This window comes from Deltaproteobacteria bacterium (assembly GCA_020845775.1).
Classification (GTDB): Bacteria; Bdellovibrionota_C; UBA2361; order SZUA-149; family JADLFC01; genus JADLFC01.
In genome coordinates this window covers 1-49,115 of the sequence record JADLFC010000133.1, presented here as the reverse complement: position 1 = coordinate 49,115, position 49,115 = coordinate 1, and the positions used below count along the sequence as shown (strand labels likewise).

40 protein-coding genes and 1 other RNA gene are annotated in these 49,115 nt (G+C 46.0%); 17 read left to right on the top strand and 24 right to left on the bottom strand.

The genetic code is table 11. The features are described from left to right. The first annotated feature begins 573 nt into the window (after nucleotides 1-573). Nucleotides 574-900: a hypothetical protein gene (locus IT291_09195; GenBank protein ID MCC6221400.1), complete on the top strand. Its 327-nt coding sequence runs from the start codon at nucleotides 574-576 to the stop codon at nucleotides 898-900. A gap of 66 nt (nucleotides 901-966) precedes the next feature. Here IT291_09195 and IT291_09190 read toward each other — a convergent pair whose 3' ends face one another. From IT291_09190 to IT291_09165, 6 genes are all read right to left on the bottom strand, one after another. After that, on the bottom strand, nucleotides 967-1,374 hold the full coding sequence (locus IT291_09190; GenBank protein ID MCC6221399.1) for a hypothetical protein: 408 nt from the start codon (nucleotides 1,372-1,374) through the stop codon (nucleotides 967-969). A gap of 204 nt (nucleotides 1,375-1,578) precedes the next feature. Then, entirely contained in the window at nucleotides 1,579-3,027 is a 1,449-nt protein-coding gene (locus IT291_09185; GenBank protein MCC6221398.1) for a hypothetical protein, read from the bottom strand. A gap of 9 nt (nucleotides 3,028-3,036) precedes the next feature. Next, nucleotides 3,037-3,813 carry a DEAD/DEAH box helicase gene (locus IT291_09180; protein ID MCC6221397.1) on the bottom strand — a complete coding sequence of 259 codons (777 nt, stop codon included), beginning with the start codon at nucleotides 3,811-3,813 and terminating at the stop codon, nucleotides 3,037-3,039. A gap of 151 nt (nucleotides 3,814-3,964) precedes the next feature. Beyond that, nucleotides 3,965-4,717, bottom strand: a complete 753-nt coding sequence (locus tag IT291_09175) for an ATP-binding cassette domain-containing protein (GenBank protein MCC6221396.1) — start codon at nucleotides 4,715-4,717, stop codon at nucleotides 3,965-3,967. Between the two features lie 27 nt (nucleotides 4,718-4,744). Next, entirely contained in the window at nucleotides 4,745-5,722 is a 978-nt protein-coding gene (locus IT291_09170; GenBank protein ID MCC6221395.1) for a tRNA-dihydrouridine synthase, read from the bottom strand. Continuing rightward, nucleotides 5,709-7,226: a response regulator gene (locus IT291_09165; GenBank protein MCC6221394.1), complete on the bottom strand. Its 1,518-nt coding sequence runs from the start codon at nucleotides 7,224-7,226 to the stop codon at nucleotides 5,709-5,711. The genes IT291_09170 and IT291_09165 overlap by 14 nt, the downstream gene beginning before the upstream one ends. Nucleotides 7,227-7,687: 461 nt before the next feature. On the opposite strand from IT291_09165, the gene IT291_09160 reads away from it, so the two are divergent. Next, a complete protein-coding gene (locus IT291_09160) occupies nucleotides 7,688-8,113 on the top strand; it encodes a cold shock domain-containing protein (GenBank protein MCC6221393.1) in 426 nt (141 codons plus the stop codon). A 63-nt stretch (nucleotides 8,114-8,176) separates the two neighbouring features. Here IT291_09160 and trpB read toward each other — a convergent pair whose 3' ends face one another. From trpB to ftsZ, 9 genes are all read right to left on the bottom strand, one after another. Then, nucleotides 8,177-9,355 (bottom strand): tryptophan synthase subunit beta, encoded by a 1,179-nt coding sequence (gene trpB / locus IT291_09155; protein MCC6221392.1) that lies wholly within the window; start codon nucleotides 9,353-9,355, stop codon nucleotides 8,177-8,179. Continuing rightward, the gene (locus tag IT291_09150; protein MCC6221391.1) at nucleotides 9,352-9,999 is read right to left on the bottom strand and encodes a phosphoribosylanthranilate isomerase; all 648 of its coding nucleotides are present in this window, start codon (nucleotides 9,997-9,999) and stop codon (nucleotides 9,352-9,354) included. The genes trpB and IT291_09150 overlap by 4 nt, the downstream gene beginning before the upstream one ends. Beyond that, the gene (gene trpC, locus IT291_09145) at nucleotides 9,992-10,804 is read right to left on the bottom strand and encodes an indole-3-glycerol phosphate synthase TrpC (protein MCC6221390.1); all 813 of its coding nucleotides are present in this window, start codon (nucleotides 10,802-10,804) and stop codon (nucleotides 9,992-9,994) included. The genes IT291_09150 and trpC overlap by 8 nt, the downstream gene beginning before the upstream one ends. Nucleotides 10,805-10,817: 13 nt before the next feature. Continuing rightward, nucleotides 10,818-11,804, bottom strand: coding sequence for an anthranilate phosphoribosyltransferase (gene trpD / locus IT291_09140; GenBank protein MCC6221389.1), 987 nt, complete (start codon nucleotides 11,802-11,804; stop codon nucleotides 10,818-10,820). Continuing rightward, on the bottom strand, nucleotides 11,801-12,397 hold the full coding sequence (locus IT291_09135; protein ID MCC6221388.1) for an aminodeoxychorismate/anthranilate synthase component II: 597 nt from the start codon (nucleotides 12,395-12,397) through the stop codon (nucleotides 11,801-11,803). Before IT291_09135 ends, trpD begins: the two co-directional genes overlap by 4 nt. Before the next feature lie 14 nt (nucleotides 12,398-12,411). Continuing rightward, the gene (locus IT291_09130) at nucleotides 12,412-13,824 is read right to left on the bottom strand and encodes an anthranilate synthase component I family protein (GenBank protein MCC6221387.1); all 1,413 of its coding nucleotides are present in this window, start codon (nucleotides 13,822-13,824) and stop codon (nucleotides 12,412-12,414) included. Nucleotides 13,825-13,952: 128 nt separating this feature from the next. Continuing rightward, a complete protein-coding gene (locus IT291_09125; protein ID MCC6221386.1) occupies nucleotides 13,953-14,732 on the bottom strand; it encodes a tryptophan synthase subunit alpha in 780 nt (259 codons plus the stop codon). A gap of 81 nt (nucleotides 14,733-14,813) precedes the next feature. Further along, entirely contained in the window at nucleotides 14,814-15,608 is a 795-nt protein-coding gene (locus IT291_09120) for an Mrp/NBP35 family ATP-binding protein (protein ID MCC6221385.1), read from the bottom strand. 14 nt (nucleotides 15,609-15,622) lie between these two features. Continuing rightward, nucleotides 15,623-16,828, bottom strand: a complete 1,206-nt coding sequence (gene ftsZ / locus IT291_09115) for a cell division protein FtsZ (protein MCC6221384.1) — start codon at nucleotides 16,826-16,828, stop codon at nucleotides 15,623-15,625. An 856-nt stretch (nucleotides 16,829-17,684) separates the two neighbouring features. Between ftsZ and ftsA the strand changes: the two genes are divergently transcribed. Both ftsA and IT291_09105 read left to right on the top strand, forming a co-directional pair. Further along, nucleotides 17,685-18,914 carry a cell division protein FtsA gene (gene ftsA / locus IT291_09110; GenBank protein MCC6221383.1) on the top strand — a complete coding sequence of 410 codons (1,230 nt, stop codon included), beginning with the start codon at nucleotides 17,685-17,687 and terminating at the stop codon, nucleotides 18,912-18,914. A 36-nt stretch (nucleotides 18,915-18,950) separates the two neighbouring features. Then, nucleotides 18,951-20,207, top strand: a complete 1,257-nt coding sequence (locus IT291_09105) for a DUF2029 domain-containing protein (GenBank protein ID MCC6221382.1) — start codon at nucleotides 18,951-18,953, stop codon at nucleotides 20,205-20,207. 13 nt (nucleotides 20,208-20,220) lie between these two features. On the opposite strand, the gene IT291_09100 is transcribed toward IT291_09105, so the two are convergent. Together IT291_09100 and IT291_09095 are read right to left on the bottom strand one after the other, a co-directional pair. Then, nucleotides 20,221-21,126 (bottom strand): FtsQ-type POTRA domain-containing protein, encoded by a 906-nt coding sequence (locus tag IT291_09100; protein ID MCC6221381.1) that lies wholly within the window; start codon nucleotides 21,124-21,126, stop codon nucleotides 20,221-20,223. 37 nt (nucleotides 21,127-21,163) lie between these two features. After that, complete coding sequence (locus IT291_09095; protein ID MCC6221380.1) at nucleotides 21,164-22,393, bottom strand: D-alanine--D-alanine ligase; 1,230 nt, start codon at nucleotides 22,391-22,393, stop codon at nucleotides 21,164-21,166. A 296-nt stretch (nucleotides 22,394-22,689) separates the two neighbouring features. Between IT291_09095 and IT291_09090 the strand changes: the two genes are divergently transcribed. Next, nucleotides 22,690-23,196 (top strand): hypothetical protein, encoded by a 507-nt coding sequence (locus IT291_09090; GenBank protein MCC6221379.1) that lies wholly within the window; start codon nucleotides 22,690-22,692, stop codon nucleotides 23,194-23,196. Nucleotides 23,197-23,282: 86 nt separating this feature from the next. On the opposite strand, the gene IT291_09085 is transcribed toward IT291_09090, so the two are convergent. Further along, on the bottom strand, nucleotides 23,283-25,364 hold the full coding sequence (locus tag IT291_09085; GenBank protein ID MCC6221378.1) for a hypothetical protein: 2,082 nt from the start codon (nucleotides 25,362-25,364) through the stop codon (nucleotides 23,283-23,285). Nucleotides 25,365-25,489: 125 nt separating this feature from the next. Between IT291_09085 and IT291_09080 the strand changes: the two genes are divergently transcribed. The 5 genes from IT291_09080 to IT291_09060 all read left to right on the top strand — a co-directional run bounded on the left by IT291_09080 (nucleotide 25,490) and on the right by IT291_09060 (nucleotide 32,458). Further along, complete coding sequence (locus IT291_09080) at nucleotides 25,490-26,467, top strand: flippase-like domain-containing protein (GenBank protein MCC6221377.1); 978 nt, start codon at nucleotides 25,490-25,492, stop codon at nucleotides 26,465-26,467. A gap of 18 nt (nucleotides 26,468-26,485) precedes the next feature. Continuing rightward, nucleotides 26,486-27,364: a 3-hydroxybutyryl-CoA dehydrogenase gene (locus IT291_09075; protein MCC6221376.1), complete on the top strand. Its 879-nt coding sequence runs from the start codon at nucleotides 26,486-26,488 to the stop codon at nucleotides 27,362-27,364. Nucleotides 27,365-27,387: 23 nt separating this feature from the next. After that, nucleotides 27,388-29,040, top strand: a complete 1,653-nt coding sequence (gene ade / locus IT291_09070; protein ID MCC6221375.1) for an adenine deaminase — start codon at nucleotides 27,388-27,390, stop codon at nucleotides 29,038-29,040. Nucleotides 29,041-29,141: 101 nt separating this feature from the next. Then, nucleotides 29,142-30,701, top strand: coding sequence for a PAS domain S-box protein (locus IT291_09065; GenBank protein MCC6221374.1), 1,560 nt, complete (start codon nucleotides 29,142-29,144; stop codon nucleotides 30,699-30,701). Next, entirely contained in the window at nucleotides 30,698-32,458 is a 1,761-nt protein-coding gene (locus tag IT291_09060) for a response regulator (protein ID MCC6221373.1), read from the top strand. The genes IT291_09065 and IT291_09060 overlap by 4 nt, the downstream gene beginning before the upstream one ends. A gap of 24 nt (nucleotides 32,459-32,482) precedes the next feature. Here IT291_09060 and manA read toward each other — a convergent pair whose 3' ends face one another. Further along, nucleotides 32,483-33,715 (bottom strand): mannose-6-phosphate isomerase, class I, encoded by a 1,233-nt coding sequence (manA, locus tag IT291_09055; GenBank protein MCC6221372.1) that lies wholly within the window; start codon nucleotides 33,713-33,715, stop codon nucleotides 32,483-32,485. 3 nt (nucleotides 33,716-33,718) lie between these two features. After that, nucleotides 33,719-34,201, bottom strand: a complete 483-nt coding sequence (locus IT291_09050) for a CBS domain-containing protein (GenBank protein ID MCC6221371.1) — start codon at nucleotides 34,199-34,201, stop codon at nucleotides 33,719-33,721. A 128-nt stretch (nucleotides 34,202-34,329) separates the two neighbouring features. On the opposite strand from IT291_09050, the gene IT291_09045 reads away from it, so the two are divergent. From IT291_09045 to IT291_09020, 6 genes are all read left to right on the top strand, one after another. Continuing rightward, entirely contained in the window at nucleotides 34,330-34,758 is a 429-nt protein-coding gene (locus IT291_09045) for a universal stress protein (protein ID MCC6221370.1), read from the top strand. A gap of 29 nt (nucleotides 34,759-34,787) precedes the next feature. Next, on the top strand, nucleotides 34,788-35,681 hold the full coding sequence (locus IT291_09040) for a VacJ family lipoprotein (GenBank protein ID MCC6221369.1): 894 nt from the start codon (nucleotides 34,788-34,790) through the stop codon (nucleotides 35,679-35,681). Continuing rightward, on the top strand, nucleotides 35,662-39,714 hold the full coding sequence (locus IT291_09035) for a hypothetical protein (GenBank protein MCC6221368.1): 4,053 nt from the start codon (nucleotides 35,662-35,664) through the stop codon (nucleotides 39,712-39,714). Before IT291_09040 ends, IT291_09035 begins: the two co-directional genes overlap by 20 nt. Continuing rightward, nucleotides 39,707-41,242 (top strand): Tad domain-containing protein, encoded by a 1,536-nt coding sequence (locus IT291_09030; GenBank protein MCC6221367.1) that lies wholly within the window; start codon nucleotides 39,707-39,709, stop codon nucleotides 41,240-41,242. Before IT291_09035 ends, IT291_09030 begins: the two co-directional genes overlap by 8 nt. Then, the gene (locus IT291_09025) at nucleotides 41,239-42,084 is read left to right on the top strand and encodes a hypothetical protein (GenBank protein MCC6221366.1); all 846 of its coding nucleotides are present in this window, start codon (nucleotides 41,239-41,241) and stop codon (nucleotides 42,082-42,084) included. Before IT291_09030 ends, IT291_09025 begins: the two co-directional genes overlap by 4 nt. A 129-nt stretch (nucleotides 42,085-42,213) precedes the next feature. Continuing rightward, nucleotides 42,214-43,587: an ATP-binding protein gene (locus tag IT291_09020; GenBank protein MCC6221365.1), complete on the top strand. Its 1,374-nt coding sequence runs from the start codon at nucleotides 42,214-42,216 to the stop codon at nucleotides 43,585-43,587. A 33-nt stretch (nucleotides 43,588-43,620) separates the two neighbouring features. On the opposite strand, the gene IT291_09015 is transcribed toward IT291_09020, so the two are convergent. The 3 genes from IT291_09015 to IT291_09005 all read right to left on the bottom strand — a co-directional run bounded on the left by IT291_09015 (nucleotide 43,621) and on the right by IT291_09005 (nucleotide 46,966). Next, complete coding sequence (locus IT291_09015) at nucleotides 43,621-45,138, bottom strand: sugar transferase (protein ID MCC6221364.1); 1,518 nt, start codon at nucleotides 45,136-45,138, stop codon at nucleotides 43,621-43,623. A gap of 39 nt (nucleotides 45,139-45,177) precedes the next feature. Then, an RNA gene (gene rnpB / locus IT291_09010) (RNase P RNA component class A) lies at nucleotides 45,178-45,611 on the bottom strand. An 83-nt stretch (nucleotides 45,612-45,694) separates the two neighbouring features. Then, nucleotides 45,695-46,966, bottom strand: a complete 1,272-nt coding sequence (locus tag IT291_09005; protein MCC6221363.1) for an acetyl-CoA C-acyltransferase — start codon at nucleotides 46,964-46,966, stop codon at nucleotides 45,695-45,697. 83 nt (nucleotides 46,967-47,049) lie between these two features. Here IT291_09005 and IT291_09000 point away from each other — a divergent pair, with 83 nt between their 5' ends. Then, complete coding sequence (locus IT291_09000) at nucleotides 47,050-47,574, top strand: adenylyltransferase/cytidyltransferase family protein (GenBank protein ID MCC6221362.1); 525 nt, start codon at nucleotides 47,050-47,052, stop codon at nucleotides 47,572-47,574. A 60-nt stretch (nucleotides 47,575-47,634) separates the two neighbouring features. On the opposite strand, the gene IT291_08995 is transcribed toward IT291_09000, so the two are convergent. Continuing rightward, nucleotides 47,635-49,115: hypothetical protein (locus IT291_08995; GenBank protein MCC6221361.1), on the bottom strand; the 1,481-nt coding region annotated here is incomplete at its 5' end.

The window sequence follows — 49,115 nt, the reverse complement described above, 5'->3', positions numbered from 1 at the left end:
ATACCGTTTCCAAAAAGTAAGTTAAATATTTTACTTTTTGGAAACGGTATTTGTTGTTTATTGGCAAGTGCTTACGCACTTGCTGTTTATACCATTTACAAAAATCCTTTTTGTAAATGGTATAACTCGGCCTAGATTAGGCAGTTCATGTCAGCTAAAATAAGTTCAGTTGGGTAAAATACTGTATTTTTTTGCTGCTTTTAGGTTACAACTGCCTAATTAAGTTGCATACCGAAGATTAAAGTGGCTTTTGTAAGGTTTTTGCAGCTTTTTTGCTTGACGTTTAAGAGGTGAGTTAATATACTGCGGGCCTTGTTTTTGGGCGTTGGGGTTATTTATTGGGCGCTCTTCCAAAAGAGACGTAACCAATTTGTAGACATAAAATCCGCCGGCTTTCGCTGGGGAATTTCGTCTCGTAGGTTTATAAGCATACTTTTTAGTGCGTTAACTTGTCGCTTTTAGAGGCGAGAAAGCTTTTTTCGTGCCTTTAAGAGCTGACGCGCATGGCTTGTTGCCAAGATATTTTGTCATATTGAGTGTTAATGTTTAACATTGGAGAGGTAAAATAAACTAATGAAGCTTTGGTCTAACAGCACGACACAACACAGCACAAACAGCTTTAATCCAGAACGCCGCCTTCTCGCAGCGGTACTTCAGCGAGCGATCACGGATTATCTCACTGGAGAAGGAGAACTCCAGGAGTCGGCTTATGAGTGGCTGTATAAGTCAGACGAGCTTCACCACACGTCTTTTTTTGGTTTTAGGTATGTCTGTGAGGCGCTTGATTTTCACGGCGATGAGCTAAGGAAGGCTATAAAAAGGCAGTTTGAAGAGGCACAGCGATCTGACAGCACACTAAAAGCCCTTATACAGCACCACAACAACACCGAAGCTGCATAAGAGCATTTCGGAAAGTAACACACACGCTGTTTATTTATTATAAGGCGTCCCTAGATTCTCGGATTTCTAGATTCTTGGGCGCCTAATTTTTTTCCAAGCCGTTACCGCCTCATCTATCTCGTTTGCATGGATGGAATAATTTTGCATTTCACTTACGTAGCGCTTAAGCCCACTTCGCAGGTATTGAGGATCTATTCCTAAACATTCGCAAACGACATCAAAACTAAAAACGTAACTCTGGTCGTTATTATCGATCCACTCCTCTGCATCTACCCCTGCGTCATGCGTCCACCTAGATCTAACACCACGGCATTGCGAGACATACGCCTCGATACCATCCGATAACAAGGCCGCCATAAGCCTCCTTTCGCCACCGCAAATTCCTCTCTCGCTAACCCCATTTATTTGTGTTGGAAGAATAATATCTGGCTCAAAAAGATTAGAAACGAAGTCAGCTGCTACATAATCACTCATATTGTATTTCTCCGGCTCGCAATAATGGCTTAACACCATGTTATTGCCCTCATAATAACAAGCGTAAACCGAGTTAATTTATTGCCGAGAAATACCGAACACGCGATTGTAATGTTAGCACAGTCTTTAAAAAAAACGTACAAAAATCTACAGAATGGGTATTCGAAATCTCAACCTGTTAGGAATTCACAAGAAAATCAAAACTCACAGCGTATCGAGATTGATAGCGTCGCTAAGCGGTGGTCTCAATATACGCCGCTTGGCTTCGGTCGCACGGAAACTTAGCTCTCTATGCGTATCGGAAAGCCGACTTAACTGATTCAAATAATCGGCAGTTTGAGTTAATAGCCGAGCAGCGTCACCCTCAGCCACACGAGAGAGCAGTAATATGGAGCGGAATTCCTGCCAATTATTTGCCTGAAGCCACATCATTACCGTGTATGCGCCAGACTCGAGCACATCGCGCTCACTTTTAGTACCTGGCATATCCACAGCTCCCACCCTAGCCAAGATTGACCGAAGCGACTCAACATCCTCCTTTTTTAATACATTAACCTTCTTGTTAGATAAATACTTTCTATGTGGATCCCCAGCTAGAGATCCCATAATTGCCGCTAGGTACTCTGCTGACACGCCATCGAGAACGCCTGCCTGAATAATCTCTCCGAGTTCTAGAACTAGGTCAGTGCACAAATTTGCAGCCCAGTAACCCTTCTCCGACAACGATATGCCGCTTACGTACCCCAAAGTCTCAAGGCCTTTTAAGGCTTGATCTATCATAGCTAGCTGACGCGTCTCTAACTCCTCAGCGCCTCGTTTTAAACGATTCATCTTTTTTCTTATGCGCTTCCAATCCTTGTCCCCTCCTCCATCCTCCTGAGACGCCAAAACGGGGTACCCGACCGAGCTTAACTTCTCCTCTAAAACCGCCCCATCCTGTCTAAGCTTTCCTGCCTCTCTCTTGTCAAAGAAAGACGCCAAGCTCTTGCCCACGGTGTAGCGCAAATCGTCCACGTTTCTGTACCGCAAGAGATTTAGCACGGTGCTTGAGCTCGGAAAATAAGCTGAAGACAACGGGTTAGCGGGTTTATGGGCAATCTCCAAGAGCTGTCGAGCGTCGCAAAACGGCCCGGGCGCAACTATGCAAAAACCCACAGTGTCCTTGCCTCGCCTTCCTGCACGACCAGACATCTGCTGAAACTCAGTCGATGAAAAGTTCTGAAAGCCGTCTGCTCCTCTCCTAGAATGCGCCGTTACGACCACAGTCCTAGCAGGGAAATCCACTCCAGCCGCCACTGTTCCCGTTGCTACCAAAATCCTAAGCTGTCCCAACGCCATAGTTTCTTCCAACAAGAGGCGCCAAATTAACAATTGACCAGCATGATGTGCTCCAATACCAGTGCGAATAAGTCCATCGTACTGTTCATGAGCGCGAATTAGCTCTGCATCCATGTCATAGCGCACAATAATCTCCTCGATCGAACGAGAGAGTTCAGCCTGCCTATGCACAGGGAGTTCAAGCTTCTTGTTCCCCGTAGCTCGAAGCACATCTGCATCACACTGAGCTCTGGACGTGCGAAAAACAATTGCCGGCAGAAGATCGTCTCTCTCCAGCTGTAATAAAATTTCTGAAATGTGAACTTCTCTATGCATCTTCGTACCTCAACCCGCCCTCGAGCTCCCCTTCCTAAACCTCGCCCAGCTCTTCCCTCCCGGTCCCTTAAACCCTTGCTTGCCGTAGAACTCCTCCACTGCAGAAGAGGCTTTTTGGTCTTTATCTTCGAGTGGTATGACTCCGTATGTAGGATGCAAAAACCCAAGTCTCAACTCAACTGGCCGCTTCTCGACACTTACAACCATAACCTGACGATGTCGAATTGTCTCAATCCACTGCGCTATATCTTGCGGATTAGATATTGAAGCCGACAACATCAAAAGCGTAGCAGACCGAGGCGACAAGATAACACTCTCCTCCCACACCGGACCGCGCTGCGAATCTGCCAAATAGTGAAACTCATCTAAAACCACCAAATCGTAACTCCCACGCGAACTATACAATTCGTTTCGATAAATCTCAGTGGTTGCCACGACAATATCGGCATCGCCCTCGATTTTGCGATCCCCCGTCAACAAGCCGACACTGTATTGAGGCTCAAAACGAGAACGAAACTCCATGTACTTTGCGTTAGACAAAGCTTTAAGTGGAGCTGTGTATACGGTTCTACCGCCGCGCTCTAGAATATTTTCGATAGCGCGCATGGCAATAAAAGTCTTACCTGAACCGGTCGGCGCAATTACGAGCGTATCGAGCTTCTGCTCCAAAAAACGGATGGCATCATTTTGAAACGCATCCGGCACAAACGGTGCTGGTTTAGGAACACCCATGCCGGTAAAGAATTTTGCCTTTTGCTCCCGTATGTATTTTCTATCCTTTGTCACAACTCTCCAACAATACTCATTCTACAGCCTTAATTGGCTGTAGACACACTTAATCTATACCGTTTCCAAAAAGTAAGTTAAATATTTTACTTTTTGGAAACGATATTTGTTGTTTATTGGCAAGTGCTTACGCACTTGCTGTTTATACCATTTACAAAAATCCTTTTTGTAAATGGTATAACTTCCCATTTGCATTTGCTACTTGCTGCGAAAAACAAAATCGCGTCTTTAAGAACTCTATCACTCGTGGCGGCGCATCTCTCAGTATATCCACGCTGCGAACATTACAAATAAGCTTTCCATCAAAGATAGCTATAATCCTATCAACGTTAGGAATTAAACGCCTTATGTCGTGACTTGCCATCACAATGCGCGGTCTATAACGCTTGTGCAAATCCTTGACTAGCTGCATGAGAACACTGGCCGTCACCGGATCCAAGCCGCCAGTGGGATCGTCCAAAAGAACCAGCTTAGGTTCCGCTACTAGCGCTCGCGCAATACCGACGCGGCGCCGCATTCCCCCACTTAACTCGCCCGGAAGCTTGCCAGTAGCTCGAGACAACCCCAAACTAAATAACATGTCATAGGCTTTGCGATAACACATTTCGCGTTCAGCCCTTTTTGCCCTCTGCAACAGGGGAAACGCGACATTTTCGATTACCGTCATCGAATCAAATAAAGCCCCCTCCTGAAACAAAAATCCAATATTCCCATTCTCAAATGGATACTCTACTGAGCCGACTTCAGGAGCAATGACGCCACCAAGAATCTTTAGCAACAATGACTTGCCACTTCCACCTGCACCGACCAAACCCACCACTTCAGCCTCATCTATTGAAAATGAAATGTCTCGCAGAGCAAACTTTGGAGAAAACTGCCTTCCTACACCCTCGACCTTCAACATATCATTAACCTAATCCACTTTCTCTCATCAACTCGACAACCTTTTAAGTGAATCTTCGAACTCGCGCACAGTTTTTGCGGCGCATAAATTTTTCCTGACCGCGCTTAAATTGGGAACCCTCTTCGTAACTTTGACAGACAGTTGCTTTAGATATCCCAAGGCAGCTCTATCAGAAAATTCTTGCACCAACATCTCCCTATATTCCTGCAAAAGATTTCTTATCTCTATCTCGCCGGGAGCTACAAAGTCGCCGCCATTCATGGCCACTTTTATCTCAGAAAAAACCCATGGATTTGCCAAAACCGCGCGACCAATCATAAGAGCGGAAATATTTTCGTAATCAAAACAACGTCGAGCCGTAGCTCCATCGGCTACATCCCCGCTACACACCACCGGCACACTAACCGAGCGCCCAACCTCATCTACGATACCCCAATCAGCCTCCCCGCGATACAGCGAGCTCCTAGTCCTTCCATGCACGCATAGCATATCTACGCCATTATCTGCGGCAATCTTCCCAATTTCAAGCGCATTCTTGTTATTCTCGTCCCAACCAGACCTGATTTTTAGCGTCAATGGAATAGAGATTGCCTTTCGCACGCGCCTTAATAGCTCTGCCAGATGCGCAGGCTGGCGCATGAGTTCCGCACCTCCTCCTTTCTTGACGACTTTAGGCACCGGACATCCGCTATTGATATCGAGAATATCCGCACCGCTCTGCTCTACCATAACCGCCGCATCCACCACCCGAGCTATATCATGCCCAAAAACCTGAATCGCTACGGGTCTTTCCTCGGGATGGATCTTCATCATTGCAACACTTCGCATGTTTTTTCGCGAGAGAGCCTCAACGCTAATGAACTCGCTTACTACTAATCCAACTGCGTTTGGATTAACGCGCTTAATGAGCCGACGAAAGCAGCAATTGGTTATCCCCGACATAGGAGCAAGGATAAGATTTGGATTAATTTCAACTGCGGCAATCTGGAGTTTAGCTAGCGGCATCCAAACACCTGCGCACTTCCCTAGCGAGCTCTTCCACGGCAAATGGCTTTTGAATAAAACCCAAGCCCCCGGATTTAAGGACACTTTGAGCACGTTCCTCGCTAGAAAAACCACTCACCAGCAAAACCTTGGCATCGCGATCGATCTCCCTCAAACGCCTAAACACCTCATCCCCCGACATATGCGGCATCATCATATCGAGAATAACAAGTTTATAAGAGCGACGGTTATTTTGGTAACGCGCCACAGCATCCAAGCCATCCTTGGCAATATCAACTTCATAGCCGAAATGCTCAAGGCTACGCTGAATAACCGCGCGCACAACTTCCTCATCATCCACGACTAATATCCTCTCATTTCCACCCGGGATCACCTCATCCTTTTCCTCATCCACCTCGCTTTCAAAAAACCCCTCACATAACGGTATGTACACATCAAACCGTGTACCTTTTCCCAACCTGCTAGTGACTTCCACTGCGCCCAAATGGCTCTCTACAATAGACAAAACTGTCGCAAGTCCCAGTCCAGTGCCTTCAGCCTCCTTGGTCGTAAAATATGGCTCGAAAATTCTCTTCTGCACCTCCTTAGACATTCCGATCCCATCGTCCTCGATCGATAGGCGAGCATACTCGCCTGCGACAAGAGTCCTCGGTGGATTGCCGACATGTCGCGGTGCCTTCGCCGCGTCAACCGTTACGCGCTCAACCCTAACATCTATGTGCCCACCACTGGGCAAGGCATCGCGCGCGTTCACCGCTAAATTCATGCAGAGCTGGCTAAGCTTGCTCTCATCTCCTAAAACGAAAACGTCAGATTTCTCACTGGCAACCCGCAACTGAATATTTTTTGGCAAAGCTCCTCTGAAGAGGTTGAGCCCGCCTGCAATTACAAGGCTAAAATTTATTGGATGCATGCCAACACTTTCATTTCGAGCATAATCCAAAATTTCACGCGTGAGATGCGCTGCCTTTCGCGCACCATCTTCAATTGCGGCAATCGATTCGAGCTGCGAACCAGAATTGCTCGTAGACAACCTAAGAAAGGTTACGTGACCCAACACACCGGCGAGAATGTTATTTATGTCGTGAGCGATGCTGCTAGCTAAGGATCCAAGCGACTCTAGCTTGTGAGACTGCTCTAATTGTTGCCGATACTCCTTCTGGCTTGGCTCTAATATTAAGAAAAACCGAGCCTTGCTCTTCGACAAGAGATCCTGGAATGGAATGATCTTTAGCTTATAGGGGTGCTTTTCACCTGATTTATGCTCCAGATCAACTTCCATCACAGACTCTTGCTTAATGCCGCGAAACGAGATCGCCCCATCTTCAGCCTGTAAAAAACAAAAAGAATAAAAAGATTTCTTATATACTTCAACAAGCGTCAATCCACATAGAGATAATAAGGCGGAGTTTGCAAACATAACTTTGCCGTTCTCATCTACCTCCGCCAAGGGAAGCGGTATGAGATCAAACGCTATTTGACACATCTCTTGTCTGGAATTCAAAAACGAGAACCTCTATAGATATAGGCGCTAGCACTAGTAGTTTTTTTGATTTTTGCCCTGGCCTTCTGTCATTCAACTAATTTAGAACATTAGTATACACACTTTACAAATTTAGTTGAATAAAAAAAATGAGTTGCCAAACACACCAAAGATTAGATAATGCCTGTATTATGAAGCAGTTGCCTTGAGCAATAAGTGATTGTAGCATCTTTGCCACCTAGAAAATTTTAGCTACGGTGTTGTGAGAGCTGCATCATAAGGCAATGCAGTAGGTGTTTATTACTTTGCAATTCGTTGCTTAATAGACACCTGATTCGTGATAGAAAAATAGAATTTGACGCCAAGATTAAAAAGTTTAATGTTGTTTAAGTGCAAAAAGCACATCTTAAGTGCAGCAATTGTTTTAGAGAGCTACAGTTAAGTTATGTTCTTTGGTGTTGGTAAAAGGAGTATATAGAAAAATGGCTGAAACGCTGCGTGGTGTTGTAAAATGGTTTAACGATGCAAAAGGCTTTGGTTTTATTGAGCACGAAACCGGAAGGGATGTGTTTGTTCACTATTCAGTAATAGCGCAAGAAGGTTTTAAGACTCTTAAAGATGGAGAGGAAGTGGCCTACGAGCTTCAAGAAGGAGACAAGGGGTTGCACGCTGCAAGAGTCGATCGCATCCATCTGGCGACTCAAAAGGCAGAAGGCGAGGGCGCTCGGTTAGTGCCGGAGGCAAAAGACCTTAACATGACTGCTCCTAACCTTGAGTCTGGATCGCTTAAATCGGTAAACAAACCGATTTCCGAATCCATAGAGGTAGAGCACACTGGCGATACGTCTAAACAGTTCGAAACCTTATTTGAGAGTGAAAGCGAGTTATCGGGTGCTGAAAAGCATTAGTTTGCTCTCGGCGTTAGATCGCTCGCCTTGCGTGAGGGATCTAACGCAAGTTTTTCTGCTGGCTCATTTTATGGCTTTGACATAGGCGGCCATGTCTTTATCGCCCCTACCCGATAAATTAATCACTACTACATCTTTGCTGGACGCTCCCAGATCGCCAAGTCTCGCAAATGCATGAGCTGCCTCGAGGGCTGGTATAATACCTTCAATCTTGGTAAGTAAAAGTGCAGCCTGAATAGCTTCTTCATCAGTTGCGTTGTGAAATTGAACCCTTCCGCTTTTACATAAATGAGCAAGCTGTGGTCCAATTCCTGGATAATCCAGGCCAGCAGATATGCTATGAGCCTCTTTAACCTGACCATCCCTAGTTTGCATCAATAAAGTCTTACACCCATGCAACACCCCCATAGAACCAAGTACTGTGGTAGCCGCGCTATGCTCTGTATCTATCCCTTCTCCAGCGGCTTCGACTCCTACCAGTCTAACATCTTTTTCTTCTAAAAAGTGATAAAACGCTCCCATTGCGTTACTTCCACCACCCACGCAGGCAACGACGAAATCGGGACGATCTCGCCCGGTTTTTTCCAACAACTGCTGCTTTATCTCCTTGCTAATAACGGACTGAAAACGCGCCACCATATCTGGATATGGGTGAGGGCCCACAACTGAGCCAATGATGTAATGAGTATTTTTCGGATTGCAAATCCAATCGCGCAGCGCTTGATTCGTAGCGTCCTTTAGCGTTTTACTTCCAGACTCCACTGGCACGACAGTAGCGCCTAACATTTTCATGCGCTCGACATTAGGCGCTTGACGCGCAATGTCGACGCTCCCCATGTAAACCACGCATTCTAAATCCAAAAGCGCACAAACCGTCGCCGTTGCAACGCCATGCTGACCGGCACCGGTCTCGGCAATAATTCGCCGCTTGCCGAGCCTTTTTGCCAACAACGCCTGGCCAATCGTGTTGTTAATCTTATGAGCACCAGTGTGATTTAAGTCTTCGCGCTTAATGTAGATAGAAGTATTAAACCTTTCAGAAAGTCGACTAGCAAAATAAAGAGGCGTCGGCCTGCCGACGTAGTCGGCCAAGAGTTTTGAAAACTCCTCTTGGAACCCCGCATGATTTATTATGGCTAAATAATTCTCTCTAAGCTCAACGACATTGGGCATCAGCATCTCTGGCACAAAGGCGCCGCCAAACCCGTTGAAATATCCCTTCTCGGAACAATGGTAATTCATTTGCGTAGCTCTTCGATAATTTCCCGAACTTTTTTTACAGATTTAATTCCTACTTCCTGCTCCACCCGACTATTAATATCTATACCGAGAAGTCTAGGCAACTTCCACCGCAACTGGCGAATCTTGGCGACATCCGATGCATCTCCGATGCCGCCCGCCAAAAAAAAAGGCGTCTCCCCTCTATAACTTCTGAGCACATCCCAATCGAACTTTTTGCCACTCCCCCCAACGCTAGCGGTTCTAGTGTCGAACAAGAAATAATCCGCGACATCTGCGTAATCGCTAACGCTTGGAGGAATTTCATCCCCATCAATGCCAAACGCCTTAATAAGCCCCAGTTCAGGCTTCGCTAGTTTTAAATTCTCACAATACTCTGGCGTCTCGGCCCCATGTAACTGCACCATATTCATCCCAAAGTGCGTCACTGTATCTATCACCTTCTCTAACTCATCGCCTACAAAGACGCCAACCGTCCCAACCGAAAAAGCAATCTGCCGAACAACCTCTGGATCCAAAACAGCGCCACAATAGCGGCTCGATTCAGGATAAAAAATAAAGCCCATATAATCGGGGCGCAAGGAAGCAATCTCTTGGATATTTTGCCTATCTCGCATGCCACACACCTTAATCTGCAAGCTATCCACTTGCATCGCCCTCCAGCAAGCGCTTTAGTTCTTCAACAAACACCGCACACGCCACCTCGGGTCGCGGCTCTTTCATAAAACGCTCCCCAATCAAAAAACCCCTAAAACCAGCATCGCGCAATCTCTTAGCGGTCTCTGCAGATTCTATTCCGCTTTCAGATATTGCTAACACTGACTTTGGAACCGAGTGAAAAATCTTAAAAGACGTTTCGACATTAACAGAAAAATCTCTTAAATCGCGATTGTTTATCCCCACAATATCAATTGTGTCGCACAAACTCCGACTGAGCTCTTCCTCTGAATGAACTTCTAAAAGGACCTCAAGCCCAAGCTGCCGAGCAAAAGACGAAAGGCTTTTAATTTCATCCGGAGCAAGCACCGCCGCAATAAGCAATACGGCATCAGCACCAATAGACTTTGCTTCTATTACTTGATACTCGTCTACAATAAAATCCTTGCGCAAAATGGGGATCTCATTGAGCTGCCGCGCTCGAGCCAAATCCTCGTTTTTACCGCCAAAGTAAACATTGTCTGTGAGCACCGATAATGCACTTGCCCCTGCTCGCACATAACCGACGGATAAGTCCTCCACAGAAACCGCGGAGTTAATAACCCCGCGGGAGGGCGACTTGCGCTTTATCTCTGCTATAAGTCCAACCCCGTCACCGCGCTGCAAGTTGCCTTTAAGACTAAGCGCATGCCTGCGGCAATAAATGCTAGATTCAAGCATTTTAACTGGACAGAGGTTTTTTTTGTCCTCTAACTCCCTTCTCTTGTTGGCAATTATTTCATCCAATCTACTCATTAGCCACAACTCGCTATCTTAGCACTTCCTTAAAGCACTTTAACGCTCCTTTCGACTCCAAAGCTTCGCGGGCCATCGCCACGGCAGTCTCTAAAGCCGTATTAGACCTACAACTGTAAATAGCCATCGCCGCATTGGCAATAACCACATCATTTTGTGCTCGCGTGCCCCTTCCCTCTAAAACATTAACAAAAATTTTCGCCGCCTCCGGAATAGTTCTGCCTCCGCGAATATCCTCAGCCCTTACATCACTTAAACCCAAATCCCCAGATTCCATAACCCGCTCAACTCCTCGCCCAGCAATTTTAAACGGCCCCGTTAATGAAATCTCATCGTATCCGTCCAGCGAATGCAAAATGACGTAATCGACCTGCTCTCCCTGGAAGAGATAAGAATACAGCCTAAGAAGCTCCAAGCTATAAACGCCCAGTAATTGCGCCTTTGGGCGAGCTGGATTTACAATCGGGCCAAGCAAATTAAAAAACGTGGCAACCCCCAAATCCCTTCTAATAGGAGCAACGTGCCGCATTGCCGGATGAAAGAGGGGTGCGTGAAGGAAACATATATTCGCTCGCTCCAAGCTACGCCTCAAGGATTCCTCGCTATTACAAAACTCAACGCCCAAATGTTCGAGCACATTAGACGAACCGCAAATAGACGAAACCGCATAATTACCGTGCTTGGCAACGCTGATGCCACTCCCCGCAACGACAAACGCTGCCAATGTGGATATATTAAAAGTGTCCTTGTGATCTCCGCCGGTTCCGCACAAATCAATTACATCGTATGGCGACAAATCGATATGCACGCAAAGCTCTAGCAAGGCATCGCGAAAACCTTGAAGCTCATCAATAGTTATAGCCCTCATCTTAAAGACGCTAAGGAACGAAGATACTTGGCAGGCGTTAAACTTCCCCGACGCAATATCCTTAAGAATCTCTCTCGCTTCCTCGCTTAGGAGCGTTCTTCTGTTATAGAGCCTATTTAATATGTCTCTCATTTCGCAGTATGTGATTTCGAGTCAAGTGCAATCCAATTTCGCATAATAAGATCCCCGTGCTCGGTCAAAATCGATTCGGGATGAAACTGAACCCCCCTTACGTCAAAATTCTCGTGACTAACCGCCATCACCCGACCTGCCTCATCTTCCGCGGTAATTTTTAAACACCCAGGCAACGAATCTTTATCGGCTACCCATGAGTGATAGCGCCCAGTGAGAAAAGTTTCGGGCAAGCCCTTAAACAGGACTTCCCCTGGGTCAATTACCCTAGTCGGCAAAGCCTTGCCGTGAACAACCACATCCATGTTAATCAGACTGCCTCCAAAAACCTCAACTATCCCCTGATGACCCAAACAGACCCCAAGTATCCCCTTGCTCGAACCATATCTCCTTATAACTTCCAACATCAATCCAGCTTCCCGCGGGACACCTGGGCCTGGTGAAATTACTACCCTATCGAATTGTTCCACATAAGAGATATCGAACTTATCGTTTCTCACGACTTCGACCTGTTTACAACCAATCTGCTTAAGGAGGTATAGCAAGTTGTAAGTAAAGGAGTCATAATTATCGATTAACAAAATCTTAAACATGTTAGGTATAAAACTCAAAATTTTTCGGCGTCATCCATAGCCTGGCGCAGCGCCATAAGTTTGTTGTGAACCTCGTTCGATTCGCTCTGCGCATTTGACTCTGCAACTATCCCAGCACCAGCCTGATAGTAGAGCACGTTATTTTTGCTAAAAAACGAGCGAATGATAATCGCTTGGATATAGTCGCCATTAAAACCAATATATCCAAGACAGCCTCCATATACACCCCTTGGTGTACCTTCGTAGCGATCTATTAACTCCATCGCCTTGTACTTAGGCGCGCCGGTTAAGGTACCAGCGGGAAAAGTATCCCCCAAAATGGCGAGATTATCCTCACTTCCAGCAATAGTTCCTGTCACTTTAGACACCAAATGTATGACATGCGAATAGAACTGGATATCTCTATATTTCTCGACAAATACATTTTCACAGTGTTTGCTCAAATCATTCCGCGCCAGGTCGACTAGCATTACATGTTCTGCATTCTCTTTGGGATCCAAGGTGAGCTTTTCTGCCAGATCCGAATCTATGCTCTCAGTTCCCATCCTCCGATAAGTGCCCGCAATCGGACTAATCGAAACTTGCGAACCGCTTTTAACGATCTGGGATTCCGGCGACGAACCAAAAATCTTAAAGCTCCCATAATCGAGATAAAACAAATACGGAGATGGATTAATAGATCTCAACGCCCGATAGACATTAAACTCATCTCCCAAAAATCCCTGCCAAAAGCGCCGCGACAGCACCAGCTGAAAAACATCACCGCGATGATTGTGCCCCTTGCCGCACTCTATTGCTTGCAAAAAACCTTCATCGGTAAAATTCGACTGCTCGCCGCCACTCTTTTTAAAGGAGTAATTCGCGTATTCCTTATGGAAGACCAAATGCTCCAATAACTGCCCCCTCTCACTAGCCAAACACTCCGCCTTAGCATCTCTCTCATCGTCTCGGCGATACGTGTAATTAAAAATGTGCATTTCGTTCTTAGATGGATCGACTACTATTACGTGTTGAAAAACGCTAAAACAAATATCTGGTATAGCGTCCTGCAAAGAAGAGTAAGGGGAAAGCTCAATGTCTTCAAAGTAACGCACGGCATCGTAGGCTATATACCCAAACAAGCCGTTTGTAATGAACTCGCAATTTTTACTTGGCGCCGTCTCAACAAACACCCGCCTAAACTCATCCAATTGCGCCAGGACATTCGCCGAAGAATTTATGGCTGTCACCTGTCGACTCTTATCTGGAAACGATTGAACTATATTGCCGCCAGTAACAAGAAAATTTGCAATCGGGTCGCAGCAAATGTAAGAAAATCGATTTTGACTGCCACAAAAATCCGTGCTCTCTAGCAGGATCGTGTTAGGAAATACATCCCTTAGCCTTAAGTATATGCTCATCGGCGCAGTGGTGTCGCAGGAGACCATCCTACACGTGCCAGTTACATAGTACTTACTACCGGGCTTATTTGTCATCGCGTCATCTCTGCTACTTACTATCTCCCTCTATCAAGCGATTCTTGCGCTCCGGAACCACAAACTAAGGACTATCAAAACTAGAACAGACTACTAATAAACTTAGAAGTAACGACATCCACGCTCTCAGCCGATTTTAAGCGTTCGATAAAAGCACTTCCAACGATAACTCCGTTTGCAAAGGCCGAGGCTGCCGCAACGCTTTCTTTATCGGATATGCCAAACCCGATTAGTCTGGGAGTCTTTAGATTTAAGGCCCTAACGCGATTAAAATAATTTAACGTCTCTGCATTGGACTGCAAATTTAGTTTCGCACCAGTCGTGGTTGGAAACGAAACCATATATATAAATGAATCTGAGTTAGCATCTATGAGCCGAATGCGTTCGTCCGTAGTCTGAGGAGTAATTAAGAATACATTGCTAACACCGCTAGCTCGAAACTGTTCAGCATAATCAGACAAATACTCTTCTAACGGCAAATCGGGAATAATGCTTCCATCGATCCCGATTTCCTTGCAACGCGACAAAAAGGCTTGCACGCCAAACTGCAAAATGGGATTTAAATAGCCCATCAAAAGAATTGGCACGGATATGTCTTTTCTCACTTCGTTTAGCTGCTCGAAGAGCAGCTCTAAATTCATGCCATTTTGCAAGGCGACTTGCGAACTAGCCTCAATAATTGGCCCATCCGCAATTGGATCTGAAAACGGCACGCCAACTTCTATCATATCTACACCTGCCGCCACTAAAGCCCGACAGATAGAAGCTGTGTCATCTAAGTGCGGATAGCCGGCAGTGAAATAAATGGACAAAATACCGCTTGTTTTATTTTTGAATAATTTAGATATGCGATCTGACATGCCTTCCCTCTAGCAAACCTATTATCCGAACTCTGTAATACAAACGCCAGACCCATGGAGTAGCCTTGCGGCGCGTAAAGATCAATTGATTACTTTAAGGCGAGGCCTTTCGGTAGACTGAACCCTCTCCCAAAAACTCTTGGCTAGCGTGCGAAAAATTTCACCAGTCGCTGAATTGCCATTGATGGCAATAGGATTGCCGGAATCTCCACCCTCTCTAACCGCGATATCAAGCGGTATAGAACCAAGAAACTTAATGCCATAGCGCTTTGCCAGCGACTCGCCACCGCCAGTTCCGAATATGTCAAACCTCTCTCCCGATGGCGTTACAAAGCCATTCATGTTTTCAACGATACCAACGACATCTACGTTGACCTTGCGAAACATATTAATGGCCCTTCTCACATCCGATACCGCCAGTTCCTGTGGCGTAGTTACGAGAATAGCACCATCGAGGTTTACTATCTGAGAGAGCGATAACTGGGCATCTCCTGTCCCAGGAGGAAGATCCACAATACACACGTCAATATCCGGCCACTCTACATCTTGAAAAAGCTGCATAATGGCCTTACTAAACATAGGCCCACGCCAAATGACGGGCTCATCGTCTGCCTTAAGAAAAAAGGAAATCGAGATATAGTCTACATTAAACTTGCGCGCTGGAACCAGCTTTCGTTCTTCGTTCGCCGCTATAGATCCGCCACCCATGATAGTCGGAACACTTGGCCCATAAAAGTCCAAGTCCACAAGGGCAACTCTTGGCACTTTTGCAACACTACCAGCGGGAAGATTGGCAAGTGCAACTGCCAAATTCACAGCTACAGTTGATTTTCCGACCCCACCCTTCCCGCTGGCAACAGCAAAAATTTTTTTCATCTCACAAGCTAACTTTAATCAACCTGACGTCGCAAAAAAGTTGGAATTTCGTACTTCTCTTCCTCTTCTGCATTGGAAGACGAAATTACCGAGATCTTTTTTAGTTTCAAAAGCTCCGATTCCTGTTCCTTCTGCCTTCTCGAAAAAGTCGGAACCTCCAACACCTTCTCTGACGCGAGAGAATCTACCTTGGGGGCGACCGCAGTGGCAGAAGCAATGCTCTTTATTTTTGGCATGGGCTCTCCAAAGCCAGTAGCGATGACGGTAACCCGAACGGCCTCGCCCATCTCTGGATCTATTACCATACCCCAAATGATGTTGGCATCTTCGTGTGCTTCCGCGTGTATGAGCTCAGCAGCTTCGTTGATTTCTTGTAGCGTTACGTCAGTGCCAGCAGTGACGTTAATTAGCACTCCACGGGCTCCACTAATAGAAATATCTTCGAGTAAAGGACTGGACACGGCTTTTTCAGCAGCTTCCACCGCACGATTTTCTCCAATACCTTCCCCAGTTCCCATCATAGCCATTCCCATCTCGCTCATAACGGCCTTAACGTCAGCAAAGTCGACGTTAACCAAGCCTTCAAATAATATGAGATGACTGATTCCCCTAACTGCTTCGTAGAGCACATTATCTGCTTTGCGAAAAGTATCTAACAAAGTTGTATTCCTTCCAGATACCGATAACAGTCGCTGGTTTGGAATAGTTATCAGCGTATCGACTTCTTTCTTAAGCGCCTCTACGCCAGTTTCCGCATTGTTCATACGGCGCTTGCCCTCGAAAATAAACGGCTTCGTAATCACGCCCACGGTAAGCGCACCCAGATCCCTTGCAACACTGGCCACTACGGATGCACCCCCGCCTCCAGTTCCACCGCCCATGCCCGCAGTCACAAAAACCATGTCAGCTCCTTCCAAAGCCTTGCGAATGTCGGCAATGCTCTCCTCAGCTGCACGCCTACCAACCATAGGATCAGCGCCAGCACCTAAGCCCTTAGTCAGTTCTGCACCAAGTTGAACTTTTACTGGAGCCTGCGACGACTCGAGAGCCTGCACATCTGTATTCGCAACTATGAATTCAACGCCATTTAGGCCAGAACGAATCATGTTGGTCACGGCGTTACCACCACCGCCACCAACGCCGATTACTTTAATCCGCGCACCTAGCGGCTCCGATTTGAAATCTCTATTTTTGTCGTCTTCCTCTGAATTCTCAGCCATTCTCGACGACGAACCCTTTTCGCCTCCATAAGAAGCTCCTGAGGTCTTTGTAGTGGCTTGATTAGAAGATATACTCCTGTGTGCCACTACGCTGTCACGCGACTTCGCAGCATCAGCAGAGTTTGATCCATTAGCCGATACCTGTTCACTCCCCTTAGAAGCAGAAATGCCTTTTACATCTTGCACTGTATTCACCCTCTCCTTTGAATCACTAGCGTTATATTTTAATGTATCATCATTATCTCTATTTGGTTTATCCCTAGCAACCATCGCGGTTATCTCGGAATCCAGCTCTGAGCACTGCGCTATCTCAGTTCTAGTGCCTTCGTTATTAGCACTACTGTTAGTCTTTTGCGACATCTCCGAAGGCATTTCTCTGTTTTCGGCAGCCGGCTTCACATCCTCCTTTTCATCACGGCTCCCAAACTGCATCATAGTTTGTATGCCCCTTCGCTTGTTCTTTTGACGTTTGCCCATAGATAATAACCTTTCAGCCTAAAATTTATTTTGCTCTCTTCCTTACATCACTATCAGGATTAGCTCCGCGTTTCAAACTACCAATTCGCACTTAAATACTAGACATCTCTAAGTATCGAGATCGTCTAGTTCTTCTTAGTAAACTATATCTTTTATGAAATTTCGACCTGTCCTTTTACTCTTCCACTCTTAGCAGAATTGTTGTTATGCTTCAAGTGGGTTAAACCTCTCGCGAGAGAAAAGTAAGTTTTTTGATGGCGCGTATTGAAATTGTCATATAATCAAGTAACTTCAGCTAAAATGAAGTTCTGTTACTTACTGCACGTATGTTTGTCGCAGTAGATTGGCAGAACTAAGCATAGTTTTAAGGAGGTATTCAGTGGCCAGTAAATCAGATGTTATTGTGGGACTCGACATTGGAACGACTAAGATTGCGGTTATCGTTGCAGAGCGAGCACCGGGAGGCGTGTTAGACATTGTAGGGGTCGGCACACATCCCTCTACTGGTATGCGCAAGGGCGTTGTCATTAACATTGATAGCACGGTTAACTCGATTCGCCGAGCTACGGAGGAAGCTGAGTTAATGGCGGGCTGCGAAATATCTACTGTGTATGCCGGCATTGCTGGCGGACACATCAAAGGTTTTAACAGTCACGGCATTGTGGCTATTAAGAACAAGGAGGTAGTTGCTAAGGACGTAGAGCGCGTTATAGATGCAGCTCGTGCCGTTGCGATACCTATGGACCGAGAGGTTCTACACATATTGCCTCAAGAGTATATTGTAGACGAGCAGGACGGCATACGCGAACCAATTGGGATGTCGGGGGTTCGTTTGGAAGCAAAGGTTCACATAGTTACTGGTGCGGTGGCCGCGGCGCAGAATATCGTCAAGTGTGCCAATCGCGTTGGTTTAAGCGTAGCCGACATAGTTCTCGAGCCGATTGCATCGGCGGAAGCGGTTCTATCGGCGGAGGAAAAGGAATTAGGCGTAGCCATGATAGATATTGGTGGCGGCACTACCGATATCACTATTTTCCATGCAGGAGCGGTTAAGCACACAGCCGTTCTTCCGCTCGGGGGCAATCACCTAACGAGCGACATTGCCGCAGGTTTGAGGACGCCTATCTCCTCTGCAGAAGAGATTAAAAGGCGTTATGGCTGTGCGCTGACGAGCATGGTTCAGAGTACTGAAACTATCGAGGTTCCATCTACTGGTGGACGCGAACCTAGAGTATTGTCCAGGCACGTTTTGGCTGAAATTATAGAGCCGCGCGTGGAGGAGATCTGCACGTTAGTGCAGCGCGAGCTTGTCAGGTCGGGTTTTGACGAATTTTTAACGAGCGGCATAGTGTTATGCGGCGGCGGCGTCTTGCTCGAAGGCTTGCCAGAGTTAGGTGAGCAGATATTCAAAATGCCCGTTCGTCGCGGATTTCCAACTGGGACTGGAGGCTTAGTCGACGTAGTTAGCTCGCCCATTTACGCGACTGGAGTTGGTTTAGTTCTTTACGGAGCGCGCGAAGGCACTTATGAGGGTTTGAAATCAGGAGGAAGAACTTTATTTGACCGAGTTCGCAATCGGATGGTCGAGTGGTTTGGAGATTATTTCTAAAATGGCTGTACTTAGCTTTGGCGTTTTAGGAATATAGTGAGTGCCTTGTCCGAGATCGCGATGTCGGAGAAGCGTTTTTGGACTAAAGGGCGCTTAGCGCGCATTTGCGTCTGTCTACTTATTGGCTTTTTTCTCGCTCTTTTTATTGCGCATTATGCTGACCGCACAAAAACCACTTCTATTACGCGCGGTGACTTCCCAGCTTTTTATGCAGCCGCAGTATTGGCCAAATATGATGCTAAGAACCTGTACGATGCTAGCGCACAGCAAAAAATAGAAAACCATTACTGGCCGAGCTTGAGCGGGTCGTATTATTTCTTTTCCTATCCACCCTACGTTGCCGTAATTCTATCCCCTTTAGCGAAACTAAATGCCCATCAGGCTAAGGCAGTGTATTTTGCCATTATGTTCGTTGCTCTAATCGCAAGCACATATCTAGTCAGCAGTCCTCAGCTAAATTTTACGAGAGCGCCGTTTGTAACTTTTACTGTATTCTTATTTTTTGGCCCCGTGTTGAGTGGTCTTGCGGCTGGGCAAAATATTACTTTAAGCATGCTCTGCTATGTTGGCTTTCTTTATTTTTGGTCGCTCGATTCTAAACGCGGCTCTATCTTAGCCGGCCTATGTCTAGGATTATGGATGTTTAAGCCCCATTTCGCTTTATTGCCTTTGTTTTTTTCACTACTGAGCCGCAGGCGAGCAAGCATTGCTCTGGGCGCTATGATACCAGCGATATTTTATTATGCGCTAGCAGCAAGTCTATCTGGTTTCTATTGGCCTGTAAGTTGGCTAAATGCAGTAAGCGACTTTGCGGCTAAGGACTACATTGCAAATCGACATCAAATGGTTTCGCTATTTTCAATAATCGACATCTTCGTAACCAGCATTGGTTTCGAGAGTGATTTTCACAGTTTCCTTAAGATCTTAAGTGCGGTTATGGCACTACTACTAGTCGCTCTCGTCGGCAAGCTAGTACTTAGGGCAAATGGACTTGAGGCGGGACGAGAAAGGAGTGAGCGAGAGATGGATATTGCGTGTTTATTGGGGCCGGCCGTAGTGATTTTGTCACCACATGTACTCTATTACGATTTAGGCTTGTGCCTAATACCGCTTAGCAGGTCGGTTGATTTACGCGATGATAGAAACATTAATCTATTAATACTTCTGTGGGCGTTAATGCTTACTCTAAGCATGACTAGAGAATTTTTCTCAATTCAACCAATGTTTTTATTTGGCCTAGGAAGTTTTATCTTTCTGTGCAAACGCGCTTACCGAAAGCGATTTAACTCTTAGGGCCATGTTTGGATTATGGATTTATCGCAGTTGGCTGCACTATGGCTTGGCCTTTAAAGCGCAAATCGATAGTATCTGCATGCTCGCCGCGTTTTTCTAAATCCCCTAAAACCACCTTTATGTTCTCGAGAATTGCTTTGGCGTCGCTAAAAGTGTTAGCAGTTACGATGAGTTTTGGTTTAGTTCTTGCGTCAATGGGCGTAACTAACACGCCGCTATCCTCTAGCAGAGTAAATCGCTCGATCTCAAAAGGAAAGTCACCTGCTATGCGAAATAATCGCAGCAAATTTAAAGCCTCATTGAGACGCTTTTCTGTGCGCGAAGCCCTCTTCTCCATGTCGGCGCCTACGTCGATACCATCTAAACGCGGTAGGTTTGAGGTAATTACTATTAATTCAGAATCCCTAAGACTCCTAAGCGGCTGAAGTGTCTTAGATGACCGCGAGATTAGCCAAGTAGTATTGGCAAACTCAGCCACTAGCCACGGCTCCTCCTCTTTAATGTTAAGTAACAGCTCGAGGGGATAAATGCGCCACTCAAAAGTGGCTTCCTGTATCCACGAGTGTTCCATCAAGGCTTTTCTAACGTCGCTGCGCCAGTACTGCCAAATCCATAATTGCCGATTTAAACCAACAGCACTTATAATATCCGCCTCGCTTAGATAATAATTTCCCTGAATACGCGGTGGACTAACGGCGAGCAAACGACCAAGAACCTTCAAACCACCATCGAGAAAACTGCGTTTAAAACGCTCTATCCCAACCCTCTCACTGCTTGCCTCACTTTCCCCCCGTACACCTTCGATTACAGACCCATCCGATACCGGCTGTTTTGCACCTAAAAACCGAAAAACGACTACACTGCCGCCAAACACTAGCAAACAGGACAAACATATTAGCCACCAAGCTTTGCTCGCCATTTCTTTTGTCCTTAAAACAGAACTCTAGCGCCTTAAGCTAGACCTCTACTTTAGCAGTCCCCACAGCCATCAGCGCCGCTTGGCGCCCTAGTGCTATCTCAATTAGCTTTTCAATTAATCCACCGTAGGATAAGCCCCCATTCATCATCAAACGAGGATACATGCTAATTTGCGTAAAACCAGGTATGGTGTTTATCTCGTTTAGAAAAATTTCTTGCGAATCCTCGCAATAGAAAAAATCAATCCGCGCCATGCCACAGCCATCTATCGCCCTAAAAGCGTCTTTAGCTAGATTGCCAATTCTCTCGACGACAGCCGAATCGACATTCGCCGGAAGATCAATCCGCGTCGTATTTTCTAAATACTTCGCCTCATAATCATAAAACTCCCTCTCGGGAATAATTTCTGCAACCACCGCAGACGCAATTAACTCATCCTCATCGCCCAGAATGCCAACCTCAAGCTCACGACCAACAACTGCTTCCTCAATTAACAACCTACGAGAAAACTTAGCAGCATTAACTAACGCCGAGCTCAAATCCTTAAAACCCTGCACCTTCCGAATGCCAACACTAGAACCAGTATCAGCAGGCTTTACAAAGACTGGGTAGCTCCCGAGTTTCTCAACTATCTGCCGATCGATCTCGGCCAGATTTGACATAGCACGCTTGGCATCCGTAAATTCCAACCACCGCACTTGTGGAATGCCCTGCTGTGCAAGAATCTTTTTTGTAACAATTTTATCCATGGCGACGGCCGACGCTAAAACGCCACAGCCGACCACAGCAACGCCCGCCACTCTAAACATCCCCTGGACGCAGCCGTCTTCCCCTAAAAGTCCATGAAGGACTGGGAACACGACATCTAACTCACATAGAGAAACATTTCCGAGCTGAGAAAAGCTAGGCAGTCGCTCGGGAGAAATTGCCAGCACTTCCTGCAAGGCACTACGAACCAATCTCTGCAACTCACAAAAGTCCGTAGGTATCTCAAAAGCCAGCAAACCCTCTTCCTTCATCTCCCTACTAGCCTGCCACAAAACATCCTCCATCCCAGCAGGCAATAGCGACCTATCTGCCAAGCAAATGAGATACTCAAGCGACCTATCTCCCATTACCCAATGCCCATCCCGAGTAATCCCCAGCCTAAACACCTCAAATTTCTCTCTGTCGATTGCCGCCAACACATTTCGAGCCGACGCCAAAGACACCTCATGCTCTGTCGAAATGCCCCCAAACAAAACCCCTAGTTTTAACTTCTTTTTCATATTAAATCTGTTTTTTCTTATTTTATTATAAGGATAATCCGCTTTCCACCAAATATATTACACTGGCACTAAACCCGCGCAAGTGAAGGCTTGGATTGCCTAATCTCAAAAGAGCACGAATTTGTGAATATTTGTAATAACCGTTAGAAGAATTACCGTTTTACAGCCTGAGACAGCATGTCAGGTTTAGATTTTTAGCAGGAAGGAGTGACTTTATGGCCGTATGGTTTGAGTCGAAATGTCCCAAAAACGTGGAAGAGAGCCGAGCGAATCTGAAGGAGATCAAACCAGACTGCATGAACGAAAAACTATGGGATCTCGCAGTAAACATATGGACAGATCCAGTCAATGATATGACAGGTTTTGGGGCGGTGGTAACCGAGAGTGCTACCAAGCTGCCAAAAGTGGCGACAACACTGAGCGGGGTGATTGACGACGCACTTAGCAAATTCAATGGTCTCGCGAAGGTATTCAAGGGGGTTGATTGGCAACACAGACCGGTAATCGACGGCACACTCTCTTCCAGGGCACTCTTAAAGGAAGTGCCGTACGAGAAGGCAGAGGAGTTTGCCAAATTGCTTATGAATGAAACTGGGTTTGGCCCACTAAAGGTAATTCCCGGCAATGCGCCAGAACATTATTTAGCAAAGATCGCGCATTCCGTGAACGGGATGAATACCTACGTCAGTGCTTCCCCTAAGCAATGGACGAAAATTGTTTTTGAAACACCAGTAAATATCAGCTCGGAGGCTATGGAGAACGTACAATATGTTCTCGAATGCATCCCAAAGGCATTGCCCTAATAAGAGCCAAGAAACTCTATGGTGCTACGGCTGGGCATCCAGTTTTTAACCACATCCTATGGCAGCGGCACAAACTTAAGGCAAGGCTACAAGGTCGGATTAGCAACAGTCACTTTTACAGGGCTTTTGCCCTCATTGGGATCGATCCAAACTCCATCTGCTTTAATCCTACAAAACGTATAAGTTGCCTTAATGCCAGTCTTAGACCAAGGACTGGCCACAAACGAAATAACTGAATTGTAGACGTCGGTAGCAATCTTAACTGGTTTTGTAGCTACCTCATATGCAGTTCGCAACACCCCATTATGGATTTTATCCTGCACATACTCTATCCCATCGCCGACATAAGCTGGAATCCTAATAATAGTCGACGGAACTTGCGTGATTTTTTTTAGCTCAGAAAATATAGGATCCAAATTGGCATTATTAGCTTTAACTGTCACAAGAAACTCCTCTTGACCGCTATTATTAACGCCGTAGCTTACGTCTAACTTCTGAACACACACGCCATCGAGATCTAGCTTATTCTCGGCAATCCCCAACAAGTTCTTAGATAGCCGCATATCTCTTAGCGGCTTACCAATTTTGTGTTCCTCTTTGAGTTCAAGTAGCCGCAATACAACTGGATGAACACCACTTTTGTCAATAAGGCTACTCTCATCCTCCGGCGTTAGGCGAGACACAGGACTATGTTTGCCATAACTCTTTATTAAAAAATCTTTTGTCTGCGCGGCATCGGACGCATAAGTTATAAACGCAGCAATTATCTTTTCTACTGTCTTGCCGCTTAAATTCTCTCCTTCTGCAATAATTCTCTTTTCTTTTAAATTCGCATCTACATTGAGCTTCCCCTCGCCAACGGGAAATCCAACAATTTTATAAATTCCCTTGTCGATATCTATTTCTATTTCCCTTGGAAAACATTTTTGAATCGCACCAACTTTTTCTTTGCAAGTTGCCCTAAACTTCTCAACATCAAAAGCTGATAAACTCACATGACCGACTTGTCTCGTTTTCTTGGTAGATATTGTCGAGCAATCTTCTCTCGCTAAATCAAACACTTCTGCTTGTCCCCTCTTGCCTATCCTAAACGAAAGATTTTGCGCACCATCACCTTTTGAGCTCGCGCTATCGACGACAAACTCCATTCTCCCAATTTCAGTCCCCTCTGCCAACGAAGCCAAAGATTTATCGTCGAGTAACACAGCGGCTTTTTCTCCAACTAGAAACGGCGCCCGAAGTTTGGAAACTAAAACACAATACCTATTCGACAAAAAGTCCGACTGAGATGAATACATTTTTATGTCCGGGCCACATACAGTCTCGAGTTTCCCTAAACAAGCCAAAGTTCCAGTGCGGCTACACAACACGACATCGTCTCGGCGAAATTCGAGCCTCGGCTCTTGCGAAGAAAGAGCTTCGCTCTTCCTTCGAGCATCTTTACTTTGACGACCCTCTAAGGCAAGAGATATTGCCGACTCGTTTTTCGTTACAAAAATTGAACACGGTGGCCTTCCCTTTAGCACACAAACCTCACAGATAGCTCCGTTTGCAGCTAAGACTGCCTTTGAATTAGAAAGAGTTAGTCTAAGTTCCCCATCACCGCAGTTCTGACTTATCGCCGCACTGCCACCGTCGTTAACATAAACTAGAGATTTTTCATCGCCAGTCGCCACGACTACGGGCTTTAAATTTCCAATGACCCTAATCGCATCCGGAATGTCATAGCCATCGCCAAATTCAACACTGACCTCGCCAGATAAATTATAAAGCTCGTAGCTCACATTCGTGGCTTTTGTACTTCTAACCAAAATCCCCTGTTTGCCCTCCTTCTCAATGCCAAAAATATCCCCACCACTTACCGATATTTCAGCGCCATCCTTGTGCGAAAGCTTAAGTATAGGGTCATCGAGACAAAACCCGTGGCGAAACTCAACAGAAGATTCTCGCGCCGGCAAGACAGAGCTTGGCACAGCAATGCTATCCATATCGACGGTAGAAGAAGAGAGGGAGTTACTGGAAGTAGTTAAAGGATCACTCGGCACACCAGGCACAATCAAGCACTCATGCTGCTTACTATCACCTAGTAAAGAAACTGGAGATATAATTTTTCCTTGGTTTGGCGTCACTACCCTGTTATGGCTTAACAATCCGTAACAAGTGCACATTTTTTTCTAATGCGCCCTCGAAAAACCCGCAGTGATAAGACTAATTATTTGAGTAAAGTAGCGAAAAATTGCTATACTACGGATGTTTTTTTAAAACATCTACGGGTATTTCATGGCAAACAAATATGAATACTGATTTGACGAAGAAATCTTGTTTTTCACTTTTACTTCGCTTAGTCGTTAGCGGGCTACTATTAGCCGTCGCGTACACAAGTGTTGACATCAATAGCCTTATTGACACATTTAAAATGCTATCGCCTAAGACCGCAATTTTATTGGGTATTATGTATACCACTGGACAGGTATTTAGTGCTCTAAAATGGAGAAAGATTGTAGACGGTGCTGGTATTAAGAGAGGTCCTGCTGAGATTATTCGCGCTTATTTTTTTGGCATGTTCGTAAACACGTTTGCACTTGGAACCGTCGGGGGTGACGTAGCTCGGAGTTTGGCACTAAAACCCGAAAGCGGAAGGCGAACGATAGCTTTAGCCACAGCCGTAGCCGATCGAGTTCATGGGCTCTTGGTACTAATAGCGATCGGGGCCATTTCTTCTCTTTTCCTGCACCCACGAGGACCGGCAGAAATGATTGCCCTAGTCGCTGGCCCCATACTCATTGTTCTTTGCCTGGGCTTATGGCTGGGCCCGAGAGCAGTCGCTCACTTGCTTAGGAACTCTAAACGCTTCGGCCCTCATGCACAACAAATTGCCGCTGCATTCCCTAACCGCTTTCGAACGGTAATGACGATCTCCTCGATGTCGCTAGTCGTTCACATTTTACAAATCTCGATGCATTACTTCATTACTTCAGAACTTAACGCTAACATTACACTTGCATATCTATTTGCAGTTGTGCCAATGGTCAATGTTGCTAGCTCTCTACCCTTAAGCATCAATGGCCTTGGCATAAGAGAGGGCATGTATATTCTGCTCTTTACTCCACTAGGCATTTCGCGGGAAACAGCGGTCGCCTTTGGCGCCATATGGATTTTAATAGTAACTGCCGTTAGTGCTTTAGGTGGAATAATCGTTAGCATAAACAACAAGATCGAATTTGCTAAAGAGTTGAGAGCTGTGGCCGACGAAAAAAGCATGGTCGCGTAGTGGAGTAAATATACTAAAATGTCAGACACAATCTTTCTAACAGATAAAAACACTAAATGCGTGGGCGTTATCGGAGCGGGACAGATGGGAGCTGGAATTGCCCAGGTCTTTGCCTCAGCAAATTTTAGTGTTTTGCTATTCGATGTTGCCCAAAAGTTTGTCGACAATGCTTTTTCTGGAATCAAATCGCGACTAGAGCGTGCCGTCTCTAAAGGTCAGCTTACCGCAGAGCAGCGCCAGCAAATTGAAAACAACATTAAGACATCTACCAACCTCGAGGGAATAGCCCATGCGGACATAATTGTAGAAGCAATCGTAGAAAACGAAGAAGAGAAAACAAAACTCTTTTCCAACCTCGACACTATATGCAAACGCCAAACGGTCTTAGCAAGCAATACGTCCTCTATCTCCATAACAAAACTCGCAGCTGCTACCAAAAGGCCATCTCAAGTGGTTGGAATGCATTTTATGAACCCGGTGCCAGTAATGCAATTAGTCGAACTTATTCGCGGCTTACAGACAAGCGATAACACATATAATTTAGTTAGAGATTTGACGCTTAAACTTAACAAAACCCCAGTAACCGCTAAGCGAGATTTTCCAGGTTTTATCGTAAATCGAATTTTAATCCCAATGTTAAACGAGGCCGTGTACGTCCTAATGGAAGGCATTGCCTCCGCGGAGGACATAGATGAAGCAATGAAACTTGGCACTAATCAGCCAATGGGGCCATTGGCTCTAGCAGATTTTGTTGGTCTAGATACCTGCTTAGCCATAGCGCAAATATTTCACCGCGAGTTTGGGGACGATAAATATCGACCCTGCCCTCTTTTGGTAAAATACGTAGAGGCTGGCTGGCTAGGCCGAAAAACCAATAGAGGTTTTTATCAGTATTAAGACACGCTAGAACCGACTACGCAATGGGCAAGCAAACGCCACAATTCAATAATGGCTTTGAAATTTCCGGCAATATAGTTGATGTCATAAATAGGCGAATTTTCCCAGGCACAATTTTCATTAAAAACCAAATAATTTCGCAAATAAATCCTCATCCAGGAACTTTTAAAACGTTTATAATGCCGGGCTTTGTCGATGCTCACGTTCACATCGAAAGCTCGATGCTTTCGCCATGCGAGTTCGGCCGCGTTTCATTGTTACACGGCACTGTTGCTAGTGTTTCGGATCCTCATGAAATCGCCAATGTACTTGGGCTTAAGGGAATTCGCTTTATGCGTGAAAGCGCCAGCAAAACTCCTTTTTCGATTTGCCTAGGAGCACCACCTTGCGTTCCAGCAACTTCTCATGAAACTTCTGGAGCGACTATCTCGCTTAGCGACATAGAAGAACTCTTTCGTAGCCAAACGACTGCCTACCTAGCGGAAGTAATGAATTGGCCTGGCGTATTGGCTAGAGACTCAGATGTCATGGGGAAAATTGCAATCGCTAAGCGCTACAATAAACCCATCGACGGTCACGCGCCGGGACTCAGTGGAGAAATGGCGCGCGCCTACGTAGAAGCTGGCATCACTACCGATCACGAGTGCAGCAATTTAGAAGAAGCGTTGGAAAAAATTTCATATGGCATGAACATTTTAATTCGCGAGGGCAGCGCGGCTAAGAATTTTAGCTCCCTGATAGAACTTCTTCGGTATCATCCCAAATCAATAATGTTCTGCTCAGACGATCTCCATCCTAACGACTTGTTAAGGTCGCACATTAACGGCTTAGTAAAGCGCGCAGTAGGTATGGGTTTTGATATATTCGATGTTCTCTCCGCAGCTTGCGTGAATCCGGTTAAGCATTACGGTTTGCCAGTTGGGCTCCTTCAACCTCGCGACAGAGCAGATTTTATCGAAGTGAACAACTTAGTCGATTTTCATATATTGCAAACCTTTATTGCTGGAAAGTGCGTTGCAAAAAACGCTTCCTCCCTGCTTGAACACGTGAGCGAAGAAACCATCACGTGCATGAATTGCAAAACAGTATCACCAGAAGACATAGAAGTCCCACTAGAGAGAGAACATATTCGAGTAATCCAAGTAATTCCAGGCGAACTACTAACTGAGGAATTCATTATCGGGGCAAAAGCGACTAACGGTCGCGTGACTAGCGACGTAGAGAGGGATATACTAAAATTAGTAGTAATAAACCGTTATCGCCAAGCACCTGTGGCTCGCGCCTTTGTGCGCGGTTTTAATCTGTCCTCTGGAGCTCTGAGTTCAACGGTAGCGCATGACAGCCATAACATTATAGCGGTGGGAGTTAGCGACGAGGAGATAGTGAGAGCAGTCAATGCCATTATCGAGACCGCTGGCGGAATAGCAGTCGCGAGCGAAGATAGTGTTCATGTGCTTCCCCTGCCAAATGCAGGGCTCATGTCAAACGCTGCCGCTAGCTGCGTTGCAGCTCAATACGAATTTCTCGATCGCAAAAGTAAAGATCTAGGGTCCCGGCTACCTGCACCTTTTATGACTTTGTCCTTCCTAGCACTACTGGTAATTCCACAACTAAAGTTGAGCGACCAGGGATTGTTTGACGGCAGGGCGTTTAAATATACGGAATTATTTGTATAATTTTCTTTCCTAGCCATTTCACCGATAACGTCTTCGCTTAAGCTAATAAGAAAAACTCTCGATAGAACATATTAAGCTATTGCAATAAGACATTGATAAATATGTTAGCAGACTGTGCTGAAAAAATAATTGAGCTGTCGCCAGACAGCATCGTAATTACTGCACCAGATGGCACTATTTCCGGCGCAAATCGACTTACGTGCGAGTTGCTGGGCTACGACGAAAGCGAAATAATTGGGCGCCACTTCGGCGAAATAACCGCACTGCACATCTTTAGCGATAAAAAGTTTTCAGAGCTAATCGGAAGAGGCTCAATAACCCGCACGTACGTAAACTACGTCACAAAGTCGGGCGAACGAATTCCGATGCAGCTAACGGGAAAAATTCTAACAACTCCTGATGGACAACCTTGTGCGAATCTCATCTTTGCCCAAGACATGCGACAAGTCCAAGACATCATCGCTTCGCTGCATCTAACGCGAACGTTTAACGAAAATGCTCTTAGCCTCATTCATACTGGCTTCATTGCACTTGATAGCAACAAGCGCATACTGTTTTGCAACCCAGGGTTTTGTCAACTAGTGAGACAAACGGATTTAATTGGCGACATTATAACAGACGTCCTATCCTCCGACACATTGGACGAGGCATTGGAAAGGGCGTTTAGCCAAGGCGAGGAAATTCACAACCTCGTAATAAAACAACCCGATATCCGCCACTCCCCATCTGACCTAGTAATAAAGACTTCGCTAGTTCATTTTGACGCAGGAAAAAACTTGCGCATAATGCGTTCGAGCGGTGTTGCTAAATGGCAGGCAAAAACTCACGTTCTTCTCGTAGTAGACGATATTACCGAGCAAATTCGCTCTCAAGACCTAGAAAACGAACGAACCAGTTTACGCCGCTCTTTAGCAGCATTCGAAAAAATTCTCGGCATAGTGGGTCACGAGCTAAGAACCCCATTAGCTGGACTAAGAGCTACTACCGAACTAATGCAAAAAATGAACACCTCGCCGGAGCCGGATTTTAATCAATTCCTAGATTCGATGCACGACGAAGTAATTCGCATGAGCGAATCTGTAAATGACTTGCTAGAAGTAGCTAGAATAAACAGCGGCACTGCTAAATGGACATGGACGCTTGCATCCGTAGAGCGCGCATGCAACCAAGCTATTAGCACAGTAAGAAAAATCGTAAAAGACACAGCCGTCGCCCTAAATATCGAAATCAAAACATATAACGTTCAAATTACCGGCGATGAAAATGCCATATACCGCCTCATAGTAAACCTCTTAACAAATGCTCACAAGAACACCAAAAAGGGACATATCACTATAACCCTATCATCGGGGTCAGAAGATGGACACGACTGGTTGTTCATTCAGGTTCAAGACTCCGGCACTGGGATACCCCCAGCAATAGTCGACAAATTGGGCGAAGCATTTGCGCTAAATTCGGGCGTAATTGGAGACGGCTATATTCGTGGCAGCGGACTCGGACTCGCCATTTGCAAGGGAATTGCCGCAAAACACGGCGGCGACATTTCCATTCGATCTGTTCTAGGCGAAGGAACGACAATCACGGTAAAACTTCGCACTGATCTACCCGGGCCTATAGCAGATGGGGAAGACAGCAATATTCTAAGAACCGAGGCACTATGAGCAAGGTAATGATCGTCGACGATATGGCGATTTTTCGCGACCCGATCGCCGCGGCCCTGAAACAAGAAGGTTTTGAAGTATGTCGCGCGGCAAACGGCGTTGAGGCTCTGGATCAGGTAAAAAGAGAAACTCCTGATTTAATTCTCCTAGACATTGCAATGCCAGAAATGGATGGCATGACATTTCTCGAAACGATTCGCAAAAACGAACAATGGTACGAGCTCCCAGTCATTCTGCTCACCGCTGTGAACGATAAGAGCTACATCCTGCGCGCAAGAGATTTAAACGCCCAGGAATATCTCGTAAAATCATATTTTTCCTTAGACGAACTAATAAAATACGTCCGCAAATATACAGACGTCCCCAATATCAAAGCTAAAGCGCCTGACAAGAGCGAGGAACCGAAGCAAAAAAAAGCCAGCAAACCATTTAAGCCCATAAACCCAATATCTGAGCAGGAATGCGCGTCCAGAATAGCGAATCAAAGAACAATTACACCTTTGAGCGAAGTAATTCGCAAGGTGGTGCAAAGCACTGCTTCGCCAAATGTCAATCGACTGGATTTAGCGGCACTCATTGCACAAGATCCGGTTTTAACAAGCCGAACTTTGCAGCTTGCCAACACTGCTGCCTATGCCACAACTGGAAATAGAACTGTCAGCATAGACGAAGCTATTGTTCGAATCGGCTTTGATAGAGTGCGAGATGTCGCAACTACCGTTGGCATTGTCGATTCGTATTCAAGTGACAGCGAGACGAGAATCGACATATTGCGCCACACCGAACATTGCCTAGCCGTGGCAACGCTCATGGCACGTGTCCCGTACTTAGACATGCAGACTAAAACTCTTGGATATACTTTGGGCTTGTGCCATGACCTAACGAATATCGTTATACGCCAAGAGTTTCCAGATCACTTCGCACAAGCTATCGACATTGCTTTAGCGAGCGACACAGAATTTACCTCAGTCTTAGAGCGTTTTTTAGGCATCCCTTATGAAAGACTAGTAGCTGTCACACTTTCTGGAATTGGATTGCCCCACGCAATTATTAAACCTGCTATCGACCACTTTAATTGTCAAAATGGCAAATTGGACTTCAATAATTTACCAAGCCATCTAGCAATGGCGCTTAATCTAACTAACCTATATTGCATAGCTCACTGCTTTACACCTTCAACTGCATACACAATCCGCCCAGTTGCCAAACTCGAACATAGACGTGTTTACGGCGAGCTAAGTATTTCGATTGGCGACGTGGAAAGCGCCTTGCAAGGCATTAGGCCAACTGTAATTTCATTGGCGAGGCTATCGGCAAAAAGCGAAAAGCTCCTGAGACGCCAGCTTTTTCCAAAAAAGACCTTAAAACTGTGCTACATAAGAGACGATTATTACAGCGCCGTCGACCCGCTACAAATGGCATTAAGCAGCATGGTCGACATACAAGTGCTAAACTCCCTCTCGGAAGCCGATCCACTACTTAGCGATTGCGACGGCTTGGTAGTGGCCACCCCGATACTCGATACTAGCTCTGCGCTGTACAAAGCCGCCATCTCTCTCGTAAACAAGCCAGGCCTCGCCACATTTCACCTAGCATTCGTAACCGCTGAAAACTCTCTAAGCCGCTCCGCACTTCCGGCCCACGTCGATGTCATGACCTACCCACTCTCCCTAGCCCGTCTAGGAGAATATCTAACTGCCGTCGAATGCCACAAAAAGAAAAAAGAACTTGGAGATGCCAACCAAACTCTTGTCTAAACGGCGCGTTTTCCGACCCGCCGCTTAATAGTTTAGCGGCACTTCGATGCGGAAGAGGCGGCCATCAGTTGGTTCTATTGCATAACCGTGGTGCATAGCAGTGGCCGGAACAAAGTAGGCTTCGCCTGGCTTTAGCTCGATACTCCACAAAAAGGAAGTAACCATTGCTTTTGTGTCGAGGGAAAACAATAACTCGAAGCACTCGCTGCGTGGAATCTCGACGCGGGCCTCGCTACAGCAAAGCGCATGGACTAAAAACTCTGCAACCGGAGCCTGGTAGGTGCCTAGATCTGGGGAACTGTAATCCCGCCTAATGCTTACGGCATTATTATAGCCTAGATGATAATCGACTATACTTGCTAAACTTCTAACATCTCTAAACTTATTCGTTAAACCAACGCGCACGACGTTATCAGAATTTGCCATGCACTCGACTAAATCCCCGCTTAAGTATGCGTGCACAGTTTTTGGCGCTACAAATACGGCCTCGCCAGGTTGCAGCGTAACGAGGTTCAACAAAAAGAAATGAAACAAGCCAATATCGCCTCTGCCATAGCGATTTTCCAAGCTTAAAATCCATACCTCTTGCGGACTTAACTGTCCTTTTGTCTTTAGCCTATTAAATAATTTTTGAGAACAAACCGCTATGGTCTCGCTGTTACTACTTACCAAATCGAGATACACTCGCTCCACCACTGGACGCGCCCTCAGGGGATTCCCCTTTAATAGATAAAGTTGCTCCAAAAGCGAATATTCTACCAGTTCTCGCAGTTCAGGGACTTGCCTAAAACTACTTATCAAATTGTCTAATGGCTTGAAGCCCAGGAGCATTTCTACCCGGCTAATCGCTATGGCAATTTCTGGCTTGTGGTTAGCGTCTGGATAGTTTGCGGGGTCGCTCCTATGAAGCTCCTCAGCTTGCTGCTTATTCGGATGCGCTTGAATGGAAAGTGGCTCGGCGATAGATAGCACTTTTAATAAAAACGGCATCTGTGGCCCAAACTGCTCATAAACATCGTTCCCCAACATTTCGCTTGGATGATTCTTAATGAGTTCGTCGAGAGGACTAAGCTGCTCGCCTAATTTAACGGTCGCCGGAGCATTGGTGTGCGTGCCAATCCAAAACTCAGCCATTGGTAGCTTGAAATCTCGCTGATTCGCCGCAGCTAAATTGAATATCAAAGAGTCTGCACCGCGCTTGCCCCAAGGATAATGCATGACCTGACAGTAAAGTTTTAGTGGGGCAGCAAACGTCATAAATTAATATTCGCCGTCTCCCTCTATGATGCGCAACATATCCATGCTCGTAACCAAACCAACTACTTTTCCTCGTTCCGTAATCACTATGCGATGGATATTGTGAAGCCGCATATTTCTGGCTAGCAAAGATACGCTATCGTCCGGAGAAGCTGTAAAAACATTGGCACTCATGAGGTCAGAAACGCACAGGCTCTTTATCCTATCTCCCACTACCCCCTGAGCCTCGCTGCCATGAGCTCCCCAACCAACCATGCCAACGTACGAACTATCGTCTACCATCTCATCTATCCCACGAGAAACCAGGACTCTTACTAAGTCGGTCTGAGATATGACTCCCAATAAAGTATTATCTTCGGAAACAACTGGAACACCATTTATCTTGTGCTGAAGAAAAATATCCCTAGCCTCCTGCAACGTCGCCGAAGGCGTGAGACTAACCACATTTTTCCTCATTACATCGCGGGCAAATAAATCTCTCGTCATATCCCTCAGTGGCTACTAGGTAACTTGAATAAGACTAATTACTTTGGTAATAACATGAATCAATTAGCAAATTAGATAAAAAGAAGAAATATCTCCTTTTTTAGAGATCTCAAAAAAGCTGCAAAAAAATGACAAAAAAGATACTCGTTCCCACGAATTTCTCCGACGAGGACACTAGCGCTTACGAATTTGCCACATCAATTGCCCTTCAAAACGGGGCTAGTATTGTCTTGCTCCACGTCATCGAGGCGATTCGGGACACTTCTTTTGAAGAGCTGGCTCCCTTTTATAAGGAGCTAGAGGAGAAGGCTCTAGGGAAAATCGATGTCATCGTGGCGGAGTTCCAGCGGAAAGGCCTTTCCTGTGAGTCCGTATTGGTCTACGGAAAAAGAGTCGATGCAATCGTGCAGCATGCTGAGAACACTAACGTCGATCTCCTTATAATGCGCTCGCATAAGATTGCCGCTGGAGAAGAGGAAAATCGCCTTTCTGACTTGCTCACTATAAGCTATAAGGTAGCCATTCTATCCCGTTGCAGTATCTTGTTAATTAAATAAAGAGAGTCAACTACTTTACTACACTCGCAATGAAACTTTTTGCATCTCAATTTTTTGTTCTTAGTGTTTTGTTTTTTTTGCTCCCTCCGCTCGAGCTAATCGCGCAGGAGTTTTCCGACACTGACGATTTCGAAAAATCCGCTTCCCTCGATTCCGAAAATGAAAACTTTCAGGAAGACGAGAAGGCGATTTACGATCCTATAGAGCCGCTTAATCGAGCTATCTTTAACTTTAACGACACTGTAGACATTTACTTTTTGGAGCCGGTAGCACGCATTTACGATTGCATTTTGCCAAGGCCTATAAAAACAGGCGTAGATAACTTTTTTGAAAACATCCGCTACCCTCAATATTTAGTAAGCGATCTAGTGCAACTAAAGTTTGACCAAGTTCTCGAGCATAGCGGGCGCTTTGTAGTAAATTCAACCGTTGGCGTTCTCGGTTTAATAGATGTAGCAAAACATTTGGACTTGCCTCGTCACGAAGAAGATTTTGGATTGGCGCTCGCCTATCACGGCGTCCCAGACGGCATATATTGGGTCTTGCCATTTTTGGGGCCATCTAACATTAGAGACACGGTTGGCCTAATAGTCGACGGCTTTTTGTCCCCACTTTACGTAATCAACTACACTAGCGTAGCCGCAAGAACTAAGAACATCGCCATGTGCTCCTCAAAGGGTCTAGATATAGTGAGTTCGCGCGCTTCAGCACTCGAGGCCGTTAAAGCTGCAAAAGAAAGCTCTGTCGATTACTACTTATTTTCCCAATCGGCATATTATCAATATAGGACTGGATTACTATACGATGGCGATCCACCGTTTGACGATGAGCTAGAGGTATTGGACGAAGATTTGGAGAGCGATGACCACGAGGAGGAAGAGACAGAGGAGACGATAGAAGAAATTGAAGAGGAGAGAGAATAATCAGCGCGGAATTAGCGCGGTATCACTTTCGCTGACTCTGCCCATAGTGCTCGTTATTATCTTAAGCTCACTTGAGCTTTTTCTCTACTTTCGCGCCGTTAGCGTCGTCCGGCGGGCGGCGTTAGAGGCTTCTCATGCTCTTGCCTCCGCTACGCCGGGAGGGGACAACTATAGTGCAAATTCTCTGCCAGAAGTTAAACAAAAATACCTCCTCTCGACTCCCAGTGGAGGAACAGGCAAAGACGACGTCTTTACCGCCTTTACATCTCACGGAGAGCTCTACGAACCTTCTTCGGGGAATTTAAGCAACTCAATTAAGCTACCGTTCTCATTATCAACCACCAACAATCCCGACACAATTGTTAAAACCCCTGAAGACACCTGGGAACTAAGGACAGGGGTTCAATACCTGCCATTTGTTACTGTTCCTACATGCCTAGAGCCACACAATGAAAGTTCTCACAATGGCGCTAACTGCAATTGGATTGGGAGCAAGAAAGAATCGTCCAGGCGTTTTCTCACTTACCAACTTCCTACCGTCATTGATTTCGACGGCGACGGTGGAGAGGATTTAGCTTTTTTTTACGCCAATCCCTCCGGCGACGACTGGTGGATAATCCCTAGTTCCTCGGGAACTTTTTTTCGATCCAGCTTGCGCTATGACCAAATTTCAAGAGATGACATGTCACCCCACCAACCCTGGATCCCCTGCCCCGCCGACTATGATGGCGACAAGAAGACCGATCTCTGCGTTAGCACAATAGACAATTCAGGCATTCTTCTGCGCATGCGCTTTTCATCCAGACATTACTTGCAAGAGAGCGACTTTAGACTGAGCGGCATTTCGGCCCAAAGCATATTGCCCGTAGCGGGCCGTTGGGACGCACAAGCGAATAGAGATCAGTTTGCCGCAGTCCTTCTAGAAACCGAACTCCCAGCTCTACACTTGGCAACCCTTATCTGGCCGCCGCTTGTAGAAAATGCTAGTGAACACCTTTCAACAACTTACGGAGTCGTCAATATACCTAAAGTATTATTAGATCATACAAACAAACCTAATTCCGGAAGAAACTGGAGACCGGCGTTTGGAGACCACGATGGCGATGGCGTTTTAGATATTGGTTGGCTAACCTGGGCGGGAGGCCACGATACATTTACTCTTCCACTAAAGACTAGCTCTTCATCTCCAAAGCCAAGTGCCTCGTCGAAGGCAGGCACTGCCATAGGCGGAGTTTCCCCCTGGGCGCTGTTCTATCCGAACGATCTCGACGATAGCGCCGGCCTCTACATAGTGGAACGAGATAAACACCGAATTAGTTTATTCACGAGTGGGAGTGATAAAGTCGTAAATAGTTTTTGGGGCGAAGAGTCCGATAAGGAACACTTAGTAACTATAGCGGGCTCGAGTTCAAAAAACATGGAACTTGAACTTCCTTCGCCAAATCCTCTTAGTAAAGGACTGAACGACAAATCGCCCGTTCCCGTGACTACTAAAGATCAGGGCTGTAGAACGTGCTATCCGGGAGGCGCTTTTGCTGGCGATGGAGGCTCTGCTACGAGAGCTAAATTAAATTCGCCTACCGCTGTATTCACCAGAGGGAAAGGCCCACTTTACGTTGCTGACTATGGAAACTATAGACTTAGAAAAATAGAACCTGGGCTTGACGAAATAGTTAACGGCGGTTTTGATGAACCTATTAGCACAATAGTTGGCGGCAGGGTACCAGCGGGAGTCCGCTGCCCGAGTGTCCCAGCGGGTGCAGTTTCTAAAGCCTGGGATGAATTCGATACGAGCGAGCGCGGTAGCGGCATACACCCAAATTGCGTTTCAGTTCGAGCTTTATCGCTCGCAATGGACACGGAGAATAATAACTTAATCATTGGAGACGAGTCGGGTTGGATATTAAAAGTTTCTCCTGGAAGGGACGGAGAATTTAATTCCTCTACTGACGAGCGCATGACTGCAATTGCAGGGCTGCCTAGCTTACCTGCTGCAATGGAGTATAGAGAGGGAAAAAGCGAAGATACCGCTGGCTTATTTGTGTTAACTAGGCCAAACATTGCGGATTACGCCCAACTTAACACTGATAAATCAATTTCAAGCCTATTATTAATCTCTAAAGGTGGCGATAGCATTTTTGGCAGCAGCGACGACAGAATCTACACGCTCGTGGACGCAAGCGCCGATAAAAAGGAAAATATTAAGGTATTTTCAGCTCCAGCTGAGAGTTTAGCCGACACACTCAAGAACCCTAGCGGTTTTGCACTCGTGCGTCGAGCGAGAAGCCACAGTTCTCGGAGTTGGCGAGAAAGCGATAGTCGCGACATAGACCTATTTATTAGCAGTTGGTGGAATGACGAAAGAACAAGTGTTTTTCAAAATACCATCTTGCACTATTTCGATTATAACTTCGTGCCAGCTCGCAGCAGTGGCGGCAAAGGACTTCGCCACTTAAACAACTGGCACTTAAATAGCTGGGGCAAGCGCGCACCAGAGAACGAGCCCAATCTATTTAATAACATAAAATACCCAGTCCCTCTGGGAATTTTACCGGCTGAGCCAGCCGCTGGAATTGCAATTTCGCCTGACAACCAATACTTGTATTTTTCCCAAACTCGTTTAGGGCAAATATTAATACTTCGCCTAGATCAAGATAGCGATGGCGTGCAGGATTTTGCTGGAGGTTCAGGCGGAGATAGCGACATCGACGGCGATGGCATAGAAAATGAGTTCGATCGCTTTCCGCTTTTTCCCTCGACATCTGCGGAGGAACACATCAGGACTCAAGACGTTTTACACGACGCAGTAATGTGGGCAAAGTCTGCACAGGGGAAAATCGATGCGGCGGGAAAACAGGTCGATCGCTTAGAGTGGTTACTAGATAGATTCGCTGAAGTTGGGAAAGTTCCCTATTCGCCTGAACAAGCATTACCACCTGGAGAGACAGCGCCTTTCTTACTTTTAAACGAACATACCGTAGCGGCACCTAACGCTAAAGGCATACTCCACGATAGTCCGGTCTGGCCAGATGGAATTCTCGCGGAAAGCGAATTGGGGGTCTCACCGGCTAAATACAGATTGGCAGCACTAGTTTTATCAAGCAAGGCTCCAAATGAGTTCGAGATAAAGGATGTAAGTGGGTACGAGCAGTGTTTGGATTGGACTCTAAAGACCGATAGCAGTAAAACTAGCTTGACTCCCAGCGGGGTCCCCATTTCGGATTGCTCGCGAAACATCTACGAGCCTACTTACGAGGATGGTCGAACAGTTGGAACGAGGCGAGCGCATTTAAGCCACTGGCAGGAACAATGGCAACCATTTTCCGATCCTCGAAATGCTAACGACGAGCTAAGGTTTATCGATTGGGATGGCGACGGAGGCAGGAACCCGGCTGTTTTTGTAGTCGATGACGTCTCAAAAAAATCATTCTCTCCACTCATGGTTCACATTGGCAACATGCGTAACGATGGGGCTAGCAGGAAAGGTGAAAATTCTTGCCCTGGAAGTTTCGCTATTTCAGAGCTATCGCGCCTTAATCCGATAATATTGGATTATTTGAGCAGGTATTCAGACATTTCTGGCACGCACCTTTTGCCTCAATACCATTGTGCGGCAGATCGGCCGTTTTTTACTAGTCTTCCGACTACCTATGTATCTATCATGAGCGACCTACATGCTGAATGGAAGACATCTGCTAAACACTCAGTGGCAACGTTTCAGGAGATAAGGGGAAATCGCTTTCGAGCGCCAATTTCGCCGCCAAGCAATCACGACGCAATATCATTTGGGCCGGTCGCCGAAACTGCGTATCGAGTTCTCGAAAGCTCTCTACGCGTAAAGCGCAGAGCTTTCAGAGATAGACCACATGACGCCATGATCGAAATCATAGATAAGGGAGAACACAGCTTCGAGGTAGAGGTTAGTTATGTATTTCCTCTTAACCCCATACTTGCTAGAGTTTATGGTGCGAAGAACGCAGTTATCCGACAAACGGCGCGACGTCGAGCATATAACTTTGGAAAGAATGATTAGACGAGCTCGAATCATCCCACTACCTAAGGCAAGAATTGTCCATCTACTTTTGCAACAATGCGCTGGCAATCTCATGCTCGTAATTACATTTTCGCTTACGGCATTGTTTGCCGTTGGTGGCTTTGCAATCGACACGGCACTTTACCTATTAAAGCGCGAACAAGTCCAAACAATCGCCGAAAGCATCGCCATGGCTGCTGCTCTTTCTTTGCCAAATAGAATAGCCACGGATAAAGCTGCCAAAGAATGGTATGAAGCCCTTCGCATAATCGATGGTCGCGAGTTCTTGCCCTCAGCGCAGAGGAATTCTGGCCTACTTTCTGTATCCTTTGACGACAACGCCGCATTAGTAGACGAAGTCACGCCTTACGTAGTTAAGTCTGTAACGGTAAGTATAAATGTAAACTTCCGCCCAAAAATCTTTCCCATACCGGGCTTCGATCGGGTTATCTCAATAGTCGGCCAGGCTACTGCTCAACTAAAGCCTACTGATATTTTTTTAGTCTTTGAGAATAGCGCGTCGTTCTACAAAGAGTCCGAAGTGCGGCAAGACGAGCCCTTTTACCGTCATTTCGCGCAAACTAGAAATCGCCCAGATTTAGCTACCGCCTACAGTGGACAGTGTTTTAGCGAATCTTTTACAAATTTTAAGAAAGGAGCGCTTCTCTTATACGATGTGCTTTCTCAAATTGGCACTTTTCGCGTAGGCGTTATCACTACAACCTCGCGAACTGGCTCGCCCTTTATGCTGGCTGATCTTGGAAAGACGAGCTTAAAAGTTTCTGAGCTCGAGTTTGCAGGAGACCAAGCCGACTTTCATTCGACTCGCTGCGCCATGCAAACGTCACTTCCGCGCTTTAACGTGCCAGAAAATCCAAATTCCACAAACGGCGTATGGAAGTCGCGGCGCAACCTGTCGCCGTTGTTGATAAATCCATATGGAGGAAATTTGGGGATGAACGAACTGACACCTCTTCTTACCCGCGAAGCTCTGTGGATAACTCAAGCTGGCTATTCTACGGATGCTGCCTTCATTCACCCGCGGTATTACTATAACGACCCTACTCAAGCTATAAGGCTAGCGGCTAAGGTTTTACATGGCTCAAGGCGAGACGACAATTTGCCTGTAGGAAATCGCTTCATAATACTCCTAACCGATGATGCTGGAAGCGCACAAACGAGCAACACTTTAAGTGAAGCAACTTTGCCACAATACTGTTCCCTAGTGCGGCAAGAACTAGAGCGGCGCGAAACGGACGATGACCTTGAATATATGGAAGATTTAAAACTGGGCATACTTTATTTTGGCCATAAGGCCGAACTCTTGCAGCACAGTTTTTTACCAAACTCTCCAAATGGCAAGGAAGTGGATGAAATGAGAAGGCTTTGCCATATTTCTCGCGTCGGAGATGGAGGAGTTTTTTTTAGCGAAACCTCGCCGTGGGTCGGTCTTTCGCAAGAAGATTTTATATTAAAAACCGCTCCACTCGTTGCGCTGTCGCTAAAGCAGGCGGAGCTAAGGCAATGAGTCGCACGCGCTTAATTTATTATCCGCTGTGCAACTCACATGGGCTTATAAACGTCGTAACTGTTGCTATCGCGCTGCCGTTGCTAATTTTGATACTAGCGGCGGCCGTAGATGTAATAAGGCTACCTATTATTCAGCAACAAATATACGGCGACGCACATGCTGCCTATGATATGCTTTTTTTTGGGAACGAGAGCAAAGGCAATAATGCTCCTAAGGAATTACTTGCAGGTAAGAGTTGGTGTATTCTAAAAACCCCAAACAATAGCCCCTATGATTGTCCGAGCTGCGATGACTTTGGAGTTGGCGTCTCTTGCTCCGGCGCAGCCGATTATGCGGCCGCTAAGATAGCGCTAAGAAACGCGGGAAATTTTCTTCTGTCTGAGTTAAGCGATAGCAGAGAGATGGCAATTTTTAGACATTCTCCGGAAGACATTAGAGTTCATTTGGCGGTTTACAATCTCCTTGTACCGCGCCGCGTAAAATCTAACCGCATTGTCGGCAAGGAACTAGTCGCCGAATTTGATTCTGCCGATGATGGAGGATCGCTCGACTATAGTCCCGACTTTGATGCGATAGTCAGAGGTCAATTCATAACTCCCAAAAATCGCCATCTGGGAATCTTGTTGGGCGATTTTCCAAGTGACAAACAAGGCGCCACAGACATTCCTATCGTCGTAATTAGCGTGGCTGTAAGAGTTAAACATATCTTTGGAATCACAGGTAAGCTAAGTTTAGGCGCAAATGCGAAGAAGACACCAGGCCACGATGGCAGTGTTATATTAGTGGTGAATATAGTAAGGCCACTAAGTAGACTAGCGCGACTGTCGGCAGCTATTTAGCGATTCTGGTTGAAAGAAAAAATAGGAACCAGATTTTTCTACAGTTCGCACCAAAACTACTAAAATACCCCCATAAAATCATATTGACAGTACGAAAATAGGGGGGTATTTTAGTAGGAGGGTGTTATTATGAAGCGTAACCAGTTAAAATTTCTATTAGAATGGCTAGGAAAGGAAAATCGTAAGCCCCTCATAATCCGAGGTGCTCGTCAGGTGGGTAAATCCACGTTGGTACGTCTATTTGCAGCCGAACAACACCTGCCTTTGCTTGAAGTGAATTTGGAGCGCTTTCCAGAGCTTGCTAGTGCCTTTTCCGCCATGGATCCTAGGAAGCTAATCAACCAACTCGAAGCGTTGCCGCAAATGGACTCTATCGTGCCTAGTTCGCTATTGTTTTTGGATGAGCTTCAGGCAATACCAGAAGCCATTCCCGCACTAAGGTACTTACATGAGGAGATTAAAAAGATTCCCATCATTAGTGCCGGCTCCTTGTTAGAGTTTGCCCTAAGAGATCATAATTTCTCTATGCCCGTGGGTAGAGTTCAATATCTTCACATGGGGCCAATGACCTTTTGCGAATTTTTAGAGGCACTGGAAGAATATAAGCTTAGGAAAGAAATAGATACTTATGAAGTGGGCAAGGAAATAAATGCCATTGCGCATAAACGCCTATCGGAGTTGCTTCGCAATTATTTATTTGTGGGCGGAATGCCGGAAGCAGTAGAAATTTTTGCAAAAACTAGAAAGTTCACAGAAGTTAAGGAAGTTCACAGCTCCATTATAGATACTTACCGCGAGGATTTCCCCAAGTATTGTGGGTCGAGAAATCTAAGTCGCATAGTTCACATTTTTAATTTTGCCGCAAAAAACGTGGGAACAAAGGTCAAATACGCTCACTTCTCCCGCGAGGAACAAAGCTCGACCATAAAGACCGATATTGAACTGCTTAGCATGGCACGTGTTATTTCTAAAGTTACTCACAGCCATTGTTCGGGCTTACCTCTCCAAGCAGATGTTGAGGAAAAAATCTACAAACTGCTTTTTTTAGATATTGGCCTTATGAATGCTGTATGTGGACTTAAGTGGGATAGCCTTTCGCACTTTGATAACCTTCGCTTAATAAACGAAGGTGCCATCGCTGAACAATTTATAGGGCAGCATTTACAATATTTAATTTTCCCGGACGTAAACCGCGAGCTTAATTATTGGATCAGAGAGCGGAAAACGTCCAACGCCGAGGTGGACTTTGTTGTGTCTTTTCACGGCAAGATTATTCCCATCGAGGTTAAGTCTGGCAAAGGCGGAAGTTTAAGATCGCTTCATCAGTTTATGGGAGAAAAGAAGGCCCCTTTAGCAGTGCGTTTCTACGCCAACTCACCCGCTAAAGAACGCATAGAAACGACTATTCAAAAGGAAAAAAAGAACATAAACGTTAATTACGATCTAATCTCCCTACCGCTCTACCTCGTAGAAAAACTCCCCGACATCGTAGCTGACAAGTAGCGATTCTGGTTGAAAGAAAAAGATCAATATTACCTATCTCGCTCCGAAACCAGATAGGACCGCTGGAACAGTTTTTAGCAGTAATTCAAAATCCTTCTTAAGTGACCAATTGTCGATATATTCTAAATCTAGTGAGGCCCAAGTTTCAAAGTCTTGAATTTCGTTCCGCCCGCTCGTTTGCCATATACATGTTAGCCCTGGCCGCATGCTTAGGCGTCGTCGATGTTTGCGAATGTAGAGGGAAACCTCTTCCGGCAACGGTGGCCGTGGCCCAACGAGACTCATATCTCCTTTAAGCACGTTTATTAACTGCGGCAACTCGTCAATGCTAAGTCGGCGAATCCATTTGCCAACGCGAGTAATGCGGGGGTCGTTGCGAATTTTAAAAACCGGCCCATTCATCTCATTTCGAGAGACCAACTCTCCTAGCTGCTTCTCTGCGTCTTTAATCATGGATCTAAATTTTAGCAAAACAAAAGTCCGCCCGTTTAGGCCCATGCGCCTTTGCTTAAAAAATATTGGGCCTGAGCTATCTAATTTAATACAAAACGCAACTGCTAACATCAATGGCGCTAACAGCAGCAGCAGTAATGTAGAAATGCCCATATCCACTAGGCGTTTGGTAAAGAGCGCCCAACTATCCCCCGGAGCGGGCTGATAATGGATTAAGGGCAAAGAGCCGAAATAACTAGTGTCCGATTTAATAATCCCAAGGCTAAAAAGATCCGCTGCCAGTGTAACGTGAATGCCCTCGTCTACGGCGATCTCCGCCAAATCCTCAATAGCTGCTAGATTGCGACTTACTTCCGTAAACAACACTTCATCCACAGCATATTTTTTTAGAGCTACTTCAAAAGTTTTCTTTGTCGCGACAACTCGTGCGGGAAGGTCGTAAACAAAAGACGCGCTTTGCTTTTCGATCATTTCTTGGCCCCCCGCTGGCGACGATCCCACTTTGAGCACACTTGACTTGCCTTGAGAACCCATGTGGACAAAACCAACGACGCGCACTCCTAGTTCTGGCTGTCGCATAATTTCTAAATATACTTCTCGCGCTTGCTTCCCAGTTCCTGCTATTAGCAAATTGCGAAAATTTTTTCCGCGGATTCTCCAATAACGCAAGAGCCGTAGCATTGAGTATCGCTCGATTAACAAGCCAACGCCACACAAGAAGCAATAGACTCCAACAAAGCTTCTACTTAAATCTAGCTTGAGTAAGTACAACACGGAACCAACGCACAAGAACACTAAGAGAGACGAGAAACTGGCCATGCGAATGAGCTGAAGCACCGAACTAAAGCGCATGCTTCGATAAGCTCCCGATAGAGAAAGTATAGCGTTAAAGAGCGGCAGCGATACGCCTAGCACTATGAAATAGTCACTAATCTCTCCGAGAGCGTGCAGTTTTTTGGGTGAAGCAAAAGTTAATGGGGCAATCAGACTTAGCAAAGAATCGCGATAAAAATACGCCGCAAAAAAAGCTAATATTACAATGGCGTTATCCCCAATTCTCTCGAGGAGTGACACCAGGCGCCAATGAGTTTTTAGCATCTCTTAAAAATTTCCTTTCGCATCTATAAACATAAAAAGGGCTAGAGATTGCTATAAGCGGGATTCTGTCTAAGCACGATCATTCCTCTAAGCGACGGAACCCGAAAATTCTCATAGCGAGCAGCTACGAGCAGCCCGACAAAAGCACTGCCCTGAAGCAGTCCCTCGCAGAGCGTGCTGATTTTCCTATTTTGTCTTGCACTTGCTGAGGTTTACCAAGCCGCTAGAGTTACCTCTAACGCTGGTGGGCTCTTACCCCACCGTTTCACCCTTACTATTCCAAGATACTACCTAAGTAGCCTAGAACGCAGCCAACAAGTTGGCGACTTCTAACTCTCTTGAAAAGCGGTTTATTTTCTGTGGCACTATCTTTGGGTCGCCCCAAGCTGCCGTTAGCAGCCAACATGCTCTATAGTGTCCCGACTTTCCTCAGTAGCGCGAAAGCGCACTACCGCGATCGCGCGCCAATCTCTAACCTCCAAACATTCTCGCAGCTTGCGAAAAAATTGTCCAGCAAATTAGCGCGCTATATGCTCTTATGCAGTGTCGTCGTGCCTCAATCCCTTTCTAGCATCATAGACGCCGCCATAGCACCCGCCGCACAGACGCTTATCAAGCCTCGTCTCGCGCACCGCCGCTTAAGCTCATTAGCTAGGGTTGTCACCATGCGCCCACCGGTCGCGGCAAATGGGTGCCCTATGGCGATAGAGCCACCTAAGACATTAAGTTTGGTCCTGTCGAGCGGCCCCACCCTTAGATTAGAGGCGCTTTCTTTCGACTCCGAACTCCATCCCTCTTCCCAAGCCTTAATATTAGCAACCACTTGCGCGCCAAACGCCTCATGTATCTCGATTAAATCAAAATCGCTAAACGTTAAACTATTTCTAGCAAGCAATTTAGGGACAGCCACGGCCGGAGCCATCAACAAGCCTAAGGCTGGATCTATTGCTGCATACTGATAGTCGGAAATATACGCGAGAATCTCCCTGCCCTCTTTTTTTGCCCTCTCTTCGCTCATTAAGATCAGGGCCGACGCGCCGTCTGTAAGTGCGCTGGCGTTTCCGGCGGTAATAGTGCCTTGTGGAGAGCGGTCAAAAACGGGTTTTAAGGCCGCAAGTTTTTCGAGCGAGGTATCGGGGCGAATCAGCAAATCTCTTTCCACTCCTCCGAGCGGCTCAATTTCAGCCGTTAACCTTTTATCTTCTGTGGCAGCAAAGGCATTTTTGTGACTTGCGAGCGCTATCTCGTCCTGCACCTTCCTAGGGATACCCATCTCCTTAGCGGTTATCTCCATGTGCTGGCCCATAGTTAAGCCTGTTGACGGTTCGGTCACTGCTGGAGGACGAGGCATTAAATGTCGAGGACGAAGTTTACAAACTAATTTTGCGCGCTCAATTGGTGCACGCGTGCGAAAGAGTTCTAGGAAAATCTTAGACACCTGTTTTCCAAAAGTCAGGCTAGGATTCGACATCGACTCACTTCCACCTGCAATCGCACAGGTGCTTAAACCCAAGCGAATTCGCTCAGCAGCGGACGTAATAGCTACCAAGCCAGAGATACAGTTGTTTGAGACTGAATGAGCATAAATATTTTTTTTAAGTCCCGCCTCAAACAAAATCTCGCGCGCCCAGTTTGGAGTTGTTGGATCTAAGAGAACAGAGCTAAAGATAAATTCATCTATTGCATCTTGCTTAAGATTAAACCTCGTAACTATTGCCTTTAAGACATGAGCTCCTAAATTTTGAAACGAATAATCCTTAAATGCCCCCCCAGCCTTGACAAATGGCGTTCTAATGCCTCCAATAATAGCCACTCTATGCAAACTCATAAAAATTCTCCCGCAAAGACGCGCGTTAATCATTCTTACTCTTGCCAGTAGGCAAGCTTCTTGGCAAGGACAACTTTTAAGTTATGATTGAAGATAAGTTTCCCAAATTTGAAGGCGATTACGCAGTTTTTGGTGGCACTTTCGACCCCATCCACGAGGGCCACATAGCGGTCATTAGGAACCTCCTAGAAAACTACGATCTCGTAATACTGGCAGTTACTTCTCAAAACCCCTGGAAAGTCACCGCGCCGACTACCATGTTTCACAGAGTGAGGATGATAGAGCTAGTTTTAACCACAGAGAAGTTGCCCGTCTTTCACGACAAGAATCGACGAGGCATTTGGATATGCACTAGGGATTACGTTTACGTCGAAGATTTGGTGAAAGAACTGCGAAAGTATCTTCCTGGACAAATTCATTGGGCAGTCGGCAAAAAGGATGCTGAGGATGTAAAAAAGTGGCGAAACGTCGATAAGCTTAGCCTAGACATAATCTGTGTAGACACAGGCATACCAATCGACTCAACACATGTCCGCCAGAGCAAACATAGCTCATATCCCTGCGTGGAGTCTTACATAAGAGAACACGGTCTTTATGACGAGTCGTAAAACTAATACAATCTCTTAAGCCACACTCTCCTTAAAAAAGCTCTTTTAACCGTAGCATCCTTACTGCACAACCTTGAATCCAGTTGGCGCAGCAGGTGGTATGGAATCAATCGTCCCAGTAGGCGGGAGTCTCCAGGTGCCCGCAGAGCTTGCAACGTATACATAGCGCGTATGCGGATTAACAGATATGGAATCAATGTTTAAGGGGCTCAAATTCCCAGAGATATCGGCAAACGTATTACCACCGTTCGTTGACATGAAGACAGATTGAGAAACGTTAATGGAACTACGCTTAACACTCACATAAACTATTTCTGGATTGGCAGGATCTACTGCGACAGCTCTGGCACCTATATTTACTAAACCATTAGCGGCATTTTTTAATGTGATGCTGCTGCCGCTTATAACGTAAAGTCCCTTGTCTCCAGCAGCTACGAATATTTTGTCGGGGTTGCTAGGATGAATAGTAATACCTCTAATATCGTTTGAAACCACCGCAGGGTAGGAGCTTGGCCATGTCTTGGCAGCATCAGTCGATTTATAAATCGTACCGCCACTAATAGAATAAACGGTGTTTCCGTTGCCTGGATACATAGCAACAATGCGTCGTCCAACCGGAGCCCAAGCAGCCCCTTTGTTTGTGCTCTTAAGATTGTCGGCATAAACAATCTCAGGGTCTTGGGGATTAAAGGCTATGAATTGGAAAATGCCATCTGCATTAATACCTCTTCTTTTGGTCTCTGCTTTAGTAGTCCACGTCGCCCCATTATTATTGGATACTGCTATAATTTGACCGTCTTGTTGAGTTTTTTCATCTTCATCGACTTTCCCGTTTCCATTAAGATCTTTACCCGCACCGGGATTAGGCCCAATCCCAACAACAATAGTTTGAGATCCCGCAGACGGGTCGAAAGATCCGGCGTAGGAACGAATATTTAAAACAGTGTCGGGACGAGCTCCGTTATATGAAAAAGAACTGCCTCCGTCCGTCGTGATCCAGCCACCGTAATCATTAGCTAGCAACATAAACCTAAGGGAATTGTTCTTGTCCCATACGAACGGAGCCGTGTGGGCTGCCATAGGCTGGTCTCCAACATGACCGCCAGTATACCCCGCGTTAGAATACCGCCAATTAGGACCTCCATCAGTGCTTTTAATAACATAGTGGTTAAAACCTCCTACAGCCAAAGCAATATTTCTATCAGTCGGGTGTGGCGCAGTAGGGCTTATATGCCAATTCTCACGGCCTTCTTTACCCCAGATACCGTGTCCCGAACCAGTTACCCACCCACTACTGTTTTTTTCATCCATGCTTACTGGCTCGTCCCAATGGGCTCCGGCATCATGAGTGTAATAATAGGTCGCGGATTTTTCGGAATAATCATAGTGATACAAACTAAGATAAAGATAATTCGGATCGGCCGGACTAATGGCGATATGCAGGGCTGGAAATCCGCTGAAATTGGCCGCCGGAGTGAAGTTGCCATTAAGAGATGTGAAGTTTATTCCTCCGTCAGTGGATTTGAAGACACCTTTATCGT

Bases quoted from the DNA above. Each gene is read 5' to 3' on its own strand.
- IT291_09195 (MCC6221400.1), top strand. From the start codon at position 574: ATGAAGCTTTGGTCTAACAGCACGACACAACACAGCACAAACAGCTTT.
- IT291_09190 (MCC6221399.1), bottom strand. From the start codon at position 1,374: ATGAGTGATTATGTAGCAGCTGACTTCGTTTCTAATCTTTTTGAGCCA.
- IT291_09185 (MCC6221398.1), bottom strand. From the start codon at position 3,027: ATGCATAGAGAAGTTCACATTTCAGAAATTTTATTACAGCTGGAGAGA.
- IT291_09175 (MCC6221396.1), bottom strand. From the start codon at position 4,717: ATGTTGAAGGTCGAGGGTGTAGGAAGGCAGTTTTCTCCAAAGTTTGCT.
- IT291_09170 (MCC6221395.1), bottom strand. From the start codon at position 5,722: ATGCCGCTAGCTAAACTCCAGATTGCCGCAGTTGAAATTAATCCAAAT.
- IT291_09160 (MCC6221393.1), top strand. From the start codon at position 7,688: ATGGCTGAAACGCTGCGTGGTGTTGTAAAATGGTTTAACGATGCAAAA.
- trpB (MCC6221392.1), bottom strand. From the start codon at position 9,355: ATGAATTACCATTGTTCCGAGAAGGGATATTTCAACGGGTTTGGCGGC.
- trpC (MCC6221390.1), bottom strand. From the start codon at position 10,804: ATGAGTAGATTGGATGAAATAATTGCCAACAAGAGAAGGGAGTTAGAG.
- trpD (MCC6221389.1), bottom strand. From the start codon at position 11,804: ATGAGAGACATATTAAATAGGCTCTATAACAGAAGAACGCTCCTAAGC.
- IT291_09135 (MCC6221388.1), bottom strand. From the start codon at position 12,397: ATGTTTAAGATTTTGTTAATCGATAATTATGACTCCTTTACTTACAAC.
- IT291_09130 (MCC6221387.1), bottom strand. From the start codon at position 13,824: ATGGTCTCCTGCGACACCACTGCGCCGATGAGCATATACTTAAGGCTA.
- IT291_09125 (MCC6221386.1), bottom strand. From the start codon at position 14,732: ATGTCAGATCGCATATCTAAATTATTCAAAAATAAAACAAGCGGTATT.
- IT291_09120 (MCC6221385.1), bottom strand. From the start codon at position 15,608: ATGAAAAAAATTTTTGCTGTTGCCAGCGGGAAGGGTGGGGTCGGAAAA.
- ftsZ (MCC6221384.1), bottom strand. From the start codon at position 16,828: ATGGCTGAGAATTCAGAGGAAGACGACAAAAATAGAGATTTCAAATCG.
- IT291_09100 (MCC6221381.1), bottom strand. From the start codon at position 21,126: ATGGCGAGCAAAGCTTGGTGGCTAATATGTTTGTCCTGTTTGCTAGTG.
- IT291_09095 (MCC6221380.1), bottom strand. From the start codon at position 22,393: ATGAAAAAGAAGTTAAAACTAGGGGTTTTGTTTGGGGGCATTTCGACA.
- IT291_09090 (MCC6221379.1), top strand. From the start codon at position 22,690: ATGAACGAAAAACTATGGGATCTCGCAGTAAACATATGGACAGATCCA.
- IT291_09085 (MCC6221378.1), bottom strand. From the start codon at position 25,364: ATGTGCACTTGTTACGGATTGTTAAGCCATAACAGGGTAGTGACGCCA.
- IT291_09080 (MCC6221377.1), top strand. From the start codon at position 25,490: ATGAATACTGATTTGACGAAGAAATCTTGTTTTTCACTTTTACTTCGC.
- IT291_09075 (MCC6221376.1), top strand. From the start codon at position 26,486: ATGTCAGACACAATCTTTCTAACAGATAAAAACACTAAATGCGTGGGC.
- ade (MCC6221375.1), top strand. From the start codon at position 27,388: ATGGGCAAGCAAACGCCACAATTCAATAATGGCTTTGAAATTTCCGGC.
- IT291_09065 (MCC6221374.1), top strand. From the start codon at position 29,142: ATGTTAGCAGACTGTGCTGAAAAAATAATTGAGCTGTCGCCAGACAGC.
- IT291_09060 (MCC6221373.1), top strand. From the start codon at position 30,698: ATGAGCAAGGTAATGATCGTCGACGATATGGCGATTTTTCGCGACCCG.
- manA (MCC6221372.1), bottom strand. From the start codon at position 33,715: ATGACGTTTGCTGCCCCACTAAAACTTTACTGTCAGGTCATGCATTAT.
- IT291_09050 (MCC6221371.1), bottom strand. From the start codon at position 34,201: ATGACGAGAGATTTATTTGCCCGCGATGTAATGAGGAAAAATGTGGTT.
- IT291_09045 (MCC6221370.1), top strand. From the start codon at position 34,330: ATGACAAAAAAGATACTCGTTCCCACGAATTTCTCCGACGAGGACACT.
- IT291_09040 (MCC6221369.1), top strand. From the start codon at position 34,788: ATGAAACTTTTTGCATCTCAATTTTTTGTTCTTAGTGTTTTGTTTTTT.
- IT291_09030 (MCC6221367.1), top strand. From the start codon at position 39,707: ATGATTAGACGAGCTCGAATCATCCCACTACCTAAGGCAAGAATTGTC.
- IT291_09025 (MCC6221366.1), top strand. From the start codon at position 41,239: ATGAGTCGCACGCGCTTAATTTATTATCCGCTGTGCAACTCACATGGG.
- IT291_09020 (MCC6221365.1), top strand. From the start codon at position 42,214: ATGAAGCGTAACCAGTTAAAATTTCTATTAGAATGGCTAGGAAAGGAA.
- IT291_09015 (MCC6221364.1), bottom strand. From the start codon at position 45,138: ATGCTAAAAACTCATTGGCGCCTGGTGTCACTCCTCGAGAGAATTGGG.
- IT291_09005 (MCC6221363.1), bottom strand. From the start codon at position 46,966: ATGAGTTTGCATAGAGTGGCTATTATTGGAGGCATTAGAACGCCATTT.
- IT291_09000 (MCC6221362.1), top strand. From the start codon at position 47,050: ATGATTGAAGATAAGTTTCCCAAATTTGAAGGCGATTACGCAGTTTTT.